The organism is Paenibacillus sp. Soil724D2, assembly GCF_001427935.1.
In the GTDB taxonomy this organism is placed as follows: Bacteria; Bacillota; Bacilli; order Paenibacillales; family NBRC-103111; genus Paenibacillus_E.
Window position 1 is genome coordinate 2501 of the sequence record NZ_LMRY01000023.1, and the last position, 57671, is coordinate 60171.

At 43.4% G+C, this 57671-nt stretch carries 50 protein-coding genes (2 of these 50 running past the window's edge); 14 read left to right on the forward strand and 36 right to left on the reverse strand.

Annotated features, from left to right (window positions below):
• Positions 1-1187: the 5' portion of an S-layer homology domain-containing protein gene (locus tag ASG85_RS19235; protein ID WP_060647512.1), read on the reverse strand. 235 nt of this gene lie to the left of the window's left edge; 1187 of the gene's 1422 nt are visible here — the first part of the coding sequence; the start codon lies at positions 1185-1187; its stop codon lies off the left edge, out of view.
• Between the two features lie 220 nt (positions 1188-1407).
• Here ASG85_RS19235 and ASG85_RS19240 point away from each other — a divergent pair, with 220 nt between their 5' ends.
• The 4 genes from ASG85_RS19240 to ASG85_RS19255 all read left to right on the forward strand — a co-directional run bounded on the left by ASG85_RS19240 (position 1408) and on the right by ASG85_RS19255 (position 6013).
• On the forward strand, positions 1408-3063 hold the full coding sequence (locus ASG85_RS19240; RefSeq protein ID WP_235550177.1) for an FAD-dependent oxidoreductase: 1656 nt from the start codon (positions 1408-1410) through the stop codon (positions 3061-3063).
• A 181-nt stretch (positions 3064-3244) separates the two neighbouring features.
• A complete protein-coding gene (locus tag ASG85_RS19245; protein WP_057307482.1) occupies positions 3245-4021 on the forward strand; it encodes a DeoR/GlpR family DNA-binding transcription regulator in 777 nt (258 codons plus the stop codon).
• Positions 4014-4838 (forward strand): HAD family hydrolase, encoded by an 825-nt coding sequence (locus ASG85_RS19250; protein ID WP_060647513.1) that lies wholly within the window; start codon positions 4014-4016, stop codon positions 4836-4838. The genes ASG85_RS19245 and ASG85_RS19250 overlap by 8 nt, the downstream gene beginning before the upstream one ends.
• Positions 4835-6013 (forward strand): MFS transporter, encoded by a 1179-nt coding sequence (locus ASG85_RS19255; protein WP_057307484.1) that lies wholly within the window; start codon positions 4835-4837, stop codon positions 6011-6013. The genes ASG85_RS19250 and ASG85_RS19255 overlap by 4 nt, the downstream gene beginning before the upstream one ends.
• 44 nt (positions 6014-6057) lie before the next feature.
• Here the strand turns inward: ASG85_RS19255 and ASG85_RS19260 are convergent, their stop codons facing one another.
• The 4 genes from ASG85_RS19260 to ASG85_RS19275 all read right to left on the reverse strand — a co-directional run bounded on the left by ASG85_RS19260 (position 6058) and on the right by ASG85_RS19275 (position 9697).
• Positions 6058-6603, reverse strand: coding sequence for a hypothetical protein (locus tag ASG85_RS19260; RefSeq protein WP_060647514.1), 546 nt, complete (start codon positions 6601-6603; stop codon positions 6058-6060).
• Positions 6604-6649: 46 nt separating this feature from the next.
• On the reverse strand, positions 6650-8080 hold the full coding sequence (locus ASG85_RS19265; RefSeq protein WP_060647515.1) for a DEAD/DEAH box helicase: 1431 nt from the start codon (positions 8078-8080) through the stop codon (positions 6650-6652).
• A 111-nt stretch (positions 8081-8191) separates the two neighbouring features.
• The gene (locus ASG85_RS19270; protein WP_268795945.1) at positions 8192-8713 is read right to left on the reverse strand and encodes an RNA polymerase sigma factor; all 522 of its coding nucleotides are present in this window, start codon (positions 8711-8713) and stop codon (positions 8192-8194) included.
• 150 nt (positions 8714-8863) lie between these two features.
• A complete protein-coding gene (locus ASG85_RS19275; protein ID WP_060647516.1) occupies positions 8864-9697 on the reverse strand; it encodes an alpha/beta hydrolase family protein in 834 nt (277 codons plus the stop codon).
• An 83-nt stretch (positions 9698-9780) separates the two neighbouring features.
• Here ASG85_RS19275 and ASG85_RS19280 point away from each other — a divergent pair, with 83 nt between their 5' ends.
• Entirely contained in the window at positions 9781-10038 is a 258-nt protein-coding gene (locus tag ASG85_RS19280) for a DUF2573 family protein (RefSeq protein WP_057307489.1), read from the forward strand.
• Positions 10039-10093: 55 nt separating this feature from the next.
• Here the strand turns inward: ASG85_RS19280 and ASG85_RS19285 are convergent, their stop codons facing one another.
• Positions 10094-10870, reverse strand: coding sequence for an SDR family NAD(P)-dependent oxidoreductase (locus ASG85_RS19285; protein WP_060647517.1), 777 nt, complete (start codon positions 10868-10870; stop codon positions 10094-10096).
• A gap of 93 nt (positions 10871-10963) precedes the next feature.
• Positions 10964-11422: a chemotaxis protein CheX gene (locus ASG85_RS19290; protein ID WP_057307491.1), complete on the reverse strand. Its 459-nt coding sequence runs from the start codon at positions 11420-11422 to the stop codon at positions 10964-10966.
• A 285-nt stretch (positions 11423-11707) separates the two neighbouring features.
• Between ASG85_RS19290 and ASG85_RS19295 the strand changes: the two genes are divergently transcribed.
• Positions 11708-13372, forward strand: coding sequence for an ATP-binding protein (locus ASG85_RS19295; RefSeq protein WP_156390270.1), 1665 nt, complete (start codon positions 11708-11710; stop codon positions 13370-13372).
• 25 nt (positions 13373-13397) lie between these two features.
• Complete coding sequence (locus tag ASG85_RS19300; RefSeq protein WP_057307493.1) at positions 13398-14183, forward strand: TIGR01457 family HAD-type hydrolase; 786 nt, start codon at positions 13398-13400, stop codon at positions 14181-14183.
• 341 nt (positions 14184-14524) lie between these two features.
• Here the strand turns inward: ASG85_RS19300 and ASG85_RS19310 are convergent, their stop codons facing one another.
• Positions 14525-15103 carry a PadR family transcriptional regulator gene (locus ASG85_RS19310; RefSeq protein ID WP_057307495.1) on the reverse strand — a complete coding sequence of 193 codons (579 nt, stop codon included), beginning with the start codon at positions 15101-15103 and terminating at the stop codon, positions 14525-14527.
• A gap of 13 nt (positions 15104-15116) precedes the next feature.
• The gene (locus ASG85_RS19315; RefSeq protein ID WP_057307496.1) at positions 15117-16643 is read right to left on the reverse strand and encodes an MDR family MFS transporter; all 1527 of its coding nucleotides are present in this window, start codon (positions 16641-16643) and stop codon (positions 15117-15119) included.
• Positions 16644-16896: 253 nt separating this feature from the next.
• Between ASG85_RS19315 and ASG85_RS19320 the strand changes: the two genes are divergently transcribed.
• On the forward strand, positions 16897-17799 hold the full coding sequence (locus ASG85_RS19320; protein ID WP_057307497.1) for a LysR family transcriptional regulator: 903 nt from the start codon (positions 16897-16899) through the stop codon (positions 17797-17799).
• A gap of 58 nt (positions 17800-17857) precedes the next feature.
• A complete protein-coding gene (locus ASG85_RS19325; protein ID WP_057307498.1) occupies positions 17858-18664 on the forward strand; it encodes a histidinol-phosphatase in 807 nt (268 codons plus the stop codon).
• Between the two features lie 54 nt (positions 18665-18718).
• Here the strand turns inward: ASG85_RS19325 and ASG85_RS19330 are convergent, their stop codons facing one another.
• From ASG85_RS19330 to ASG85_RS38010, 3 genes are all read right to left on the reverse strand, one after another.
• Positions 18719-21034 carry an EAL domain-containing protein gene (locus ASG85_RS19330; RefSeq protein ID WP_060647518.1) on the reverse strand — a complete coding sequence of 772 codons (2316 nt, stop codon included), beginning with the start codon at positions 21032-21034 and terminating at the stop codon, positions 18719-18721.
• 187 nt (positions 21035-21221) lie between these two features.
• Positions 21222-22487 carry an MFS transporter gene (locus tag ASG85_RS19335; RefSeq protein WP_057307500.1) on the reverse strand — a complete coding sequence of 422 codons (1266 nt, stop codon included), beginning with the start codon at positions 22485-22487 and terminating at the stop codon, positions 21222-21224.
• A 5-nt stretch (positions 22488-22492) separates the two neighbouring features.
• Positions 22493-22636 carry a hypothetical protein gene (locus tag ASG85_RS38010; protein ID WP_156396692.1) on the reverse strand — a complete coding sequence of 48 codons (144 nt, stop codon included), beginning with the start codon at positions 22634-22636 and terminating at the stop codon, positions 22493-22495.
• A gap of 98 nt (positions 22637-22734) precedes the next feature.
• On the opposite strand from ASG85_RS38010, the gene ASG85_RS19340 reads away from it, so the two are divergent.
• A complete protein-coding gene (locus ASG85_RS19340) occupies positions 22735-23775 on the forward strand; it encodes a ParB/RepB/Spo0J family partition protein (RefSeq protein ID WP_057307501.1) in 1041 nt (346 codons plus the stop codon).
• A gap of 4 nt (positions 23776-23779) precedes the next feature.
• On the opposite strand, the gene ASG85_RS19345 is transcribed toward ASG85_RS19340, so the two are convergent.
• The 11 genes from ASG85_RS19345 to ASG85_RS19390 all read right to left on the reverse strand — a co-directional run bounded on the left by ASG85_RS19345 (position 23780) and on the right by ASG85_RS19390 (position 37175).
• Positions 23780-24301: a GNAT family N-acetyltransferase gene (locus ASG85_RS19345; protein WP_060647519.1), complete on the reverse strand. Its 522-nt coding sequence runs from the start codon at positions 24299-24301 to the stop codon at positions 23780-23782.
• A gap of 35 nt (positions 24302-24336) precedes the next feature.
• Entirely contained in the window at positions 24337-24792 is a 456-nt protein-coding gene (locus ASG85_RS39235; protein WP_414858760.1) for a phosphotransferase enzyme family protein, read from the reverse strand.
• Between the two features lie 77 nt (positions 24793-24869).
• Complete coding sequence (locus tag ASG85_RS39240) at positions 24870-25322, reverse strand: phosphotransferase enzyme family protein (RefSeq protein WP_235550178.1); 453 nt, start codon at positions 25320-25322, stop codon at positions 24870-24872.
• Position 25323: 1 nt separating this feature from the next.
• Positions 25324-26829: an amidase family protein gene (locus tag ASG85_RS19355; RefSeq protein WP_060647520.1), complete on the reverse strand. Its 1506-nt coding sequence runs from the start codon at positions 26827-26829 to the stop codon at positions 25324-25326.
• Positions 26830-27744: 915 nt separating this feature from the next.
• On the reverse strand, positions 27745-28539 hold the full coding sequence (locus tag ASG85_RS19360; RefSeq protein WP_235550179.1) for a phytanoyl-CoA dioxygenase family protein: 795 nt from the start codon (positions 28537-28539) through the stop codon (positions 27745-27747).
• 76 nt (positions 28540-28615) lie between these two features.
• On the reverse strand, positions 28616-31864 hold the full coding sequence (locus ASG85_RS19365) for a response regulator (RefSeq protein WP_060647521.1): 3249 nt from the start codon (positions 31862-31864) through the stop codon (positions 28616-28618).
• Positions 31865-31895: 31 nt separating this feature from the next.
• A complete protein-coding gene (locus ASG85_RS19370; RefSeq protein WP_060647522.1) occupies positions 31896-32606 on the reverse strand; it encodes a response regulator transcription factor in 711 nt (236 codons plus the stop codon).
• A 147-nt stretch (positions 32607-32753) separates the two neighbouring features.
• Positions 32754-34922 (reverse strand): EAL domain-containing protein, encoded by a 2169-nt coding sequence (locus ASG85_RS19375; protein WP_060647523.1) that lies wholly within the window; start codon positions 34920-34922, stop codon positions 32754-32756.
• A gap of 35 nt (positions 34923-34957) precedes the next feature.
• Positions 34958-35353 carry a hypothetical protein gene (locus ASG85_RS19380; RefSeq protein WP_060647524.1) on the reverse strand — a complete coding sequence of 132 codons (396 nt, stop codon included), beginning with the start codon at positions 35351-35353 and terminating at the stop codon, positions 34958-34960.
• A 403-nt stretch (positions 35354-35756) separates the two neighbouring features.
• The gene (locus ASG85_RS19385) at positions 35757-36251 is read right to left on the reverse strand and encodes a CYTH domain-containing protein (protein ID WP_057307509.1); all 495 of its coding nucleotides are present in this window, start codon (positions 36249-36251) and stop codon (positions 35757-35759) included.
• Between the two features lie 96 nt (positions 36252-36347).
• A complete protein-coding gene (locus ASG85_RS19390) occupies positions 36348-37175 on the reverse strand; it encodes a helix-turn-helix transcriptional regulator (protein ID WP_060647525.1) in 828 nt (275 codons plus the stop codon).
• A gap of 113 nt (positions 37176-37288) precedes the next feature.
• On the opposite strand from ASG85_RS19390, the gene ASG85_RS19395 reads away from it, so the two are divergent.
• Positions 37289-38995, forward strand: a complete 1707-nt coding sequence (locus tag ASG85_RS19395) for a glycoside hydrolase family 2 protein (protein WP_060647526.1) — start codon at positions 37289-37291, stop codon at positions 38993-38995.
• A gap of 85 nt (positions 38996-39080) precedes the next feature.
• Here the strand turns inward: ASG85_RS19395 and ASG85_RS19400 are convergent, their stop codons facing one another.
• From ASG85_RS19400 to ASG85_RS19420, 5 genes are all read right to left on the reverse strand, one after another.
• Positions 39081-39923 (reverse strand): carbohydrate ABC transporter permease, encoded by an 843-nt coding sequence (locus ASG85_RS19400; protein ID WP_060647527.1) that lies wholly within the window; start codon positions 39921-39923, stop codon positions 39081-39083.
• A gap of 16 nt (positions 39924-39939) precedes the next feature.
• Positions 39940-40824 carry a carbohydrate ABC transporter permease gene (locus tag ASG85_RS19405; protein ID WP_060647642.1) on the reverse strand — a complete coding sequence of 295 codons (885 nt, stop codon included), beginning with the start codon at positions 40822-40824 and terminating at the stop codon, positions 39940-39942.
• Between the two features lie 77 nt (positions 40825-40901).
• A complete protein-coding gene (locus ASG85_RS19410; RefSeq protein WP_060647528.1) occupies positions 40902-42245 on the reverse strand; it encodes an ABC transporter substrate-binding protein in 1344 nt (447 codons plus the stop codon).
• Positions 42246-42317: 72 nt separating this feature from the next.
• On the reverse strand, positions 42318-44069 hold the full coding sequence (locus ASG85_RS19415) for a sensor histidine kinase (RefSeq protein ID WP_162257276.1): 1752 nt from the start codon (positions 44067-44069) through the stop codon (positions 42318-42320).
• A 37-nt stretch (positions 44070-44106) separates the two neighbouring features.
• The gene (locus ASG85_RS19420; protein ID WP_235550188.1) at positions 44107-44931 is read right to left on the reverse strand and encodes a response regulator transcription factor; all 825 of its coding nucleotides are present in this window, start codon (positions 44929-44931) and stop codon (positions 44107-44109) included.
• A gap of 324 nt (positions 44932-45255) precedes the next feature.
• Here ASG85_RS19420 and ASG85_RS19425 point away from each other — a divergent pair, with 324 nt between their 5' ends.
• Positions 45256-46527: an erythromycin esterase family protein gene (locus tag ASG85_RS19425; protein WP_060647531.1), complete on the forward strand. Its 1272-nt coding sequence runs from the start codon at positions 45256-45258 to the stop codon at positions 46525-46527.
• A 177-nt stretch (positions 46528-46704) separates the two neighbouring features.
• Here ASG85_RS19425 and ASG85_RS19430 read toward each other — a convergent pair whose 3' ends face one another.
• Positions 46705-47463 carry a hydroxypyruvate isomerase family protein gene (locus ASG85_RS19430; RefSeq protein WP_235549488.1) on the reverse strand — a complete coding sequence of 253 codons (759 nt, stop codon included), beginning with the start codon at positions 47461-47463 and terminating at the stop codon, positions 46705-46707.
• 109 nt (positions 47464-47572) lie between these two features.
• Here ASG85_RS19430 and corA point away from each other — a divergent pair, with 109 nt between their 5' ends.
• On the forward strand, positions 47573-48523 hold the full coding sequence (gene corA, locus ASG85_RS19435; protein ID WP_060647532.1) for a magnesium/cobalt transporter CorA: 951 nt from the start codon (positions 47573-47575) through the stop codon (positions 48521-48523).
• Here corA and ASG85_RS19440 read toward each other — a convergent pair.
• The gene (locus ASG85_RS19440; RefSeq protein ID WP_060647533.1) at positions 48516-49427 is read right to left on the reverse strand and encodes an AraC family transcriptional regulator; all 912 of its coding nucleotides are present in this window, start codon (positions 49425-49427) and stop codon (positions 48516-48518) included. The two genes, corA and ASG85_RS19440, sit on opposite strands and share 8 nt — an antisense overlap.
• A gap of 130 nt (positions 49428-49557) precedes the next feature.
• Here ASG85_RS19440 and ASG85_RS19445 point away from each other — a divergent pair, with 130 nt between their 5' ends.
• Positions 49558-50664 (forward strand): glycoside hydrolase family 172 protein, encoded by a 1107-nt coding sequence (locus ASG85_RS19445; RefSeq protein ID WP_057307517.1) that lies wholly within the window; start codon positions 49558-49560, stop codon positions 50662-50664.
• A 26-nt stretch (positions 50665-50690) separates the two neighbouring features.
• On the opposite strand, the gene ASG85_RS19450 is transcribed toward ASG85_RS19445, so the two are convergent.
• From ASG85_RS19450 to ASG85_RS19475, 6 genes are all read right to left on the reverse strand, one after another.
• Positions 50691-51569 (reverse strand): AraC family transcriptional regulator, encoded by an 879-nt coding sequence (locus ASG85_RS19450; RefSeq protein ID WP_057307518.1) that lies wholly within the window; start codon positions 51567-51569, stop codon positions 50691-50693.
• A gap of 115 nt (positions 51570-51684) precedes the next feature.
• Complete coding sequence (locus ASG85_RS19455) at positions 51685-52695, reverse strand: zinc-dependent alcohol dehydrogenase (protein WP_057307519.1); 1011 nt, start codon at positions 52693-52695, stop codon at positions 51685-51687.
• Between the two features lie 177 nt (positions 52696-52872).
• Entirely contained in the window at positions 52873-54525 is a 1653-nt protein-coding gene (locus tag ASG85_RS19460; RefSeq protein WP_057307520.1) for an ABC transporter substrate-binding protein, read from the reverse strand.
• A 50-nt stretch (positions 54526-54575) separates the two neighbouring features.
• Complete coding sequence (locus ASG85_RS19465; protein ID WP_057307521.1) at positions 54576-55472, reverse strand: carbohydrate ABC transporter permease; 897 nt, start codon at positions 55470-55472, stop codon at positions 54576-54578.
• Positions 55473-55496: 24 nt separating this feature from the next.
• On the reverse strand, positions 55497-56456 hold the full coding sequence (locus tag ASG85_RS19470; RefSeq protein WP_082588157.1) for an ABC transporter permease: 960 nt from the start codon (positions 56454-56456) through the stop codon (positions 55497-55499).
• A 163-nt stretch (positions 56457-56619) separates the two neighbouring features.
• Positions 56620-57671, reverse strand: partial view of a helix-turn-helix domain-containing protein gene (locus ASG85_RS19475; RefSeq protein WP_060647534.1) — the final stretch only. The gene runs 1276 nt beyond the window's last position; only the last 1052 of its 2328 coding nucleotides appear in the window; its start codon lies off the right edge, out of view; it ends in the stop codon at positions 56620-56622.

Genomic DNA, 57671 nt, shown 5'->3' on the forward strand with positions numbered 1-57671 from the left:
ACTTGAATAGTAACTTGGTTACCGGAAGTTGTGATATTGACTACATCGCCAACTTGAAGCAAGGCAGCAGGTACCTGTACACCACCACGATAAATAACTACATTAGCGCTAAGTGTATATGGAGTTGTTGTTCCTGCTGAATTCGTCAAAGTCAACACATTATTGTTGTTGTAAACTGCAGCACTAATCGTCCCGCTTGTAACGTTATTTTGTTGAGCCATTTTCGTTACTTCAATATAATTAACAATATTATTAAAACCATCAACTTTAACTTCATCGCCTACTTGCAGTTGAGCAGGGCTTACTTGTACACCATTACGTAGTATGAATACATTTGGGTGAAGCGTGTACGGAGTAGATACGCCATTTTTAGTAAGCGTTAGAACGTTATTAGCAACTACGGCGTTCACAGTTCCAGTGCTGACACTTTGATCTTCGTCAGGTAATTGGTTGCCTGCACGATCCAATAAAGCAGCCAATTGAGCGCGTGTTACGTTTTGATTTGGTTTAAATGTGTTATCCTCAAACCCATCAATCAGACCTTTTTCGATCGCTACAGCTACATAACCTACAGAACCAGCCGGGATTTTGTTCGCATCTTTAAATTGAAGGTTTGTATTCATTTTCGCTTTTGCTTCAGCTTCCAATTTCAAAGATTTGACCAAGAGTGTAGTCGCCCACAGACGGTCTGCAGGTTGATTCGGTTTAACGGAATCTTCACTTTCAGAGAACAAATCATTTTCAAGAGCTACAGCTACATAACCTACAGCCCATGCAGGAATTTGATTCGCATCTTTAAAGTTCAGCTTCGTTTGCATTTCAGCAGCAGATTCTGCTTGTTCACGTAATCCCATATTACGAACGGCTGCTACAATTGCTTGAATGCGGGGAACCGCAATGTCAGGTTTAAATGATCCATCTTCAAATCCTTCAAATACGCGTTTGGAAGATAAACTTGCTATGTAACGCAATGCCCATTTCGCGCCTTCCATATCGTTGAAGTTCAGATTAATATTGATGTTCGTATTAACTTTATTATTGTTGTTGCTTTTGTTTTCATATTTAAAATCTTTCTTATCATCACGGTCATGATCATTGCCTTTAGCGAACGCCGCAGCTCCGCCCCCCATTACCATTGTAAGTACAAGACCTGTTGCTACTGCTTTTTTCATTAAGTTCTTCTTCATTGTCAAGTTCCCTCTCCCTTATTCAAATAGTTAGTATTATAAAGTTGTGTGGAGCCTTCGCGAAGGGTTCCTGGTTATGCTACAAGAATTCGCCCATCCGAATATCTTTTGGGGGGTGACATCAAAATCTTTTATATCAACCTATTTTCTGAGTCTATTAAATCCACTATGAAACTGCTAAACTTAAACCATATCAGACTATCACTAAAGGAGTTTACACATGCGTTTAAGGAATCCACGAGTTCAACTTATTGTCGCTTTAACCGTTCTGCTTATTGTTCTGTCCGCAATTTCTTATAGCAAGGTTTGGCACAAGCAAGGTAACTTGGAATCAGAAGCTGTTTCTGCGCCACCCATCACGCATCCAGACACTCCAATTGTTAGCGAAGCACCCACAGCAGCTGTTGTCGCACCAAATAATGAGAGCGCTAATATGTATCCTACTGAACACATCGATGTCGTTGTGATCGGCAGCGAGCTTGAAGGTCTTTACCTTGCCAGAGCTGCAGCAGATGAAGGCTTGAAAGTTAAAGTACTGGATCCTCATAAAGCTTTTGGAGGTCAGATTCTCCAAAGTCAAATGCTATTTCTCGATGAAACCCGTGACGATCAAGGTCATTTACTTGTACAAGGCCGTGTCAAAGAATTATTCGACGGTTTCCGAAATGCCAAAATTCGTAAGCTTCCTGAATTCACTACATATATGAATAAATTAATAAAAGATATTCCTTTGGAATCTGGCATTGTCATTAATGAAATTGAACAAACGAATACACCTGATCATATGCACAAAATCGCTTCTATTGTTTACAGTACGGAACAAAATGAAAAGAAGAAAATTACAGCTTCCTATTGGGTCGACAACAGTGACTATGCAGCATTAATCAGTCGATTGGATGCCAAGCGATTGCCAGGTCTTGAGAAGTTCTATGGTCAAAAAGAAATCGAGTATATGAGTGCTGGCATGATGATGAAGTTCAAAAATGTCGACTGGAAAAAGTTTAATACCGCATTTAATCTATTAAAACCGGAAGAGAAATCGAAACAATTCGGTGGCGGTTATGTAAGTGATAGCTTCGCTATTGGGCTAAGCGGAATGACTAAAGCCTACCATCCTTCTAATGATCGAGTCTTTCTAAGAGGGTTGAATGCGGTACATCAAAGGGATGGGGAAGTACTAATTAATGCCCTTCTTGTTTATACAGTAGATCCTTCTAAGCCTGAATCCATCCAAGAGGCTGTTAGCCTAGGTAATAAAGAAACTCCGCTGATTCTCAATCACTTCCGTAAAACGTTACCGGGTTGGGAACATGCTGAATTAGGCGAATTTCCTTCTTATCCCTATGTCCGAGAATATAATCACTATGAAATGGACTATGTTTTAAAACCATCTGATCTCCTTTCAGGCACGATGTTCTGGGATAATGTCAGTATTGGTGGGTATCCGCTTGATTTGCAGGGCACAAGTGCTAACAAGTGGGGTATTGAAATGGGACGTCCGGATAAATACGGCATGCCGCTGCGCAGCTTTTTGCTAAAAAATTATGATAATGTCATCGCGGCCGGAAAAAATGTAGGTTCCTCGGCTATCGCCTATGGAAGCACAAGAATTCAACCGAACACGAGTCTAGCCGCAGAATCTATCGGAGTTATATTAGGTCAACTACATGGTAAGCAAAAGCTCAGGGAAATAAAGCCTGATGAAATGACCAAACTCCAACAGTACTTAGCTTACCACTATCAAATCAAGCTTACGGGTGTAGTAGGTACGAATAAAATTACCGGGTGGAACGAAGAAGAAATTAGAAAGCTCGACTCCGGAGAAATTACATATCCTAGTTATATTAAAACCAGAAAAAAACCTGCAGTTAAATAATCATATAAATAGATCAGAAAACCGTGTATTCGTTCCTTGAACGAGTATACGGTTTTTGTTATGAAATCAAAGCAGAAATTTCTCGCAAACAAAATAGTTGAAAGAATGCATATTCAGCATTATAATAAGCTATATACTTATAATCACTTATAATCACTTAAGTGAAAGGAGCGAAATCCCCTTGTTTCAAGAAGAAAGACTTATCTCGATCGTCGAATACTTAAAATCAAATAAGCGAATTACCGTTGACCTTATTTGTGAGCTCTACGATGTTTCGAGGGACACAGCTAGACGTGACATGGTTAAGCTTGAAGAGCAAGGGACTATCGTTCGAACGCGCGGCGGTGCCATCCTCCCTACCCTTTCCAAAGAAGTTGGAGATTATGATCAAAGGCTGCAAGCAGAGTCTTCCTCGAAGCTAACGATTGGCAGGACAGCTGCGGCACTCGTTCAAGACGGCGATTATATCATGATGGATGCCTCGACCACAGTCCTTCATGCAGCCACCGCTCTAAGCTCTAAACAGAATATCGTCGTGACAAGTTCAATCGAAATTGCTGCTATTCTCACTCGTAAAGATGAAACGACGATCCATATTCTTGGCGGTGTGCTGGATAACAAGCACCATAGCGTATACGGAGCGAAAGCGATCGAAATGTTAAATGACTACCATGTCGATAAACTGCTCATCGGGACCTGCGGAATTACAGAAGAAGGGCTGTCTGCTCCAAACGAAGAGGATTGTTATCTGGTGAGAGCCATGATGCAGCATGCGGACCAAGTTATTGTACTAGCGGATCATTCCAAATTCGGAAAGCGATTGTTTCATCGCGTAGTAGGATTCGAGAGTATTGACATCCTCGTAACGGATCAAGCATTAACCCCTGAGATGAAAGAGAAATTACTTGCATGTGATGTGGAAATTGTATTAGCAGGAGGAGAAGAACAAGATGATTAAACTTATCGTAAGTGATTTGGACGGCACATTACTTGATCACAGTAAAAAAGTCAGCTCAAGAGAATTGGCTGCATTAAAGAAAGTCAAAGAAGCCGGTATTAGACTATGTTTGGCATCAGGAAGAATGAACATTGAAATGCAACAAGTATTGGCGGAAATTGGTCATCGCGCCTATTCAGTATCGCAAAATGGCGCATTCATCCACTTAGACGATGGTACGTTCATGAAGTCTCAGCTTTTTCAACCTGATTTGGCTTATCAAGTGTACCAGTTACTTAAGGATTTTGATCTCGTTAAGCTTGTTTGCTCGGGCGAAGCGAATTTTATCACGCATTTGACTCCTGCTTCCGATGAGGTGCAATCCCGAACATTCCAACCTTTTATCGTAAAAGAAGATGTGGAGCAGTCTTTGAAAGGTGACTTTGCTGTTTGTAAGTTCTCGATGTTTGGAAAAATTGAAACTCTCTTAGAGCTTAAAGCTCTTATGGAGGAAAAGCTTGGAGATCAGCTGGAGATGTTCATCTCTGACAAAGATTGTCTTGATATTATGCCTCTCGCTGTTTCAAAGGGCAGCTCACTGCTTGTTCTTATTGAACAATTGGGCTTGCAGCCAGAAGAGATCGCCTGTTTCGGGGATTCTTTCAACGATGTATCGATGTTCGGCATCACTCCTCATAGTTTTGCTATGCAAGGTGCTCATCCAGATGTCAAACAAAAGGCGTTGTACCATGTTGATTCTGTTGCAGAAGCCATTGGTCATGTATTTGCTTATAACGAGAACTATGCTGCTCAGCAAAAAGGAAGCCCTATCTTATGAAAAGACTATTAATTATGGCCTGCTTGTCTTACCTTTTAACAGGCTGTACCCACGTTATATTCGGAGCTGTATTGCCCGAGTTACTCTCCCATTACGGAAGAAGTTACAGTGACGGGGGGCTACTTGTTTTCATGGAATTCGGCGGTTTCCTTCTAGGTGTACTATGTATGCCTTATCTCATTCGTCGGATCAGTCGTAGAAGTACCATAACGACGGCTTTTGGTCTTCTCTTCTTAGCTATGATCACTATCGTTCTACTGCCCCCATGGCCCATTGCGGTTTGTCTGTCATTCATAGCCGGGGTTGCTTTCGGACTCGTTGAATCCAGCATCAGTACCTTCGTTTTAATTGCAGCAAAAGATCAACAAGCGATTGCTTTCAGCAAGCTTGAGGTTTTCTTTGGTCTTGGAGCATTATTCATGCCTATAGTGTCAAGTATCTTGATTGCTAATGGGTTATGGAAATACGGATTTATGCTGTTGGGATTAAGTGCGCTCACTGCGTGTATTGTCTGGTCGAAGCTTTCCTTAGGCGAGCATGACGAGCTGTTAGCTCATAAAGCGGATCGCTCGCAGCAGACAGAGAAACCCCCTGTACTCACTAAGAGCTCCTTGACGTTTCTTTGCTTACTCATGATTGTTTTCTTCTTATATGTAGGAATGGAAAACACCATCGTTAATTTCTTACCCTCGATCTTTACCGATCAATTACATGCTTCCAGCTCCGTTTCATCGCTTGCCGTAACAGCCTATTGGCTAGCCATGGTTGTAGGCCGACTGTTCGCAGGTGTTGCAGCAGAGAAAATGACTTATTTCCGTTACTTGGCGGTCTCTTTTGCAGGCAGTCTGCTCACCGTACTTATTTGGGTGTTTAGCACGAATCTATGGAGCAGCTTCGCCGTTGTACTATTACTTGGATTATTCATGTCCGGTATGTTTGCAGTAGCTCTCATTTATGCGAATCAACTGCTTCCAGGGCGTACGGAGCAAACAACGAGTACGCTTATCGCAGCAGGCGGATTAGGAGGTTCTATTCTTCCCTTAGGTGTCGGTTGGGGGATGGACCGTTTTGATGTGGGTGTGTCGATTTGGTTTGTACTGATTGGCATGTGCGTCGTGTTAGGTATCATTTTATATTCTCGGAGATGGAATGTTCAGACCACAAAGTCTGTATAAGTTAAAAAAAAGCTGAAATCCTTCGTGGATTCAGCTTTTTTATGTTATCGCAACGGCTTTAATTGGATGATGATGGCTTTTTCCTCGAACCGTATGTTCTTTACACCAATCAGTTTGGGCAAGTGATCTTCAATAGGGAGTTCAAAAGGCGCAAGTTGAACCCATTCACTTGGGACTTGCATGCCTTTAACACTCGTATTTCTATGTTGAACGACTAAATTCGGCGGGTTCCAAGCAAGGGTGAACATCATTTGTACACCGATGGGTATCTTCTCCCGCCACCTCACATTCACGTCAGCCACAAGGTTTGAACCTTGCAGTGTAAGCTTCGCCCCTTCAATTCGAAAACCGTTAGGCAGAACCTGATGTGCAGCTAGCTGCTTCTTTACCAAATCATTAATGTCTTGTTCCGTTAGCTGTACCTCAAGCTTCCGATTCTTGACGATGTCTGCGATCTTACTGCTGATCGTGACTTCTTTATAATCTAGGTTTAATGTTTCAGTTGGTTTAACATGCCGAACGGCGATCACCAACGCAGCCGTAAGGATGATGACTACAGCTATGGCGAAAATGACTATTTTTTTCAGCACGTTTCACACCCCGCAGATCAATTTGTTGTTGCCCTCGTAGACAGGGCTACTCTTTGTTCTGCTGCTTTTCTTTGAGCCAGCGAGGAGCGCCCTTGCTCTTGCGATCTCGCTCGCGTTGGGCTTTACTCACAGCCTTGCCACCGGCGGCCGTGTTCGCCTGCGCCGCCGGCTTCGCCGGGGCAGCGCTGCTCTGGCCGCGCGCGTCAGACGCCGCGGCACTAGTGCGCACCGCGCCCGCAGGCGCGGCAGCATCCCGCGCGCCTGCGAAGCTGCGTGCAGGTGCTGCGCCGCTCGGGCGCGCAGCTTCGCGGCGGCTGCGCATCGTCGCCGCACTGCGGTCCTGGGCCGGGTCGACGAGCCGGCCTTCGAACATCGCCTTCGGCGCGATCGTGATGCCAAGCTGCTTCTCGAATTTCTCGAGAATGAACTGCTCCTTCGGCGTCACGATAGAAATGGTCGTGCCCTCGCGGCCCATCCGACCGGTCCTACCTACGCGGTGGAGATAATACTCCGCGTTGGTCGCAGGATCCAAGTGGAAGACGTGGGTCACGTCTTCAATATCAAGACCTCTTGCGGCAACGTCCGTTGCGAGCAGCAATTGAAATTTCCCATCCCGGAAATTCCCCATCACTCTGGCCCGATCTTGTTTACTAGCTTCTCCATACAAGGCTTCAACAGATAATCCAACGTATTGGAGTTTGCCCACCACTTGGGCAATATCGTCCGTTACGTTGATAAACACGATAGCTGATGTAGGCTTAATCAGACGCACAAGTCTTCTTAGCGTATCAATCTTTTCACGTTCTTGACACACCACATACATATGTTCCAATGTTTCGGCTGTGCGTTGATTCGGATTGATTTTGATAATCACAGGATCTTTGAGCCATCTCCCAGCAGCTTGTTCAGTGCTTTGCGGGATCGTCGCGGAAACAAATACCATCTGACTGGATTTAAGCATTCCTTTAAGGACTGCTTCAACATCCTGCATAGAACCTAGCTCGAACACTTGGTCCACTTCATCAACAATACCCATTTTCACATGATGCAAAGTTAACTTCTTTATTTTCATAAGTTCAAGCAAGCGACCCGGCGTACCAACAACTATATGAGGGTGAAGTCGAAGCTTTTCTACTTGTCTAACAATGGCTGCTCCGCCGATAAGAGATTGAGACCGAATCGGTCCACCATCAGTGAACTTCTCAATTTCCTGCATAATTTGCATGCCAAGCTCCCTGGTGGGAACAACTACAAGAACCTGCAGTTGTTTTTGCGTAGGGTCGATTCGTTCCAATGCTGGAAGCAAATACGCTAAAGTTTTACCTGTACCCGTTTGAGACTGAATGATGGCATCTTTCCCTTGCTTTAAAACTGGGATACCTTCAGCTTGAATCGGTGTTGGCTCACCAATCCCTAATTCTTGCAATTTATCTAAATAGGACTGCGCGATCTGCAGTTGTTCAAAGCTTGTACTCAATTTACGAAAACCCCTTTTCTCATCCAATCTAATGTCCCTATTATATGCCACGCCGTAAAACGATACAAATCGACAACCACTAAAAGCAGAAATAAGAGTCCTTAAGGACTCTTATCCGCCGGATCCCCACTCTTCAAACAGTCTCTGCTTAATCACATCACGTGCCCGGAATAAGCGTTGTCGAACGACGCCCTCCGTTACACCAAGCTCATTAGCCATATCTTTATAAGATAAATTATGGATCCATTTCATCGCAATAATTTGTCTGTAGGAGGGGCTAAGCTGATTGATGTAAGTGATAATAGCCTCACGCATTAGCTTTAGCTCAACTTCTTGATCCAGTGGGACCAAATATTCAGATGTTGGTGCAGCTTCCTTGATACAGAGCTTGAGTTCAGCTTCCAGCTCATCCCGGTTGCGCTTGTGCTTACGAAGATGATTGAGTGTAACATTCCGAGTTAACTTCTTAACCCAGCTTTCATATTTATCAATTTCAGTCAACAAAGGCGCTTTACGAACAGCCCTTAGAAATGACTCCTGAATAATGTCTTCCACCGCCGCATGATCCCTCAATATGAAGTAAATCATGGGATATACGAGGAGATAGAACTCCTGATATATCTGCTCCTGCACGCTCTTATCTAATGTATAAAAATCACTGCTGAATATAAGTCTCAGAGACTTCGAATTAAACGCCCCCTAGCCTACCAGGTAGAACCTACTTGTTGTGTTCCTACCTTATTTTAGGTCATAAATCGGGAGTAAACAATAATAATAATTAATTTAAGTGGAAATGACTTCCTGCATACTTCGTTTAAGCTTCTCATCAAGCCATGTAAATACGTCATCCAGAGCCTTTTCGTCGTCTTTCCGAGGAAAACGGTGTTCAAGTCCTGTATATAATGCCATCGTATAATCTTTGCCGGCTTGATCCAGAGCGTTAGCCAGTTTTCTTGCATGTCCAATGTCAACTTGTGAATCATTTGTTCCATGGATGATATAGATGGGCGAGTTAATTTCATTTACCCAATAGGCTGGCGACCGATCGAGGTAAGCCTCAACTTGTTTCTTCGGATGTCCGACAACCCGTTTCAGCATCCGCCGCAAATCCACACGCTGCTCATAGGTATCCAACATATCACTTACACCTCCCCATACGACAACAGGACCAACCCCACTGCACTCTCGGGCTGCTCGCATGGCCATAACAGCACCTCTGGAAAATCCAATCAATGGTATGGGACCTGGCAATACTTCCTCTAAAGATTGCACCATTGGAATGGCATGAAACAAATCAAACCTGTCTTCCCCGCCAAAGTCCTCACGTCCTTCACCGCCTTCATTCCCCCGATAATAGGGAGCAAAGACGACATAGCCGCGTTTAGCCATCGATATAATTCTTCGTTTACGAACCATCCCAACACGCTTAATGCCACCTCGGCAATAAATGACAGCAGGTCGCGGAGTTGTTCCATCTGGAACGGCTAGAAGGCCTTTCACTTTTAGGCCTTGACTAACATAAGTAAGGATATAAAGCGATATATGCTTCACGAAGCAGCGAATTTGCTCTTTTCCTAACAGTTGACCATCATGGATTTCATCTAGTGCTATGGACATAGGTTCCCCCTATTTTGACAGCTGTTATATCATCATATAAACTAAACGTACTCCACCTATTTTCCATCCGAGGGGATGAAACTATGAATACAGATTTTGAGAACGAATTTAATTCCTTAGTGTTCAAAACAGCTGAACTCATCACGGGTGATACTTCACCTGAAATGCTTGAGAAAATTAAGATTTGGGCATTTTTTAATCATGTTCATAAGTCGCTGCCGGCCTTAACCTCCCACTGGAATCAAACGCATCCAGAAGGCAAAGCCGAAGTACGTCGCATTTTCGAAGAAATTCGAGATTTGAACCAGGCTTTACAAGCGAAAAAGCCAGAACAGACTTAGATCGATAATTGATGAAAGAAAAAAAGCGGAATCCCGATCAATAACTGGGAGCCGCTTATTTTTTATTTAAAATGCCTGATGCCAACCGATCGAACATTCGCGGGAATAGATGAAATAATTTGATTCCTAGTCCAGCCACAAAAGGAAGATCTTTCTCAGGAATATTTTTTTCTATCGCATGTATAAGTTCTTTAACGACTTTCTCTGGTTTAAGCATAAACCAAGCCACATTTTTGACATAGTTACCGCTCGGGTCTGCTTTATCAAAGAAAGGTGTTGAGATGGGTCCCGGGTTAATCGCTGTAATAGAGATCCCAGATCTTATAAGCTCCTGGCGCAAACTGTTCGTGAAGCCTAGTACTGCATGCTTAGTCGCGGAATAACCCGTGGATTTGGCCGATCCGATCTTACCCGCCATAGAAGCCACGTTCACGATATGACCGCTCCTGGCCTTCAACATATATGGCAATACTGCTTGGGTACATCGGACTAATCCCATGTAATTTACATTCATCATTTCTTCAAAATGAGCAAGCGGCGCCTCCGCAAACGACTCAAATATCCCGTACCCCGCGTTATTTATCAAAATATCAATACGGCCAAATTTGGCTATAATCTGTTCCACAACATGATTAACCTGCTCCGTATTCGTTACATCCATCTCATAAACGGCATGCTGCCCTTGCAAGCCCAAAGCAATTTCTTTAAGTTTATTTGTACTGCGTGCAGTTAATATAGGAATGGCTCCTTTAGCTGCAAATTGCTGTGCCATAACGGCTCCAATGCCGCTCGAAGCTCCTGTAATCAATACAATTTTATTCGAAATGTTCAAGCTTACCTTCTCCTTATTGCGTTATAAAAAAATGGAGATACCGCTTCAGCAGCACTCCAATTCATTTTAGCATATGTACCTATATTAGGTCTCTTATGTGATTAAAACTTGAATGTCCAGCTCGCCAATGTTATCCATAATCAAAGGAATGGTCAATGCTCTCTTCGGCACAAATCCTGCAGCCGTCGCAGATTGAACAATTTTCGGCGGTGTAATATCCACCCTGACCCCTTGATTGAAGAGCATCGTGCTTGCATTTCCACTAATCATATTACCCAGCTCAGAGATGGCGCTCTTACCCATTTCATCCATTTCTGTAATAACAAATCCACCCATCATGGCAGAAACCATTTTCAAAGCAACATCCTCAGCTAAGCCGAAAACAATATCGCCTTCCATCTGCCCGGTCATCCCGATTTGGATCCAGATATACTTTTCCACAAATTTGACGTCTTTGACGCCGAGCTGCCCCGTTGTTGGGCGAATGTTAGCAACTTGCTCGATGACAATTCTAGCCGACTCCAAAAAGGGATTAATGTACTCAGCCTTCATAGCTCCGCTCCGATCTCATTTGTGAATAAGTTCCACAGAAAAACGACCTTTTTCAACATTATACCTAAAAAATTAGGACAAGTATACTGTCTTTTTCGATAAAATAGTTCCTACTACTCAGATACACAAACTCGTCCTGCCTTCATACTTAAATTGTCGAACAACGATGCAATTGTTCATGAACAGAGGAAAACACAACATGAATATGGAAGAATATATATATTCGTGTCGAATCCTGATAATTTTACAGGGGAAAATTCCTTAAAAGGGGCGCTGAAAGTCTTTATGTTTAAACAGCATATTTCTGCTCGAAATTGGAATTTATATCAACTTGCACTTGTTTATCATATTACTGCTATATTTTTGATCGGAACAAATTTCTACTTTATACATCCTCTTGCTTTTGTGCATGATAATCAATTGGTTGGCCTGCTTATCGATGTCATCCTATTCGGCTTGATTCTCGGATTAGCTTTATTTGGTGTTAGTGTCGTTAAAAAAAGAGAATCTTCCATTAACGAAACCGCGAAGCGGTATAAATCACTTTATGATAATCATCCTGATTCTATTATCTCGTTTAGCTTGGACGGCGAGGTATTGTCGGCTAATCATGGTTTGGAAAGTCTTCTTGGACTTGCTCGTGAGACCACGATGTTAACTTCCTTCATTCCTATGATCAATCCACCCGATCTGCTTAAAGCGTTGCATCATTTTCAAGTGGCATCAGCCGGGATGCCGCAAAATTTCGAGGCTGCTTTTCTTCATCAGAAAGGATACCCTATCCAATCCAATGTAACGTTCGTCCCGACGATGGTAGACGGCAGTATTGTTGGGGTCTTCGCCATTCTTAAAGATTTGACTGAAGTCAAGGAACAGAAGAAGGTCATTGATAAGCTATATAAGCAAAATCAACTCATCCTGAATTCCGTTTCGGAAGGTATTTACGGGATTGATATGAGCGGTCGCACAATTTTCTGGAATAAGGCCGCCGAGGCTATAACCGGATGGAAAGTAGATGAAATGCTGGGCCGACAAATTCATAATCTCATTCGACCAGTTAAGAGCGATGGTTCACTATACCCACCTGAGGAAAGTCCTATTTTGAACATGATTCTGAATCATGAAGTATCTGATATGCAAGAGGATATGTTCTGGAAAAAAGACGAAACCACCTTCCCCGTTATGTACATGTCCAGTCCTATGCTGGAGGGAAAAGGTCAACTTCTAGGTACAGTTATTACTTTCAAGGATATTACCGAGTTGAAAAAGACGCAAGAGCTGCTAATCAAATCAGACAAGCTGTCTGCTGTCGGGCAGTTGGCTGCTGGCGTTGCGCATGAAATCCGTAATCCGCTAACGGCATTGAAGGGATTCTTACAGCTGCTCAAGACGAATAATGCCAAAGAGAAATATTATATAGAAATCATGCAAAATGAACTAAAGCGTATAGAATTTATTGTGAATGAGTTCTTGTTTGTTTCCAAACCGCAGGCGACACATTTCGCAACTCAAACCTTGGATTGCATTGTCACAAGCACAATTGAACTCCTTCAACCTCAAGCACTGCTCGGAAATATTCAGATTGAAGCAGAACTTATGCCAGATCTGCCACCTGTCTCCTGTGATGAGCATCAGCTTAAGCAGGTTTTCATCAATATTATGAAAAATGCGTTGGAAGCTATGGCGCAAGGTGGTACAATGCGTATTCAAGCTCTACAGGAAAAAAACTCAAACTACATAACCATACGTTTCATCGATGAAGGTTGCGGCATTGCACCAGAACGGCTGCCCAAGCTTGGCGAACCGTTTTATAGTACGAAGGAAAAAGGAACTGGACTTGGTCTTATGGTCTGTTTCCGAATTATCGAAGCACATGGCGGCTTTATGGAAGTTCGCAGTAAATTAGAAGAAGGAACGACGGTAGAAATCACACTTCCTTCCACGCAATAAACAGATGAAAGGGAGCGTTAGCAAGATGAAAGGTTTTCTCATTGATTTAGACGGTACACTATACCGGGGGCATGAACCGATTCCCTATGCGGCGGCATTCATTCATTGGCTGCAAGGGCAGCACCTGCCGTATTTGCTTGTGACGAATAACTCGTCACGAACGCCTGAGCAGGTTGCCGAGCATCTGCAAGTGCTCGGCATAGAGGTTCCAGCGGCCGCCGTCTATACGTCATCGCAGGCGGCCGCTCAGTACTTGACCGAGCAGCGCGGAGGCAACCGCGTGCATATGGTCGGCGAAGCCGGACTACGGATCGCCTTGGAGGCGTCCGGCTTCGCCTTGGGTGCTGGGACGACGCCGGATTACGTCGTCCAAGGCATTGACCGCAGCTTCTCCTACGAGAAGCTGACCGAAGCGGTCCGCCATCTGAAGCATGGCGCGACCTATGTGTTAACCAATCCCGACCGCATGCTGCCGTCGGATGGTGGGCTAATGCCAGGAGCTGGCTCCCTGGCAGCTGCGATCACCGCCGCCTCGGGCGTGGAGCCCGTGGTGATCGGCAAGCCTTCGCCGATCATTATGGCTTACGCCATCGAGCGGCTCGGGCTGCCTGCCGCCGATGTCTGGGTCATCGGCGATAACGTGCATACCGACATCCGCGGAGGCATGCTGGCGGGATGTAATACGGCGCTCGTGTTGACGGGTGTCGCCACGGCGGATAACGTGCAAGAGCAGCTGGCGTCGGCGGGCTTGACGCCGGACTTGATCTGCGATGATTTGCAGCATTTCATCGAGCAGTTCAACGGAAGATAAGATATCACTACACCGTTATTTCCGCCTGGGACTATCATAAATCGGTTATTGCCAGCTAACTTATGCGAGGATCAGAGTGCCCTATGCGGTTGAAAGATGTTGCAGAAAGTGCAACTTTTGCTTCCTAAATTTCGTCTTTCTCCCTTTCTTCAAGTTGCGAAATATCCTTTGTGCGTGCGAATTGTTGCACAAAATACAACTTAGAGATAATCGAGTTACAAGATCTCACCAACTCTCGTAACGCAACTGTTATTATTCCCCCTCCAGAGATGAAATGGAGGCCCGCCACGTTCAAATAAAAAGCCGCAACTGCTCTCAAAAAGAGCAGCTGCGGCTTTCTTCTATTCAATACGGTCCCAATCAACTTCCAGAGGGGAGTTCTTCTCTTGCAAGCGACCCTCTCTTGCATCCTTCTGCAGCTGTTCCAGCCATTTCAGTTCAGTAAATGCACGCTTGTAGGTGCCCACCAACATCTGTAGGACAACTCTTGGAACAATGGAGATGTGTTCTTCGTATAAGCTTTTCATCTTGTTCATAAGCATTTTTTGGGCCAAAATTTTATTCTCGAGAATGTCAGCAATCTTCGCCTGATCCCCATGCACGGAAAAAGGCAGGGCAACATAAAGCGGATGATAGTGTCTGATTTCTTCATGAAATTGTTCAACTAACAGTTCTTGAAATTTTAATTTCCCGGCAGCGGTTATTTGATAGATCGTTTTCTCCGGGCGATTCGTATCCCGCACAACCTCATGTGCTTCTACGAGTCCATCCTTGTGAAGTTGGTCCATCGCATAATACAGAGAGCCGTCTTGCAGCTTCATGTAGTTGTTCATGCCTCTTTCTTTCATCGTCTGCCGAATTTCATAGGTATGCCGATTGGCTTCCATCAGTAGTCCGAGAATGACGAGCTTCATCGACATAGATGTTAACCTCCTAGTGTCCTACTGGTACGCTTTCTTTAACGGGAGCTCTTCCCACTTCAAGTTTAGCGTTACCCATGAAGAAAATGAACACAAGACCGATTACAGCAAGAACAATGGTTGTCTGGAAAACAACGGCAATGGAATCCGCCAATGCTGTTAGGAGCTTGTGAAGTACTTCAGCGGGAATGTTTGCACGAACCTGAGGTTGAAGCAGCATTCGAGCATCATGAAACTTTTCGGCCATCGCTGGATCCTGAAGGGAATTTGTGATGTTATCTCTTAGCGAGTTGACTTGAATGCTGCCAAACACAGCTACCCCGATTGCCGAACCTACGGAACGGAAGAAACCAACAAGTGAAGTCACTGTGCCTCTGCGGCGGAAGTCTATTTTATGCAGCGCAGACATCGATGTAATTGGGAAGCAAGCGCCGATACCAAGACCAAGGAGAATCATATAGGTTGTAATTAGCCAGCGCTTGGAATCGATAGAGAGTCCGCCTAAGAGCGAAGTTGCCAGCAGCAGCAAGGCTATGGAAACAAGCATGACATTGCGATAAGAGAATTTACCGATGAAGCGCCCGCCGAGTGCGCTGCTGACAACAACACCAAGCATCATTGGGGTTAAAGTAGAGCCTGCACTTGTAGCTGAGCCTTCAAATACCCCTTGAATGAATAAAGGAATGTATGTACCGGCTGAGATCAAAACCGCACCATAAGCGAAGCTGACACCCATGCTGGCGGTAAACAGGCGATTTTTGAACAAATCAAGCGGGATAATCGGTTCTGCTGCATATTTTTCAATCATAATAAATGTACCTAAGAGAACAGCAAAACCTACAAACAACCCGATAATTTGTAAGGAATCCCAAGCATATTCTTTACCGCCAAGTTCCAATGCGAACATGAGAGAAATAATCGATGCTGTCAGGAAAATAGTACCGCCCCAATCAATTTTCGCCTTACTGTGTTCCACGGACTCGTGATAAGAGAAAATGATTAAGATTAAGGATACAATGCCAAGGGGGAGATTAATAAAGAAAATCCATTCCCAAGTCACATGGTCAGTGAAGTACGCGCCAATGATCGGCCCCAGTACGCTGGATAATCCGAATACAGCCCCGAACAGCCCTTGCATTTTACCCCGTTTCTCTGGCGGGAAAATATCAAAAATGATCGCGAAAGTAATCGGCATAAGGGCACCGCCACCGATACCTTGAATGGCGCGGTAGATGATGAGCTCGGTCATCGATCCTGCCGTTCCACATAAGGCTGAGCCAATCATAAATACAATGATACCGATAATAAAAAATAGTTTTCGACCATACATATCGGATAGTTTACCGAAAATAGGCATGGCAGCCACATTCGCAATTAAATACGCAGAAAAAACCCAGACGAATTGGCTGAAACCTCCTAGTTTGGACACGATCGTTGGCATCGCTGTTGAAACAATGGTCTGATCCAGCGAAGCAAGTAAGAGTCCCAACATCAACGCCACAACGGTCCACGTTGTATTTGACTTACGGGTTAACGTCATAAAGTGAATCTCCTTCATCGTTTATTTATTATATATAAAATATTATAATCAAATTTGAGTATTTGGCAACGAAAATCGGTTGTATTCGTCTGAACTTCCTTGCTAGAATGTGTTCGGTTGTCCAACTTTATCCTAAAATGTTGCCGATTCAAGTACTCCTATCATATAATAGGGTTACAAAAGGTTTTTATGCCCTTTACAATTCCGATAAATTTTATTTTTATCTTTACTATGAAAAGCAGGAGGTATGCTCATGAATATGAACCAGTTAGAAACATTGCTCACCATATCCAAAACAATGAGCTTTCGAAAAGCTGGCGAAATTCTTAACTTGACCCAACCTGCCGTTTCCGCACAAATAAAGAGCCTTGAAGACGAATTCGGCACAATTCTCATTGATCGCAACCAGCCTGTTACTTTAACCGATAGTGGAAAGCTGTTCTTGGAGCATGCAGAAAAAATGCTGCGGATCGCCAGTGATCTCAAGCAGCGATTATCAGACTTACATCATACACCGCAAGGTCACATCCACATTGGCACGACAACGTCGATCGCCATGCAGATTTTGCCGAGGGTGCTGTCCTATTTCCAAGACCAATTCCCACTGATCAAGACGACCATTCACTCAATGACCTCTTCCCAAATCATGACTTCGGTGGAGAATAGCCAAATTGATATTGGAATTACCTATTTGTTCGAAAAAAATCAAGCCTTAGAAACTTCCGTGCTTTATTATGATACTTTCGAGCTGATTGTTTCCACGGCGCATCCACTTAGCCGTTTTGCCCATTTATCTATTGAGAAGCTGCGCAACATTCCCTTCATTATGCTTTCTCCGGAAACAGCCGGACGTCGATTCGTCGATCAAATCTTCAAAGCCTATGACGTCTCCCCACATATTGTGATGGAGCTATCCAGCAGCGAAGAAGTGAAGCGCATGGTGGAGTTAAATCTCGGGGTCGCTATCATCTCCAAGCTTTCTGTCGCTGATGAACTGCGGCATGGAACTTTGAAAATGGTCAAAGTGAACGAATTGGATATTACGCATCCTGTAGGTGTAGTATATAAGTCAGGGCGCTACTTAAATTCTGCGATGCAGCAGTTCCTACGAGATCTAAAAGGAATGCCGGAAACCCAGTTTCTCGGCTCAGAATAAGATTTGCTGCTTACGATACCAGTTTTGCTAAAGCAAAACTCTAAGGAGGTTATTTTCGATGAAATTCGACCTACATACCCATCATGATCGATGTGGACACGCTAAGGATAAAATTCGCGATTATATTGAAGCCGCTATTGACGGCGGATTGCAAGTCATCGGGATTTCTGACCATTCCCCTTATTTTGCGAGCCCAGAAGATCAGGCACAACCTTTAATTGCTATGGCTAAGAGCGAATTCCCCCGTTATATCGAGGAAGTTCTGCAACTAAAAAAAGAATATGAAGGAAAAATTGATGTGCTTCTAGGTGTTGAGTCCGACTATTTTCCTGAGCATGTCGAAGTTTACCGGCAAGAATACGCGAAATATCCATTCGATTACATTATTGGCTCTGTTCATCTATCGGGTGGTGTCAGTATCTTCAATCGCAACAGGTGGAAAAAACTAAATGAAGAGCAGAAGATCCAGCATAAAGAAGAGTACTATGACCTTATTAAGGAGTCCGCACGTTCCGGCATGTTCCATATTCTTGGGCATATCGATGCAATGAAAGGCTTCTATCCAGCCTTCTCAGATATCGCTACACCGAAGGTTAACGAAACGTTAAAGATCATCGGAGAAGCTGGCGTAGCGATTGAAATTAATACTTCAGGAAAGACCAAGGACGTAGGCGGCTGGTACCCTTCCAATGAAATATTGGAGCAAGCGCTGCATTATGGCGTTGAAGTAACCTTCGGCTCTGATGCTCATCTGCCAAGCCGAGTTGCTGATGATTGGGAAGAAGTTAGCAAGACGTTAAAAGAGATCGGCTTCAAACATTGGGTCTATTTCAAAAATAAACAAAAACAAATCGTTCAACTCTAAACCAGAAAAAATCTCCTCCGCTGACTCCTATTTCAGCGGGGGAGATTTTTTTGTTCAATATTCAATATGGCCAGACGGGTTTGATTCAAGAAAGGCAAGCTTAGGCTGTAGACATTCCTGTAAAACAGGCAGCGCATTCTCGGCAGTCATAGGCCGGAAGAAATAGTAGCCTTGAATTTGACTGCAGCCATTAGCTACTAAGAAGCCCGCCTGTTCTTCTGTTTCAACACCTTCCGCAATAATTTGCAGTTGAAACGAATTGGCTACGGAAATAATCGCTTTAATCATCGCTCGATCCTTGTCATCCGTCTGAACGCCGCGGATAAACGATTGGTCCAATTTGATTTTGGTGACTGGGAACCTTTTTAAATAACTTAGAGAGGAGTAATGCGTTCCGAAATCATCGACGGATATCGCAATGCCTAGCCCGCGAAGCTTGCTAAGTGCGTCCAGCTGTTCATCCTGCATCGCGAAATTTTCGGTAATTTCCATTTCCAAGTACTTCGCTTCCAGGCCTGTCTCCTCTAAAATTTGTATTACTTTATCAACAAAACGTTCATCATTCAGCTGTTTGACTGATAGATTGACGGAAATTGCTAAAGGTTCAATCGTCATGCTGTGCCAAGCCTTCATCTGCTTGCAAGCACCTCTCAGCACCCATTCACCAATACTTGCAATCGTACCAATTTCTTCTGCTAACGGAATGAAGTCAGATGGAGAAATATAACCTTTGGTCGTATGATTCCAGCGTAGGAGGGCCTCAACGCCAATAACTTTGCCCAATAAACAATCTACTTGCGGTTGATACACAATTTCGAGTTCATTCCGGTCAAGCGACTGACGCAGATGATTTCCCATCTCTAGCTTTGATAGAGAATTCATTGCCATCTGCTGATTAAAGAAGCTGTATGAGCTGCCGCCCTCTTTTTTGGCCACGTACATGGCAATATCCGCATTCTTGAGCAATGCTTCCCAAGTCACACCCCCATAAGGATACTGTACAATACCAATACTGGCACTAATGAAAAAAGAGCGATTCGATAACAAACATGGGGGCTTTAAGATATCTATTAATTGTTCACAGAAGAGCTGAATCTCCTTCTCACTTGGACAATCTTCTACTAGGATGGCAAACTCGTCCCCACCGAATCTGGCAAACGTATGATAAGATAAATTAGATTGCCCAATACGATTAGCAACTTCCTGCAGCATAAGATCACCCATATGATGACCATGCGAATCATTAACCATCTTGAAGTTATCCAAATCAAAGAAAAGCAAAGCAAGGGATGTATGATTAATTTCGTTGTGTACAATTTGTTCTTTTAAGATCATTTGAAAATGGGCTCGATTATGTATCCCTGTCAGAACGTCATGATAAGCCATGTACGATAGCATTTGTTCGGATTCCAACAAGCGTTTGGTTGAATCGTGCAGTTCTTGTTGTCCTGCTAGAAGCTCTTCATTCGCAGCAGTCAAATCCTCATTTGCAAACTGTAACTCTTGTGTGCGCTCATTTACTGCTCGGCTTAACTTATCCCGCTGTCTAAGGATATAAAGGATAAAAATAAGACCGATTAGCAGAACAAGCATAAAAGAACTGCGTATTAATATGATTTGCTGCTTAATACTCTGAACTGCACTTGCCTGAGGCAGCGCAGCAAGCTCCCATTTGGTATCCGTATGCTCAATGGTGGTTATCAATGGATCAGCTTGAAAAACAGAATCGTCGCCATAGAACGCAGGCTCCCCAGGAATGCGGATGGAAATCTGCAAATCCTCTGTATCTCTATTCTTGATCCCTGCTTCTACAAGCAGTTGATCCAGATTTACCCCAACAGATACAAAGCCCCAAAAAACACCATCTTGATAGATTGGCTTTCGAGCGACTAAACCATTAATCCCTTGCAGTAATTTAAACGGGCCATTCATAGTCATTTTTTTAGTTCGCAAAGCTTTTGAAATTTGCTGTTGAATAATTTCACGGGGATCCTGCAATAAATCCCAATTATAGATACTTTCGTTGCCCTGAATCGGAAAAACGAACTTCATAACGCCTTTAGGCGCAATAATTAAATTAAATGTGGATCCCTGAGCGCCATGATAAAGAGATACCATGTATTCCATGACTTCTTTATCGTCTTTGTTTTGCAAGTAACTCGCATCCACATATGCTTCCAGGCTTACCATCATATTAAAATTACGGTCAATAACGGATTGTAAAGCCAATGCTCTTGAGGATAATTGGGACTGTTCCGTAATTTCAAGCTCATGGAGTAAGGTGTTCTTATACTTATTAAGAACAAACTCTGACGATGAAACTAATATGACGAAAATTAGAGCTATTATTGTGGTTTGAATCATTTTCATGCTACTCTACTCCTAAGTCATATGAAAGTTTTCATGTCACAATTCGACATCATCACCCTCTATTATTTCATCACTAAACCTTCCGATGCAATCTTTTTATTGAAGTTGGTATTACTTTGCAAAAATGGGTGAGAAACAACAAGAAAGACCTAACCTAGATTGGCTGGGTCCTTCTTGTTTTCCGATTTTACAACGCTCTGACAGCCGTGCCTGAACGGCGAATACGAACTGCCATTATGGCAGCAATCATACATACGAAGCCCGCCATAAGAAAAGGCAGCGAATAGCTGCCGAGCAAATCTCTCAGCAGACCCGCTTCATAGGCAGCAAAGGATGCCCCTAGCTGGTGAGCTACTACAATCCAACCAAAGACCATGCCAGCCTTCTCCTTGCCGAAAATATCCGATGCGATCTTCACGGTTGGCGGAACAGTTGCAATCCAATCCAAACCGTAGAAAACAGCAAAAACAAGAAGCTCTGTATAGCCTAAACCGAGCGCTTGCGGCAAAAAAATAAGTGAAATTCCGCGAAGCCCATAGTACCAAAACAGCAGCCAACGTCCGTCAAATCGATCTGTCAACCAACCGGACATCGTCGTCCCGACCAGATCAAAGATGCCCATCAGCGCCAGCAATCCCGCTGCGGTTACTTCAGGAATACCAAAATCCCCACAGGCGGGAATAAGATGCGTACCAATTAACCCATTCGTAGAGAACCCGCAGAAAAAGAACGTCCCAGCTAGCAGCCAGAATGCTTTGTTCTTACTCGCATCTCGAAGTGTAAGCAGAGGGGTCATAAATAGGTTGCCTTTGAACTCAGCAGGTTTGACGACTTGATCAGACCCATAAGGAGCAGCACCTATGTCATAGGGATGATTCCGCATCCAGATCGCTACAACAGGGATTAACACCGCAATAACAGCGATCGCTGTATAAATGGCATAGCGCCAACCGACGTCCACCGTTATTTTAGCCAGAAGAGGTAGAAATAGCAGTTGCCCTGTCGCCGCGCTAGCTGTCAGAATGCCAACCACCACGCCTTTGTTCTTGGAGAACCATCGATTCGCGATCGTTACACCGAGCACGTTGGCAAGTGAACCCGTTCCAAGCCCCACAACGACCCCCCAAAGCAAATCAAACTGCCACAAAGCCGTGATCATAGGCGTCAGCGAAAGACTGGACGCGATGCAAATGAGAGAGATCAGCACCACCCGGCGGGTACCAAAACGCTCCATCAACGCAGCCGAGAAAGGCCCCATCAGACCATACAAGAAAATATTAATGGAGACAACCGAGGATACATCCGCGCGGCCCCATCCGAACTCTTTTTCAAAGGGAAGCATGAAGATGCTAGGCACCGAGCGTATACCTGCCGATACAATCAAGGTAAAGAAGGTCACCAGGACAACAATCCAGCCGTAATGCATTTTGGTGCGTTTTGCTAAAGTTCCCATTCTATTTACTCCCACTCCTCTGCCAAAATCCCATTAACCTCATGATCATGATAGGCGTTATAGCTGAACTCGGCCTGTCTAATTGTTCCTTCATGGCTTACTTCTAGTAGCTTTATTTCTAATTCATCTCTTATTTTACACGCAAACATGATTGACCTCTGATCTAAGACTATGATTGGCAATTCCACGATTTTGTTCCTTGTTATATAATAATCCTAGAACAACTTGAACGAATGGAGAAATGAATATGGATATACATGAAATTCCCATGCATTTAATTGACGAGGATACGGATCAGCCCAGATATCAATTCGATGAAGAGGCGCTCCAAGAATTAATGAAAAGCATCGAGGAGATTGGCTTGCTTTCTCCGATTAAAGTGAGAACAACGGCTGACAACCGGTACAAAATTATTTACGGGAACCGAAGATATAAAGCTAGCAAAATGCTAGGACGCCCCACCATGTCCTGTATCGTATCGACCGTAACGGATGAGTTAGAGATTTATTTAGAACAGATTGCGGAGAATCTGACAAGGGAAGGCTTTTCCCCCATTGAGGAAGCCGAAGCCTTCCACAAACTTATGAATGATTCCAAATTCAGTTCCTCTATTAAATACCTTTCTAGCAAACTTGGCAAACCGGAAGCTTACATCAAAAACAAATGTGATTTGTTAAAGTTTGGAAACCCAATTAAGAAGCTGATCGTAAGCGGCACAGAAATACGAAAAGACAAGTTGACCGAAGATCAACTGCTGCCTATCAAAGATTTACCGATCGAGCACCGCGATCCGCTTGCTTTGATTATAGCCAGAGATGAAATGCCTGTCAGTGATGTCAAAAAGATTGCTCGCATGTTTAAAGATAAAGATATTTCAGAAAGCACCAAAGGGAAGCTTCTCTACAAAACAGGTCATGATCTGGTCGAAACTTGGTCCGTCTTCCAAAACAACCGAGCAGAACGAGCCAAGCCTGCAGCTGTAAAAGCTCCGACAAAAGTGGAGAAAGCGGAGAAATCCAAGGAAATAGTCTCGGAAAATAAAACAGAAATGCCGATACAAAGCGGGCTGCCTGCAGCTTCAATTATCCCAATTACTAGCCCAATTCAAGCTAAACTATTGCAAATGCTTAACGCATTTCCTGCAACTAGTGATTTTCAAGTTGAAGCCTTAGACGTCGATTCCCAAGATAAAGAACAATTTCTGAATGATCTCAATACCTTAGTCGGTAATTTGGAAAAGCATTTGGATGCGTGGAAAAAAGTTAGAGAACTTGCCGTTACCCACTAACATCCTAGTCCAGCAATTCAAGTACTTCAAGCTTCTTCGCATAGCAATGCCTTAGAAGACCGCCATACATCGGGCGAGTGAATTGAAGTGTGAAGCCTGCTGCTTGTAGGTTTTTCCGACTTATTCCATTGTCAGGATGCACGGTTGCATAGAGGTATAACATACGTTGTTCCCGCGCTCGCTGTTCCCTCAAGGCATGAAAATGCCTCTGCAGCCCTTGTCCCCTGACTGATTCATGGACAATAGATCCTTCTAGAGAAGCAACTTTTGGCAGATCTGCTTCCGGCACTCCAAACTCTCGTCCGAGATTATTGGCACTTAGACCGGGAAATGCAATAACCGTATAAGCAACAAGCTTTTCGCCTTGAAAAGTGCCATACATCTCCCCCTTATCTTGGACATTTTCGTAAAGTGCTTCCAAGCGGTCCATTGAATAAAGCGCGTCAGAAGGAAGACGTGACACCACGTCCATCATTAATGCTTGTACTTGCGGTATATCTTGTTGCCATAAACGCCTTATTTCCAAGTTATAATCCTCCTTGTGTGCTGCTGATCAGTAGGTTACCATGGGTTGCTGAAACCAAGTCTCATTTCGTCCGTCATTTTCATGAGCTTTAATTTCAATCCTGCATACCATGGTGGCGTATTGGATAGATCACTGTCCTCCAAAGCTGTTAAGATTCTTGAAAAGCTATAGAGCTTAGAGAACCTTAGGAACTTTGGAAAGTGTTCTATCATTTGTTTGTCTAATGGATATATCGCCGTATAGCCTCTCAGAAAGCATTCTACCTGACTGCTGGAATCCCTCCCTATATGATCCAAAACGTCAGCAAGAGCCGCAACAATATCCATCGCATACCAATGATACATCGCATCATCAAAATCAATAACATGAAATTGCGACTTACTTGCCTGCCAAAAAATGTTATCCTGTTGAAAATCATAATGAATAAGACCATAATCATGTTTGGACTGCTTTAAAGAATAAAGCCAAATCGTCAGGTTATTCAGCTCCATCAAGGCTTCTTTTTCATGTGGATGACGATCTAATGCCGCTGCAATATGCTCCAGTCCATCTCGCCAATCCTTACGCTTTAATTCTTAGCAGGTTCATATACCTGTGACCATGCATGCAAGCAGCCAAGTGATTTCCCCCACGCCTCCATCTGCGAATCGTTCATTTGCTCACAATCTAAACTTTCCCCTTCCGCATCACTGAACACAACACCAATATATCCCCCTTCACTTGTCGTTACTCTTTCAACCAGCTTACCCTCGCTAGAATGTATAGGCACAATTGTAGGATAATGAGATGAGGCTAAGTATTTTATGAAATCAAGCTCAGCTTCTACTTGCTCCAGGGACTGTGCTCCTTCAAAAGAGAACCTCAAAAAGAATTTCTTACCTTTATTTTCAAATCGATATACGAAGTTGGAACTTGCCCGCCAAACTTTTAATGTTCCTTCCTCGTGCTCCCATAACCGCATGAATGCCTTTGCCACAAGATCATCGGTTAATCCAACGACCATCGTCCTTAGATTCATCATTTTATTCTACCTCTATTTTCGCAGCTGCTGCTAACTCGGGTTGTATGCGATGTTTCGTCGCCTGCTCAAAACCATAGGCAATTTTAATCAAGGTGGGTTCACTAAATGCTGTTCCTACAAAGGTGATCCCTTGCTGTCCCTTCGTTGTGTACCCGCCTGGTGCAATAATCCCTGTTGCAGCGTACCCTCCAGGTACAGTAATCGAGGGGTAACCGGCTCTTGCCGCAAGATCTGCCCCACCCTCAGCCCCTAGAAATAAGAGTGCATCCAGGTGATGCTCTTCTAATGCATAATCAATCCCCTGCTCACGCGACATCTCTTTATCTCTCTTTTTGCTGTCTAAATAGGTTTGTTCCGTTAGTGTCCCGCTCGTTTCCTCTGACCAAATTAAAGTTCCTTGCCCATATTTCAGTGCTTGATCTGCATGTGCATCATTGTAGGCAATGACATTAGCGAGTGAATGAACGGGAATCTTGCCAGACAACTGGGCTAAATAATCATTCAAGTCTTTCTTAAATTCATACCTCATGACATTGCCATCCCAAGGCGTCTGCTCGCACGGAAGCTCAACTGGATCAACGATTGTCGCACCCTTTTGTTTCAAAACGGCGATAGCCGCCTCTACAATATCAAGCCGAGCCTTGTCTAATTCTTGATAATAAAATCTCGGGATCCCTATTCTAGCTTGCTGCAGATAATTGGCGTCTAAAAATGAGCTGTAGTCTTGGAAAGAACGCCCTTTACTCGCTAACGTCTTAACATCACGCTCATCTATGTTAGTCAAAGCGCCGAGCAAAATCGCTGCATCGCTGACCGTTCTTGCTATAGGCCCCGCTGTGTCCTGACTATGAGCAATGGGGATGATGCCCGTTCGGCTAACTAGTCCAATCGTTGGCTTAATGCCAACTAAGCAATTCTGACTAGAAGGGCTGATGATAGAGCCCGATGTTTCCGTTCCAATCGCCGCTGCTGCTAGATTCGCTGCCGTTGCCGCTGCTGAGCCTGAGCTTGAACCGCCTATGAATAATTCGCCAGGGCCGTAAGGATTTAAAGTGAGACCACCTCTTGAGCTATAGCCCGCCCAAATATCACCTGACATGTAGCCTGCCCATTCGGTCATATTCGTTTTACCCAGCAGCACAACTCCCGCCGCTCGAAGCTGTGCCGCCACGCAAGAATCGGCTGCCGCGAAGGATTCTGCTAATGCGATAGAACCGGCGCTTGTATGCATACGATCGTGTGTATCGATATTGTCCTTCAACAGAATAGGGATACCATGCAGGAATCCACGACTTCCCTTCACTATTCGTTCTTCATCTAAAGCTTTGGCTATGTCCATAGCATCTGGATTTATTTCTAAAATGGTATTTAATATGGAGTCGTACTTTTCTATGCGGGTTAGATATAAATGAACCAATTGTTCCGAAGTAACCCTACCTGTACTCATTGCATGCTGCATACTTGCTATATCTGCTTCTATGATCCATTTCTCCAACTCATTTTCCATTCGTCTATCTCCTTCTAGTTATCAGTCTTATTAACACTGTTCTCTGTAGGGTATGAAGTTCCTGTATGTGTACGTTGGGGATTTTAGTTATAGTTATTTTTGATTAAATTGCTATCGCTTTACATTAGAAGGACAACTTGTACATGTGTAGTGTCGCACGCTTTGTTCATCGTATTGGGGATTGCTTCTGTTGATGATCGCTGCCGCTGGGGATTAGGTTGGTTTTCGAGTCTAACTCAGTCATTACCAAACTTAAGCTCGGAAAACAACTTCTCAGATTACCTATTACAACCTTAACACAGTTTTCGCTTACTTTAAGCTCGGTTGTAAGCATGTTTTTCATCGCTATGGAGGTGTTTTCGAGCATCCCCCTTACTCTAACGATGAATTTCATCGTTTCAGACTTCACTTTTGTGGATAATGATCATCTTTCCCGGTTGTAAGCATGTTTTTCATCGCTATGGAGGTGTTTTCGAGCATTCACCTTACTCTAACGATGAATTTCATCGTTAGAGACTTCATTTTGTTGATGATGAGCACCTTTCTCGGATATAAGAATGTTTTTCATCGCTATGGAGGTGTTTTCGAGCATTCACCTTACTCTAACGATGAATTTCATCGTTAGAGACTTCATTTTTGTGGATAATGATCATCTTTCCCGGTTATAAGCATGTTTTTCATTGTTATGGACGTGTTTTCGAGCATTCCCATACTCTAACGATGAATTTCATCGTTTGAGACCAGTTGACCACGCCAACAGTCGTAGCGTGATCTGATACTTGCCTGTTAGGGCCACGCTCATGTATATGTGTGTGTAAATAAAATAAGCTAACCCTTTCCAGCCTTGGCTGAAAAAAAGAGTTAGCACTACTCAACGTTCTTATTATTCATAAGCCCAACAAGAGGTCCAATCCTTCAGTACAACGGAAATTTTTCTCTCAAATCTTCCCTCTGAGTAACAAACGAATCCTCGCGAATGTAATGACAAACATAGGAACGTCGCCAACGGTCCTTGCTTCGATTCTTATTGGACGAATGGATGAGCAGCTCACTAAAGAATAGGATATCTCCTTTTTCCATCTCGACTGGGATCTGCTTGCTAAGGTCTGCGCCTTCTGTCTCGTCAGTCCATGATTCGTGCTCTTCAATATTTTTCACCGCGCCGTGAGGCAGCAGCCCAAGCTTGTGCGTGCCAGGGATGACCCAGAGGCATCCATTTTCGATATCGACAACTTCTTCCAAAGCGATCCAAGCAGCGATCATCGTCATGGGATCATTCTTAATGTAGTAGTAATCCTGATGCGAAGCTTGTCCCGGTGAACCTGGTTCCTTGTAAAAGTACATACTTTGCACACAGTTAGCCTCTTTGCCCATTAATTGAGCTAGTGCACCTCGGATGATGGGAAGCTTCATCATTTGGCGAGAAAAGCTGTCATGCTTATGCGGATTAAACAACCGCAGGGAGAATTTCTTGCTTTCTTCACAGGCTGCCCAATTCGGTATTTCCGCTTGGTTACGAATATCATAAATGTGTCCATTAAAGGCATCAATGAGATCGCTGCTGCAGCCTTTCTTAATAAGCAAATACCCATCTCTTTCGAACTGCTCATATTGCTCTTCCGTGATAGGTAACATACGATCTTTTTTCTTAACAAACATGGCAGCCATCCCCTCTCCTGTTTGTGAAAGTAATAGTCTTACCTTCATCATACTGCCGAGGTCACCACTCAACAATGGCTGGAATTATCACGTTTGTATCTGAAATTGATATAAGCAGTTCCATTTGCTAAGAGGCTACACTTGGGATAAATGTGGTAATACGCATTATTTCCTCTGCTACTTCGATGAGCTGATCATGAAAATCATCTTTTTGCAAAATGGCAAGTTCCAGATAACTTGCAGCTTCATGTAAACGATTTGCGGAAATACTTCCGGCAACTCCGATAAGTGTGTGTATAGCCCTTTTGACAGCCTTCCAATCCTCATCAAGGATACTCTGCGTTAATTGCTCGGCAAAAGTTGTATAATTTTTCTTGAACAACTGAAGCATGACGATTAGAATACTTTCTTTTCCTTCTAGTCGGGCAAGTGCAGCTTGCCAATCTATCGCTTCAATATGCTTATAAAAATCGATTGCGTTCGTCTGACTAGCCTCTATGGAAGTAGATGGTTCTATCCATTTACTAATCACACTAAAGAGACGCTTTATATCCAAAGGCTTACTAATGACGTCATTCATGCAGTAACGGATATAATCTTCATGATCCTGTTTAACAACGTTGGCCGTCAGTCCGATGATGGGTATTTTCTTATAGTTGGGGATTTGACGAATGTGCGCTGTCGCTTCAACGCCATCCATGATCGGCATGTGAATATCCATCAAAATCAAGTCGTATTGGCCGATTTCGAGTTTTTCAATGGCTTCTTGGCCATTTTCCGCTACCGTGATCTCAAACCCATGCTCTATTAGAAACTCCAAGGCAACCTGCTGATTAATTTCGTTATCCTCCACGAGAAGAATTCGCCCTTTCTTGCTAGGGCTGGAAGACTTGGTCTGCAAAGGCCTGCCGCTTCTTGGAGATCGGTTATGCGGATTGAAGAGGGATTCCAACGTTTGATATAGATCTAGACGGCAAATCGGTTTAACCATGACGGCATCAGGTCTCGCGCTTATCGGAAGTTTCAGCATTTCTTCTTTGCCAAGCGGCGAAGTTAAGCATACAACAAGCGTCCGATCTCTTTGGATCGACTCAATAAATGTGTTCCATGTATCTATGCCATACATATCTTCAATTTCCATATCAAGCAGGATACAATCGTACTTGTCGTCATCGGTTCCTAACGTCTTCATCTGTTCAAACATAGCTTTCCAGGAAGGCACTTCCGAAACGATTAAGGCAAACGACTCCAAAGTCTCCCGTAAGCTGCTGCGCATCAGGGGATGATCTTCGACAAGCAAAACTTGATATGTCGTATGATCTTTCGTTAAATCCCATTCATCTGGATCAGCGAGTTCTATGACTTGAAAAGGCAGTGTAAATTTAAATCTGCTTCCTTTACCCTCTACACTCTCAGCTGCTAAAGAACCGCCCATAAGCCCAATCAAATGCTGGCTGATCGTAAGTCCCAATCCAGTTCCCCCATATTCACGGCTTGTAGATCCATCTGCCTGAGAAAAAGGATCAAAAATAAAGGCTAAACGATCTGGAGATATACCTATTCCACTATCCTCTACGGTAAAGCTAAGCATGATTTCTTCTTTGGACGTGTGTGGTTCCAACTCAATTTGGAGCATCACATAGCCCTCTGAAGTAAATTTGATCGCATTGCTGCAAAGATTAAGCAGTACTTGCTTCAGTCTCAGCGGATCCCCGAGAATATGGTTGGGTAGTTCAGCGGCTGTATTAAAAATAAGCTCGATTTGGCGACTATCGGATAAGACACTCAGAATACTGGCGAGATCCTCGAGAAGCTCATCTAACTGAAAGCCGGTACGTTCAACTTCGAGTTTTCCCGCTTCTACTTTGGAAAGGTCAAGAACATCATTAATAATGCCAAGCAGTGTATGGGATGAAGATGTTATTTTATGTAGATAATCCTTTTGATGGTCGGAGAGTGAGGTTTTCCCGAGAAGTTGAGAAAGGCCAATGATACCGTTCAAAGGAGTTCTAATTTCGTGGCTCATTTTGGCAATAAATTGACTTTTGGCTTGGTTCGCTTGATCGGCGGCATGCCGCATGGTCACTTCTGTGAAATCGTGCACCGTTCCAACAATACCTTCCAATTCGCCACTCGCATCATGGCAGACCGAAAGCGTGACACAATAATCTCGAAGAGCACCCGCAGAGGACGGAATGCTCATTTCAAATCGTACGTTACCACCATTCAGAATAACTTCTTGGAAATGAGAATCCCAACGAATTTGCTCCGCTTCCGGGAGAAATTCGGTTATTTTTTTGCCTAACATGTCCGCAGCTGTCGCATGGGTCATTAGGGAAACAATTTGATTCACAGAGGTAATCTCGCCTTCCTTCGTGAACCCAAGAATTCCTTCCTGTGAATTCTCAACGAGGATACGATAACGTGCTTCACTCTCCTGAATACGCCGCTCTGCTGCTGTTCTCTCTGTAATATCTGTCGTAGAGCCGATGATCTCCACCACCTGCTCACCTTCAAATATAGGCTGTAAAGTTGTAAAGGCGATCTTTCCCTTTATTTGATTCTCAAAAGCAACTTTGTTCCCTTTCCACGCTTCTTCGAATTTCCCAACTATAAAGGTTGTGAATTCAGTAGTAAAACCTTTGATGGATTGTATATTTCTACCTAATAAATCTTGTGGATGTAGTCCGAGATTTCGTAACAACCGGCCATCAACCATCGAATAAATGAAATGATTTTGAATTTTCTTAAGTTTAAATGTAATGCCGGGCTGCAGCCGAAGAATATCCATTAGCTCTTGTTGGATATGACTTACCTGACTCCTTAGCTCCTCTGCCTTTAAGAAATAGCGGATAAGCGCTGCTGCGAATAACCCCCCTCCCAAATGCAGAAGTAAAGCTGGAATGACTAACCGGGCTACAGGAATATGATAGATGAGTACCATATCAACGAATAAAACACTGATAGGACACATAATTAAAAATGTCCATTTTCTCCAATAACCTTGAACGAAATGATTGGTTAGTGCGGTTCCAGCAAATATGAGCAGACCCAATGTAGAGATTCGAAAGAAAACAGAAGGATCTATCATCGTCCTGCCAATAATCATAATCATGGTGGCAATAAAACCAGAAATTCCTCCACCAATGAATGTAGCCATCAGAATGGCAATCGCTTTTAAATCCAATATATGTCTTGCCGTAACATGTACGCCAAGAAAAGTCAGAATGACGCCATAGATCCCATGCATCAGACCTGCTATTAGGCGATATTTCCATCTTGATGCGGCTTTTAATCTAGGAGAATAGAAAATCTCGATAGACAAGAAAATAAAAACAGCCAGTATCGAGAAATTGTTCAGTAGATCTTTGAGCACCGCTATTCACCTCATCGCTTAATTACACACCTTAAATAGCTGAAAGATGCACAAATTTATAACCAACACCCCAGACGGTTTTAATATACTGAGGTTCCTTTGGATTCTGTTCAATTTTTCTACGGAGATTCGTAATATGTACATCAATCGCGCGATCATTCACAATTTCGCCCATCCGATATAAAGTATCTATAAGCTCATCGCGTCTAAACACTCTGCCAGGATAGTGAATAAAACGTTTCATAATTTCAAATTCCGAATTGGTAATATCAATCTTTTGATCTTTGATCACAATCAACCTGCGCTCTACATCCAGAGTAAAGTCAGCATATTGTGACTCACACTCTGTCCCTTCCGAACCACCAGCAGCAGGAACCTGTATGTCCGACATACGTAGCGAGGCTTTGATGCGCGCTTTTAACTCCTGCATGCTAAACGGCTTACAAAGATAGTCATCAGCCCCAATATTAAAGGCCTCTACCTTCTCCTTAATGTTTGTTTTCGTGGATATCACAATAATTGGAACCGAACTTAGTTCCCTAATGGCCCCGCATAGCTCTAACCCCTCATAATCTGGCAAAACGAGATCCAATAAAATCACATCAGGTTGAAAATGAACGATTTCCCTTAATCCGTCATGTCCATTTACCGATTGCTTCACTTCGAATTGATCTTCCGAAAGATACATGCTTATCATTTGGCCTATAATGATGTCGTCTTCGATAATAAGCACCTTAATCACTAAAGTCCCTCCTTTATACCTATTTCGTTTCTTACATCTATTATAATATGTCGAATTATGGCGGGTCTACACTATTTTTTACCAGAAATATGAAATAACAAAAACGCCACTGAACCGACAGTCGCTGTCATGGCGTTAGGATCATGCTTATGTATGTGCAATTCGATTGCATGCAAATCTATCAAAAATCTCGGGCACCTCGCTTGCTTCTACCGGGCGGCTGAATAAGTATCCCTGTACGGTGTCACAATTAAATTCCTGTAGAATCTTTAAATCGTCTTCGTTTTCTACCCCTTCTGCAATCACAACTAGCTTTAGGTTACGTGCTAGCGCAATGATCGTATTTACAATGGCTGCATTGGTAGGATTAACCGAGATATCCTTCACAAAGGATTGGTCGATTTTCAAATGATGGATCGGAAATTCTTTCAAATAGCTGAGCGAGCTGTAACCCGTTCCAAAGTCATCCATAGCAATCTTCAGACCCATGTTTCTGAAACTATTTAAAGTCGTTAAGGCAACTTGAACGTCCATCGTCATGCTTTCCGTTATCTCTAATTCTAGATATTGCGGTTCGAGCCCTGTCTCTTGCAGTATACTGTTAATCTGTTCTTTGAGAGACTGATCATAGAACTGTTTTGAAGACAAGTTGACAGCCATTGAAACCTTGGGAAAACCTAACTCCTGCCAGCTCTTATTCTGGCTGCATGCTTCATTAAGGACCCATTTTCCAATCGGATAGATTAATCCCGTTTCCTCTGCGATAGGAATAAATTCTAGCGGAGATACGCGCCCCAGTTCAGGGCTTTCCCACCGAATTAAACTTTCAAATCCAACGATCTGATTCACTAATAAATTGACTTGCGGTTGGTACACCAGAATAAACTCATTTTTCTCTAATGCTTTTCGCAAATGCTTTTCAATCTTTATTCTACGTTCTATTTTCGCATAAATTTGGGAATTAAAATATTGAACTTGATTCCCGCCTAGTTCCTTAGCGTATTCCATAGCAATATCTGCAAAGCGAATCAAATTGTCAGGGTCAATATCGTCTTGTGGATACTGGCTTATCCCAATTGAAGGTGACATATATATTTCATGATCTTGGATGCGAATGGGCTGATTGATAGTCTGAACAATGGTATGTGCGAACCCTTCAAGTTCTTCTAACGAATGGTGCTTAACCAAACCGATAAATTCGTCACTGCCCACTCTGAAAACAGAAACATCTTTGATCAAGGTGCTGTTCTTCAATCTGCGGGCCATAACTTGAAGAATTCTGTCCCCTGTGTCATGACCTAACGTTTCATTGGCCAGTTTGAAGTGATCCAAATTCACGAATACAACAGCAAAACGTTCCTGCTGCGCAATGGCGTCCTCGATCCATTTACTTAACCCATGTCGATTGGGAAGGCCTGTCAGAGGGTCATGATGGATTAAATAGCGGATGCGTTCCTCCATGCTTCGCGACTCCGTAATATCTACTGTTAGCGAAATGACTTCTGTCATTACACCATCTCGTTTGATCGGACGAAGAACGGTTAAGTAATAATAACCATGCCATTCAGTTTCGAAATCAATAACTTCTTCATTGTCCCATGCCGCTTGATAGTAAGGAGCCATGAAGTCGGCCTTATCTTTTGGGAAAATCGTAAACAAATCCTTACCTACCGCGTTATTCTCTTTGATACCAAGCCGGTTGAATAGTGAACCCTGCCACGTTGTATAGATAAATTTATTATCCTCTAGATGAAATTTAACGAGAAGTCCATTCTGTTGTTTAATTTGATCCTGCAGCTCAGCGTGAAAATGGAGCATATCCTCTTCCATTTTCAGTAGAAATGTAAGCATTTCCAAGTGAATTTTGATCGACTGCTCTTTCCCCAGCATACTCGTCTCATTCCGTAGGAACAGTTTCTTCCTCATTGCCGTTTTACAGCGTAATAGAAATTCTTCTTCCAACAGCGCATTCTGTGTTCTTTGGAATAATGTCTCCTTCTGGAAAAAATCCAAGGCCCCTAGCTCCAGAGCATGCAAGGCAACATTTGAACATTCTTCCGTACAGCTGCTCAACATAATTACCGGTACAGGATGGAAGGTCATAATTTGACGCAAAGCAGCTAGTCCGTCGAGCTCGGGCATTTCTACATCCAGTGTTACTAGGTCTGGTTGCAGCTCAACAATTTTATCAAGCGCATTGGCACCATTAACAGCGAATCCTACCACTGAAAAATGTTCATCTTGTTCAAAAAGATTCGCAATCCTATTTCTCATTTCGTTGGAGTCATCAACGATTAACACCCGGTATTTCCTCATACTTATCACCTAAATTCTTATGAATTCGTCTAGACTCACATCTGAATCGCAGAGAAAACAAGATCAACGATTTCCCCTCGTGCTTGATTTACATAACCTAAAGTTGTCTGCTGCAGGCTTTCTATAGAAACACAAGAGGTTAAAAGAATCTTATCCGAGAACAAATACAAGGACAGCTCATAGGATGACGAAACATTTTTGACTACTTCACCAATATTCGTCCTTTTGTATTTTTCAGGAAGCTCAATCGTATACACTAAATACAAAGGTTCGTCCGGAAATTGAGTCATTTGAAAAATTTCTTTAAAAGAAGAATTCGCATACGTGTTCCAACGAAATCCAAATCTATAGTTACGATTCTCTTCCCAATTGGGCTCGAACTGAGAAATTAATTCGAGAAATTGCTGGCGGTAATAATGTATCAGGTTCATAGGTGGCCCCTCGCAATTCCTGAAAATGTTAGCTATTATTTCTGTACATCCATCATACTTTGTAATTGTTGTTAAACATCTATTTTAAATTTTAGCTAAACATTATTTTTCCTAATAGTTCGCTAACGAATCTAACACTTTCACTCTTCAGAAAAAAGCGAAAAGACCAAGCTCTGACCTCACTGGGTCATAAACTCGGCCTTTATCTTATAGTTGTTACATATTCTGTCAGACATGCTTGCTATTCATGGCAACCGCTAAAGTGAGTGCCGCTAGATAAAAGGCTAGAGGCGATTGCTTTAGCCTTACAAGTCCTTTTTTCACGTCATATCCCTCCTTACAATTGGAAATATCTTGATGAAGATTATTAACCAATTGTAAGGAAATCGAAACACAACTTCGTTTATGCGTTCGTCTGCAGTTTGACCCACATCGACTTATTTCGGAATTCTTCCTCCGCTCCTAACTCTCTCCCAAACCAAGAAGGTACTACAAAGAGCCGCGCAGCTTCAACATCTGGAAATTCGACTTCGACAACCAGGAGATCCACTTGTTTATATTCATCAATTTCAAAATGGAGTCCCTGAACATCAACCGTGGTGCGAATCTTCTCCAATGGGATCAACCCCGTACGTTCAAGAAGCTGCTTATATATAGGCTCCGATATGTTGTATTCAATCTCTTCCCGAACCATGCCATGCCCCGATTTGAACGTATGTGTAAAATGCGACAATCCAGAACGATCTACCAGCTGGCGCACTCTGATTTCTTGATCCTCCGAGAAGGCCAGATAGGTTTGATAGATGTACTGCTTTGAAATTAGCGTGATTTCATTATTGTCCAGTTCAGCCGCAGGGAACGCGGGTAATAGGAACTTTCTTTCAATTTCGGCACTCATTAGTGTGACCCCTCTCAAATAAATCATGTTCTTTTCACCATTTTACCACGCTATCATGAAAAAAACTCCCAAAAGGGAGCTCCCCTTCCATCCTTCTCATCGATTGGACTTGTTCAAAGTTCGGAACCGTGCCGGAGATACCTCATTCCAAGCCCGAAACATTTTACCAAAATGAAACTCATCAGCAAATCCACATGCAGCCGCAATGGCTTTCATTGGTTCTTCCGTCAGCAGCAGCAGCGTTTTGGCTTTCTCATTGCGAATCCTGTTCAAGTACTCTTTAGGTGAAATGCCTACTTGCTGCATGAACATTTTGCGCAACTGAGAGACGGAGATATGGAATGTTCGCGCGAGTTCTTCCATCCTCAAGGGCCGATTATAGCAGGTTTCGATCCAAAACTTCGCTTGCTGAAATGCTTTCATATACGGGTCCGTTGACGTGTTTGTATCCCTCATGAAATGGATCAATCGTGAAAGAATATATTGGAATTCAGCCTGTCCTTCGTGCGGGTCCGGACTCTGTATGGACCCTATCTGCTTGAACTGCTCTTGAATCCAGACCGCTTGCTCCGGAGAATACAACTTGTTAAAAGGCAATTGAAGGGAGTCCAAATGAACGGGCTGCTGCCAGGTTTGATTCTCATAGGGGATGTCGAAAGCATCAAACAGAAGCATACGAATATAGAGCGGTTTATCCACAAATGATGTCATGGTCATCGTAAAACCCGGCTTTAAATAGAGGAGCATACCTGAATGTACCTTTAGCAGCTCTTCGTCAAGCGAATGTGTAAATTCTCCTTCTCCACTCATAATCCAGTAAAGAGAATGAACATCTGTTGTATTCCGAATATCTTTCCAGCCTGGAACAGGAAGCTTCTCATAGGTCAATCGAAGATGATACATTCGGTGTTCTTTGATTTCCATTCATTCACCACCTCCGAAGCGATTTTGACAAATACTAAAGTTCTTTATCCATAGAAAATAGCCTTTCTTCCATGATACGCTTTACTAAACATACATGAAAGGGGCTTTTACCTTTGATTCGTACTTTTCAACAACACTCCCTGCGCCATACCCGACTTCTTGATGGATTATGGGACTTCATAACGGACCCAGGAAATGTAGGGATAACAGAACAATGGCATGCCAAGTTCCCTTCCGGCTCTCGAAAGCTTGTGGTTCCTTCTTGCTGGAATAACGAATTAGGTCATTACGATTATATCGGTGCTGCGTGGTACCGCACGTATTTCGATACCACACAAGAAGCCAATATCGGGCTATGCTTTGAGGGAATTCTCCACCATGCTGATGTCTATGTTGACGGTCATCACCTCGGTTACCACTTTGGCGGCTACACCCAGTTCTCCATGATAATCCCTCATTTAGCGCAAGGGAAACATGAATTAATCATTCGTGTTGATAGTACCCTGGACTGGCAGACACTGCCCACAGATATCGCAGATTGGTACTCTTATGGCGGAATTATTCGTTCTGTGGAGCTTCAGGAGCTGCCCGATGTTTATATTGAATCCTTGAAAATTGATTATCAACTTGAGGGCGACTCAGCAGATATCCAGCTGCAAGTAAGGTTAAACTCCTTAAGCTCGGTTGATCGTCAAATAGTTGTTAGCGCCTCTACAGAAGGACTAGCTATCTCAGATTCAACCATTCATATCGCGGCGGGCCAATCTTCACAGCTTTATCTCCGAGGAAGCCTCGAAAACATCCGCAAATGGGATGTTGGGCATCCCGAATTATATATGTTCACGGTCCGAGCAGGAGAAGATGATCTTATCGATCGTACAGGATTCCGAACCATTGAAGTAAATAACGGTCAAATCCTCCTTAATGGCAAAGAGCTGTATTTGCAGGGAGTGAATCGGCACGAAGAGCATCCCGAATGGGGATTTGCTTTTCCACCTAAGCTCATGCTGAAGGATTTGGATATATTGACCGATATGGGCTGCAACATCGTTCGCGGTTCACACTATCCACAAAGCCAATTCTGGATCGATTTGCTTGATGAGCATGGATTGCTCCTGTGGAGCGAGATCCCCATGTGGGGCTGTTTTATGAGCAAAGAAACGCTGGCTAGTCCCCTATTCGCAGAACGCGGCTTGCAAATGTTAGACGAAATGATAAGCCTTGATTATCATCATCCTTCGATCATTTTCTGGGGGGCTCATAACGAAATTGATACACGCACAGATGAAGCGCTGGAGCTTACTAAGAAATTCGTTAGCAAAATACGCAGCATGGATACCAGCCGCCTAGTTACATACGCCACTATGCATCCTGAAGAAGACATTGTACTCTCCTATTTCGATGTCATCGGAATCAATAAATATTACGGTTGGTACCAAGGTAACGTGAACGGATTCCGCGACATGCTTCAGCAGTATTATCAACATGCAGAATCACAAGGTGCCAGTGATAAGCCCGTCATCATGAGCGAGTTTGGCGCTGCGGGCATCTTCGGAGATGCTGGCTGGGAGCCTCGCCTGTTCAGTGAGGATTATCAAGCTGATGTTGTGCAGCAGGCTTTACAGATCTTCCGCGAGGATCCTCGCATCGTCGGCACACTGATCTGGCACTTCGCCGACATTCGCGTCGATGTGCGCAGTGACCGTCCTTACTTCCGTGACCGGGCGCGGAGTTTTAACAACAAGGGGCTGCTTAATGAGTATCGCAAGCCTAAGCTGGCTTACCGATTGGTTAAGGAGATTTATCGATCCAAACGGTAAAATTCAAAAGGCACAATCTTAAAAAGACGCTCAAATCAGGCAATCACCCGGTTTAAGCGTCTTTTTTGCTTCCCATTTGTATGTACTAGCCTTTGAGAGATCCCGCTGTTATACCAGAGATAATCCGTTTATTGAAAATAGAGATTACAAGGATCGACGGAAGGGTTGTCATCACAATAGCCGCGAACATCGGCGCAAAATCCGTTGCGTATTGACCCTGAAAATTCAAAAGTCCTATCGGAAGTGTCATCTTTTTGGCATCGTTAATGAAAGTTAGTACTACCAGTAGTTCATTCCAGATACCGGCAAAGTTAATAATGCCAACCGTCATAAGCGCCGGTATCAATAAAGGCATCAAAACTCGCCAATAAACACCGTAAACCGAACAGCCATCAATAATAGCCGCTTCCATAATTTCTTTGGGAATGGAACTCATAAAACCGCTTAGCACCAGTACCGAAGTAGGCAGAGCAAAGGCAACATAAATAAGAATCAAACCGATCTGCGAATTCATCAGATCTAATTTAGAGAAGAAAATAACCAAAGGAATGAGTGTTGCTTGCAGCGGAACCATCAAACCGATCAGAAAATAAAGTAGCGTGCCTTTCGATGCTTTCCACTTTAATTTAATAATCGCAAAAGAGGCCATTGAACCTATTAGTAAGACCAGAAGTAATGTGACAGTCGTAATGAGTACCGAATTATAAAAATAACGGCCTGTTCCCCCTGTGATCCATGCATTTATGTAGTTTCCCCACAACCAATGCAGCGGAAGTTCCCATGGACGTTCAAAAATTTCCGGTGTTTTCTTGAGTGAATTCACAATAAGCCAAAACAGAGGATAAATATAGACAAGCGTCCCTAATCCTAAAAATAAATAAGTGGACAGCTTTTGAATGGGACGAATCATTTTTGAACCTTGCTCCATACGCGTACCTCCTTCCTCAATCTTCAATATCCTTGGTAGGAATTAATTGATTAATAGCAAACGTAACGATTAAGCACATAACGAGTAAGATGACGGCTAGTGAATTACCGTAGCCATATTCCAACTGACCAAAGGAACGTTTTTGTAAATAACCGACCAGTGTTTGCGATACATTGGCAGGTCCCCCGCCCGTCATGACATAAATAAGGTCAAAAAACCTTAAGGAACCAATAGAAATGAGAATGGCATTCACTTTAATAATCGGTTTAAGCAATGGCATGGTGATATGCCATACCAATTTCCATCCAATAGCACCTTCAAGACGCGCGGCCTCAAAGATTTCCTCGGAAATATTCTGTATCCCTGCAATGAATAGAATCATGGTATACCCAATAAATTGCCAAGATACAACCGCTGTAACTGCCCACATCACTGTTTTGGGTTCAGACAACCACAGGTGCTTTAGTGAATCTAGCCCCAGCCAATCAAGTAAATTATTAATAATACCGATCTGCGGATGGTATATAAATGTCCACATCATACCCACGGCGACACTCGACAGGAATGCTGGCATAATGAAAACAAGCTTAAAGAAATCTTTCCCTCGCACGTTTCCTGTCAGAATCAAGGCCAGAAAAAAACCAAATGGCAGTTGAATTAACAAACTTGTCACCAAGAGAAATAACACGTTACGGATCGTTATAAAAAAAATATCATCATCTGAAAACATCCGCGTATAATTGTCCAACCCTATAAACTTCATCGGATTCAGAACATCCCAATCAAAAAAGCTCAAATAAATCGATGCGATAATGGGGATGAAGACGATTGCCGAATATAGAAACAGGGCAGGGGTTATAAAGAATGCAATGGTCGAGCCTTTTCTCAACATTTTATCCATAAGCAACCACTCCATGTTTGTTTTGATGAAAAAAGGGAGAAGAATATCTTCTCCCTCCATAAGAAAATTTTATTGGTTTAGCGATTTTTCTCCGTATAAGCTTGCAAGCTCTTGAACGCATCTTCCGGTGATTTGCCTGCTAAGATAGATTGGATCGTGTTGTTATATTCGTCTCCAATCTTTGCACCCAGTCCCACATCATAAAAGATGAACATCCCTTTCATGGTGGACATTTGATCTTTTAAATCTTTACTTAACCCTGGTACTTTAGCTGGATCTAAAGTAACTTTCGTAGCTGGTATGTCTCCTTGCTCTTCACCAACACGTTTTTGTGTTTTGTCCTCGGACCATGCTTTCAGATATTTAACAGCTGCATCTTTGTCTTTTGCCGTTGAACTTATCACTAAGTTAAATGCAGGTTGACCCAACCAAGTATCAATATCCCCTTTTCCATTCGGAAATGTTGGGAATTTAGCAATGCCCACAACATCCTTCACCTTGGAATCGGTATTGACCAACGTATTGATTGCCCAACTGCCAGTAACCATCATGGCTGCTTGACCATTTTGGAACATGCTCGTCATCGCACTGTTGTCAATGCTTAGGAACCCTTCTGGGAACGCCTTCATTTTGGTTAATTCCTGCAATACACGGCCTGTTTCGATGTAAGAAGGATCAAGCCATGTTCCTTTGCCATCCATGAGCGCATTAAACGGTGCATCGCCGCCAATCCGATTGGCAACAAATTCACTGAATAGGGCACTAACCCAAGCATCTTTGGCACCCATTGCAATCGGTGTCACTTTATTTTTGACCAACACATCAATAACATGTTTTAACTCATCGTACGTCTTAGGTACTTCAAGGTTATTCTTTTTGAAAATGTCTTTATTGTAGTACATGGTAGCTGCTGCGAAATTAACAGGAACACCATAAATCTTCTCATTGAAGGTTAATAAATTAAACGCACCAGAGATAAAACGATCTTTCCACGCTGGATCCTTATCCAGATATTCATTAAGCGCCAGCACTTTTCCTGAATCTGCATACGTTTTTAATTTTCCCGCAGCATGCAGGGTGAACACATCCGGTGCTTCATTTCCAGCGATTTGTGCATTTAATTTCGGATAAAAAGCTGTACTATTGAGATGCGATACATCGAAAGTCGCGTTCACATCTGATCTTGCATTAAATTCTGCAAGCAGATCTTTCTGTATATTGATCCCTTTATTTTCCGGTTCTAACCAATCAAATTCTTTCATTTTTATCTTATCTTTTGGCTTTGCAGCCGCTTCGCTTGCTTTAGGAGCATCGCTAGCTTTGGGTGCCTCACTTGCTTTCTCGGTCCCGCATGCAGACAATACAGCAGTAAGTGCAAGAATAGCGGCGATCGATGCTGAAATCCTTTTAACCTTTTTCATTTAAACCCTCCTCTATAATGTTTTACAATCTAAGCTTAGATGAAAAGGGTTCAAACGAGTATGCGGTATTCCTTACTTCATGGTTGAATCTGCCGACCTCTTCTCAACTTTGTGCGGTAAGGTTAACGTAATCACTGTGCCTTGTCCAACGACGCTATCAATCTGCAAGCCAAATCTCTTTCCGTAATGCAATTGAACCCGCTGATGTACATTAATCAATCCAATCCCCATACCTGAATTATCAACAGTCACTTGCAAATTTTCCCGGATCTGTGCTAGTCTTGCAGCTTCGATCCCGTTTCCGTTATCACTTATGGTAATGATAAATAAATCATCCTCAAAAAAACCGCGAATATCAATAAGCCCTTGGTCAATCTTCATTTCCATACCATGAATAATCGCATTTTCCACCAACGGCTGCAGAATAAATCGCGGAACTAGCAAGGGCAGCGCCATCGTATCGATGTCGATAGAAATGGTAATTTTATCACCATATCGATATTGCTGAATATAGACATACTTATTGACGTTGTCCAATTCCTTGTCGAGGGGAATGTACTCTTTTCCCTTGATTCCTTCCCGCATTAAATCACCTAACGCTTTGGATAATTTCCCAACTTCAGGAACGTTCTTCATGCGCGCAAGCCAATTGATTGTTTCTAGTGTATTAAAGAGAAAATGAGGGTTAATTTGGAACATTAAGTATTTTAACTGCGACTGTTGCTTCAACAATTCCTCTTGATAAACGGTATTGATTAAATGATGAATACGATCAATCATGCGGTTAAAGTTTCGACTCATTACACCTATCTCATTGCGTGAATTATAATTAAATTGAATATCAAAACGATCTTTCTCCACATCTTTCATCATCGCGGACAGCTGACGAATGGGTTTAGATATACTATTGGATACAAAATAGGCAAGAAATAGTGCAACTACAATACAGATAATGAAGATAACAAACATCCAATTTTTCAATTCAATTGACGTTTGGGAATATTTGGCATCCGGAATCACACTTACGATTTTCCAATCGGTATTTCCGATGGCGTGGTAAGTAATGATATAGTTAATCCCGTCCATCTTCTCGCTAGTATGATCTTGTTCAGGTCCATGTAACACGCGACTTATATACGGGTAATCGGGGGTCGTATTAATCAAAGATTTATTCGAATGTGAAATGATCCTTCCATTCTGATTGATAATATACATTTCGCCTTCATTGTTTAATTTCGTCTGCGCAAAAACCGAATATAAAGCGTCTTCTTTAAGATGAAGTTCAAAATAGCCGATTTTCTTCAGGTTTCCTACATCAAACATAGAACTTCTAGCTGTAATCGTTAGCTGCTCGGGATTCGTATTCATCCAAACTAAATTGCCCTCATTCTCTTTCAGTACATCCCAATCGTGTATGTCCAAATCATTGGATTTCAAGACATTTCCCGATGGAAAGACATCTTTATTTAAAGCGTAAAGGCTGATGTCCTGTATATCTTCGCTATCAATGATGGCACCATCCAACAAGAGCTTAATTTTGTTGATTTCGTCTAAATATTCCAATTGACTCTGAAAGCCTAGATTGGCTTTTTTAAGAGCATCCCTTATTTCTTTATTCGTAAAAAGGGAATAATACACCCGCTTGACTTCTTTCATCTTGAATTCAATATTTTTGCTTACTTCGGTTAACAAATCAGTGGTGTAAGCGTTTGTTTTTTCCTGTATGAGCGATCGAGATTTTTGATAAGTTAACGTACCGATCACAGCTAATGGAATAAGGTTCAAAATAAGGAAGGACACTAGTAATTTTTTTTGAATCTTCATGTCTAGTATCCATTGCCGCAACCTGCTTGCTGGCTGGTTACGCATCATTTAAGTGCCTGCCTCGTTCATCATGCCTAATAAATAATTGCTTACGAAAATCGTTTGGCGTTTGTCCGTAATGTTTTTTAAACATTTGTCCAAAATACCTGGAATCTCGAATTCCCACCCGACTGGCTATTTCAAATACTTTAATCTGAGGGTCTGCTAGCATATCCACAGCTTTTTGCATACGAATTCGGGCGAGTGTATCGGAGAAGTTTTCTCCCGTTTCCTTCTTAAATAAGCGGCTCAAATAATCTGGATGATAATGAAGCATATCCGCAACTTTGGCAATGGTCATTTCTTCCATGTAATTTAATTCCATATATTCCATTATTTTCGCAATGACTTCATTTAATTTTGATATATCACTATCCGGTACCAACATGCCTTGCAGGGTAAACGAATATTCCTTCAATTGATGCCGAAGACCAAGCTCTAGCTCATTTCGCTTGCGATCCTCTTCAATCACTTGTTTGGCTTTTCTGCAAGCCAGTATGATTTCATCTGGATCGGTAGGTTTTAATACAAAGCCGACTGCCCCCAATTTTATTGCTGTCATTGCGTAATCCAACTGGTGGTACGCCGTAATAAACACCCATTTAATTGATGGATTCTCTGCTTGTATCAGCTCCATTAAGGCTAGTCCGTCTAAACCAGGCATCTTAATATCAGTCAATACTAGATCTGGATGAACAGCTCGAATCAGTTCAAGTGTCTCCAATCCATTAGCCCCTAACCCTACTAACTCAAAGCCTTCTTCTTTCCAATCTAAGGATTGCAGCCCCATTCGGGTGATTGGCTCATCATCAGCAATAATCATTCTAATCACATATATTCCTCCTAACCTGAAGTAAGTGAGTTCATTATCATTGTTTTTGTTTAATAGTTCAATGAATATTTGCTTTACGAAAAGGGTTTTCGACCCTCCAAACAAAAAAAGGGACCTAGCCAACGGGGCCAGGTCCAAAGTTTATATTAAAAAAGGGGGGTCTTGTTTATTATAATACACCTACTATGTTAGAGAACTGTAACAGGAATGTTCCAATTGTGTTACAAAAAAAGCGAATCCATTCGAATCGCTTTTTTTGTATGCACTTTTGTACATACTACAGAATGTAAATCTTTAGGAATAGGAGTCAAACAAGTGAAAGTTGAAGACGTCATTGTGGAACAGATTAGACAGCAAGCTGTACAGCTGAGGACCCCCGAAGATTTGGATGTATTAGTTGAAGCAATCGGAGACAAGAAGTACGTATTACTCGGTGAGGCAACACATGGTACATCGGAATTTTATAAGCTGCGCATGGAGCTAAGCCGTAAATTAATTGAGACGAAAGGTTTTTCTTTTATTGCTGTCGAGGGCGACTGGCCGTCATGTTATGAGGTTAACCGTTATGTAAAGCAGTACAAGGATGCCAAACCGAGCTCCCGCGAGGTCATGGAAACTTTTAATCGTTGGCCGACGTGGATGTGGGCCAATGAAGAGGTTGGCGAGTTGATGGAGTGGCTTAACCAGCACAATGCAAATAAGCCGATGGAAGAGCGAGTCGGGTTTTACGGTTTGGATGTCTACAGCTTATGGGAGTCACTAGAAGAGATCGAACGTTATTTACAGGAAAAAGGCACCCCTGAGCAGTTAGCTCTGGCGCGGAAGGCATTTGAGTGCTTCGACTCTTATGAGAAGGAGGGGCAAAATTATGGGGTTTCGGCGGCTTTTTACGGCGAAAGCTGCCAAGATGAGGTTGTGAAGCTGCTTCAAGCGCTTCACGCGAAACGCGTGCGGTATGAAGAAGACAGCGAAGCAGCTCTAAGCGCGGAATTGAACGCGCTTGTTGCTGTGAACGCTGAGGATTACTACCGCACCATGGTTCGTCACGACGCGGAATCGTGGAACGTCCGCGACCGGCACATGGCCGAGGCGCTGCGCCGCCTCGAGGACCACCACGGCCCAGACGCCAAAGTGATCGTCTGGGAGCACAACACGCACGTCGGCGATGCGCGTGCAACAGATATGTTGGCCGACGGGATGGTGAACGTCGGCCAGCTTGTGCGCGAAGCGCACGGCGAAGCCGATGTGTTCGCCATCGGCTTCGGCACTTACCGCGGCACGGTCATCGCCGCGACATCCTGGGGCGCGCCGATGGCGACGATGCAAGTGCCACCTGCCCAGCCGGGCAGCTGGGAGGAGCTCATGCATCGCGCCGGCGCGCATGATCAGATCCTCCTGCTAAGCAAGGAGGATCCGATTCTCGGGCACGAGGTGCTGGGGCACCGTGCCATCGGGGTCGTGTACCGCTCTGGCCATGAGAGAGGGAATTACGTTCCCTCTCTTATGGCTCGGCGTTACGACGCCTTCGTGCATGTGGATGAAAGCCATGCGCTTCATCCGCTAACCATAAAAAAAGTGCTTGTGTGATTTCACACAAGCACTACCACCCAAAACGCCGATGCTTCACGCTATAGCAGAGTCGATATCAAGCTCAGTTCCTATGTATTTAAGATTGTTGTACGAAATACAACTTTATTGCTTCTATTTCCACAGCTTGGAAGGAAGAAATCAAGGATATTGTGCACCGCGTACAACTTATGGCTTTCACTTGTCATTAATAAGATGTTTTAACCCAACACTCGGTTCCTCCAACGGAAAATACTCTAAACCGATATACCCAGTGAATCCAGTTTCATCAATGGCCTTGAAGATCTGCTCGTAATTCAACTCGCCATTATTCAGCTCATGTCGCCCTGGATTGCCAGCTGCATGAAAGTGGCCTATCCAAGCCATATTTTCACGAATATTCGTAATAAGATGACCTTCGGTAATTTGTTGGTGATAAATATCGAACAGCACTTTCACATGCTGGCTCCCCACCTGCTTCACAATATCGAATGCTTCTTCAGATGAAGCTAAGAAATATCCTTTATGGTTCACAAGTGTGTTCAGCGGCTCTACCAATAATGTTATCCCTTCCCGCTCCAACAACGGAACGGAAGCTTTTAATCCATCAATCAATGACTGACGCTGCGCTTCTCTGGACACACCTTCAAGTTCCTGACCCACTTGTGAAATGAGCTGAGAACAATTTAATCGCTTCGCTGCCTCAATGGATTCGGCAAGTCCAACTATATAAGTTTCACGCATGGTTTCATCGACTAAGCTCACAAATTTGGTGCAAAAGGCGGCAATTGAAACCCCAGCATCCTTCGCCACATGCGCGACTTCGTCCAAATCCTTATTCCACCATGACCAGAATTCAATGGTATCATAGCCAATTTGCTTCACTTCCTTAACACTTTGAGCAAAATCATACTTGCTATAAACGGCATCCATACAGACGGAGAGCCTCATTGTCATCCTTCTTTCCCAATATACGTTATTTGTGCTAGGGACCAAACATTTCTGAACTCTCCCTATTGTATGGTAAAATTAAGCAGATGAAAATATGACTCAAGGAGTTTTACTTATGATTCGTTCCCTTGCTATTACCATGGACTTCAAGGTGCTCCATAATATCCCCTTCGAGGAGCTTCTAGGCCCGGACATTCAGTGGTATTGGGTCGACTTTCATAATCCGAGCGATGAGGAAGCGCTGTATCTGAAGGAGCATTTCCACTTTCATCCGCTGGCCATAGAGGACTGCTTTTTCTTACTGCAGCGACCGAAGATGGATCACTATGAGAACGTTCACTTTTTTGTGATGCATGCGATTAATGCTATGACACTGGATGCTGAAGAGGTCGACATGTTTCTGGGAAGTAATTACATTGTGACCTTTCATTTGCATGAATCAAGGGAAATTGAGGATGCTTGGGGCCGTATTTCAGAACAAGAAAACTTGCGGAATGAAGGTCATATTTATGCGGCTTATTTAATTCTTGATAATTTGGTGGATCAATATTTTCCAAGTGTTTACCAAATCGAAGATCAATTAGATGATATCGAGAATAATTTTGATGCCGAATCCATTGAAGCCTTAATGAAACATATTTTTGATATTCGGGCCAAATTGTTAAAATTGCGCCGCACCATCGTGCCCATGCGTGACTTGCTGTACAGGGTCATCAATACAGATCGAATAGAGCATCTTCGCGATCAGCTCGTCTTCTTCACGGACATTCATGATCATCTGCTCAAGCTGTCTGAAATGATTGATTCAAACCGCGATATGACGGCTGATATGAGGGACAGCTACATCTCCCTGAATTCAAACCGAATGAATACCATCATGAAAACGTTGACCGTAATCACGACAATCTTCATGCCATTAACGTTCATTGCTGGTCTTTATGGGATGAATTTCGCTTATATGCCTGAACTGAAATGGCACGGCGGTTATTTTGCAATTCTCGTGATTATGTTCGGAATTGGATTCGGCATGTTCGCTTGGTTTTGGAAAAAGGGCTGGTTTAAATAAAAAACCTTACAGATTCTGAGCGATGCTCACCACGGAATTCTTTCCTAAAACCAGCAGGCGAAACCCCCACCTTCTTCTTAAAAGCTCGACTGAAGGCATGAATACCGGAAAATCCTAATTGATCTGCGATTTCCTGAAGCGGCATTAAGGTATGCCTGATCATATTCTTGGCTCGCTCGAGCCGGATTCTCTGGTGATATTGGATCGGACTTACATCGAATACTTTATTAAACAAATGGATCAAATAATATTTACTGATATGGAATCGCTCCGATAGCTCATCCAATTTCAACTCCCGGTGAACGTGAGCCGCGATGTAACGCTCAATATCCAATAACAGCTCTTGGTGAAGATTGTTTTCATATAATCGTCCATTCCACGCATGCTCCCTCACTATATAGGTAATTAATTCCAGCAGACTACCCTTTAAACGCCATTCATACAATGGCAGCTTCGCTTCAAATTCCGATATGATTCCAAAAAGCTGCTGTTCCACGCGACTCGGCTCCCTTAATCGAATATAGGTTGGGAGATCAACGAGTGCGCCCGACAGCTCATCCTTACGAAACCAGCTTCGCTCCGTCTCATCCATGTCTTGCAGCATTTTAAACGATACCTTGACGTCCCCGCTATCCGCCTGTTCGAACAAATCAAAATGCACGTGCGGCTGCCTAATCGGGTTATCACCTATGATCTGGATGGAATGCCTCTGCCCAGGCTTAAATAGAAACAAGTCCCCCGGTCTGCCTTCATAGGTCTTGTCCTCGATCGTTATGTCAGCTCGGCCCTCCATTAGATATAATAGCTCGTAGTCCCAAAGCATTCTTTCTTTTAACATCCAAGGAGATTGTATGATACTATCCATCGCAATACGAATGTATGGGGAGACATTTTGAAAGCTCACGGCGGTAGAATCCTTCCTTTTCAGCAATAATAGTTAACTTTTAACTAACTTTGGCTAAATGAACACGCTTACCTTCATTATATAATGTTTTCAAGTTCATATAACAATAATGATAGAGGTGGATGTTCCTATGTCGCAAAATCAAGGCTTTATCCATGAACTCTCTGCAGCACCATTCCTGACACAAGGCCAAACCCGTTGGATCACGGCAGAGAATCCGACCGGTGAGAAGGGACAAGGCGGGAAAGCAGCAAGCAATTTAGGTATTGCCCGCAAAGGCAGGCCGTGCATCACTTTACCTCAAGGAGAAACAGTCGTTCTGGCCGATATTCAAGGAACTGGCATCCTGCAGCACTTCTGGATCACTTGTACGAATGCTACGCCTAAGGGGAACTTTGTCCTTAGAGATTTAGTGCTCCGCATCTACTGGGATGATGAAGCCTCGCCTTCCGTGGAAGTGCCGCTGGGCGATTTCTTTTGCAATGGGTTTGGTGAACGCTGCAAGGTGAATTCGCAGCCGATCGTCGTGAATCCTACAGGTGGCATGAACTGTTACTTCCCCATGCCTTTCCGACAATCAGCCAAAATTACGATTGAGAATCAGCATGCCGAGGATATTCAAGGCTTCTTCTATCAGTTTCATTATACACTCGTTGATTCGCTCCCGGAGAATACGGCTTATTTTCACGCCCAGTGGAGAAGAGAGAATATCACAACGGAAGGAAAAGATTACACTATTTTGGACGGAGTCAAAGGCAAGGGAACATATGTCGGTACCTATGTGGCATGGGCAGCCTTAGAACGTTATTGGTGGGGCGAAGGGGAAATTAAATTTTATTTGGATGGAGATGAAGAATGGCCAACCCTCTGCGGGACGGGGACGGAGGATTATTTCGGTGGAGCCTGGTGCTTTTACGAAAAAGAAAACGGGATCCCCGTCGAGGTGCCATACAGCACTCCCTATCTAGGATACCCGTTCTATTCCAAATCGGATTCGACCCTCAAAGAGAAGTTCGGCGAAGATTCCGTGCCTATGCATGGACTATATCGTTGGCATCTTCCAGACCCCATCCATTTCGAGAGCGATCTGCGCGTTACGATTCAACAGATTGGTCATAACAGCAGAGAGCTTTTCGAACGAACCGACGATGTTTCCTCCGTTGCCTATTGGTATCAGATGGAGCCTCATGCGGATTTCCCCATACTGCTTCCCGTTCACCGGAGATGGCCGCGATAATGAACACACCAACCTCTTTGCTTATTCTAAGAAATGGTTGGCTGAGAATTCATCGCTATAAACATACTAGGCATAACTCCGACCGTAGCCTTGAAAGATCGGCTGAATAAATAAATGCTTGAAAAGCCCACCTGCTCAGCAATAGCGGTTAATGTTTGATTACCTTCGATCATTCTTATCTTCGATTGCTCGATTCGAATATGGGTCAAATATTTATGAATCGTAATGCCAAGCTGATCTTTAAATAAAAAAGATAAATGATTGGTCGAAATTCCGACCTGTTTACTTATCGTATGATTATCCAGCTCAGGGTCCCCATATCTTTCATTGATCAAATGGATGGTTTTTTCAATAAACACCCAACCCTTTGTCATTTTACCTTCTTTATCGTTATGGCCCACTTGTCCCTTCATAAAAAGGACTAATAATTCCAAACAAATCCCCTTAAGGATCAACGAATAACCCGATCTCATATCTAGAAACTCTTTCTGCATGATCAGGAATCTTTTCTTTAACTCAATCCGGTCCGGCAGCTGCAGGTGGGAAATTGGAATGGTAGATGCTAGCTGCATCTCCTTGTTTGCAATTGCTTTACGCTCTTCCGTAATCGCTTGGTCCTTCCAAGAACTTCGTTCTTCGTCATAATACAAATCAAAATGAAAGATATATTGGATCAATGGCACCTCTGACGTAGAGCGAATAATATGCGCCATGAAGGGAGGCATAAGGAGAATGTCTCCTTCCTTCACCTGATATTTGATCCCGTCCAAAAAAAATTCAGCTTCCCCTTGCTCGATATACGTATACACATGGTCGTAATCCATCCATTCACCCGCCAGAGAGAAGGATTTATGAATTTTGACCATTCTGACGAAAGGCGAGATGTTGTTCAGCCAAGTCTCCATGTACTTCCCTCCTGCGAAATGATTGAGGACCTACTGCCTTATTTCTCAAGTATAACTGAAGCGTATTCACATTTTCCATATATTAACATGCCGATGCGAACTTTTCCCTTAAGACTCATGTCTCGCTCCAGTCAAATAAAACACCGCTGTACTGATCCTTATTCACTCGGAGTCCTTCGTAAGCTTCCTTCGCTTCCTCCGGCTTCAGTACATGGCTGATTAAAGGTTCGACCTGCAGCCGTTTCTGCTTCATCAGCTCGAATACGATGTTTGAGTTTCTAACCAAGGAATGTTTCACAAACTCATTAGGTTCGGTTGGATACCGCCATTCGTGTGCTCCCTTGAACGTAATACAACCTCGTCCATACAGATGGCAGTAGTTCAAAATTTCAGTAACATCCGTGTTATATTCACCTCGAGGACTGCCCAGGAAAATGATTTCGCCTAATTTAGCGATCCACTCGAGACTTTGAACAGCTACTTGAGGCACCCCTGTAGCCTCGATATGGGTTGAAACTCCTTTTCCATGCGTGATTTCGGCAATCTGCTCGTTCACGCTGTCTTTTCCACCACTAATAACATGAATAACACCGCATTGCTTAGCAATTCGAAGACGTTCCTCCGATAAATCAATACCAATCACAGTAGCACCCTGTAAATGCGCCAGTTGAGCTGCCATATTTCCTATAAGTCCAAGCCCCGTTACGCTTACATAATCTCCGAACTCAATATTCGATACACGAATTGCTGTCGTCGCGACGGTTGCCATCCGAGTAAACGGTACCCATTTCAAATCCAAGTTGTCTGGAACTTTAAGAAAAGTCCCTCTGATCGAAACAACCTCATACTGCGTGTGGTTCCCATAATGAAAAACAATATCACCGGAATTAAACCCCGTTACTCCTGCTCCTACTTCCACAATCTCACTTACAGCTGCATAGCCTGGAATACCCGGCATGCGAAACCAAGATTCGTTGCCTGACAGCATGGCCAATTCAGTTCCCGGGCTGATTAATGTATAAAGCTTCTTGACCAGAACTTCCTGATCGCCAATCTGTAGGGTGAACTTCTCTTCTACCGTTTCAACCTGCCATGGATTGAGGAACATTACCTTCCTATTCTTCATCGCAACGCACTCCTTTGTATTGAACTCATTTTCAATATAAATGTTTTTACTGGAGGCGTCTTTGACGTAAGAAATGATTTTTTATCGAAAACAACGATAGAAGGGATGTACAATGTAAAGAGCCGACTTTCCAGAGTTAATCGCTGGATTGTCGACCCGTCTATCGATCATATAAATCTACTTCTTCTTCGCATCATAGGCAGCTTGATAAATTTCCAGATAACGCTTCAGGTTCATATTATCCAAATTTTTGAGGTAGCCGTCCCATTCTTTCTCCAGATTCGCATCCCCGATGATGAAGCGTGCGGTCATCTCTTTGACATGATCGGTAATCGTCTTCTCGAGATCAGCTAGCTCCATCGCCTGCTCATTCGTGAAAAACAGCTGCGGAAGGACAGTATCCAGCTTCTGCTTATAAGGCTCGTATTTGTTTTTCGTTTCATTGTACAAAATAACTTCCAATGGGTTTTTCGGATCGGCGACCAAGCCTAAGCGGAAATCATTCGTTCTAAGCGATGGTCCGGTTTGAGACCATTTCACATTTTGAACATTTGCCATCTTGGCTTCGGTATATTTCCAAATGGCTTGCTTGCCATTGATGCCGAGTTCGCCTTGAGCCGCATATTTCCATTCCACATCAGGACGCCCTTCTGCATTACGCAGTGTCATCTCCTGCGTATACATCAGATCCGCTAGACGGAAGGCGGCTTCTGGATTTTTACTCGCTTTCGTAATCACGTAACGCCCTTGAGAGACACTATTGGTATAGGGCGCTACTTGCAAGCCTTTCGGCCCTTTGAGCACTGGAACGGCGGTAACCTCAAGCCATCTTCCGCTCGGTCCATTGAAGGCTGTAAACGTCCCGTTATGCTGAGCTATCGCCGCGCCCAATATATTAATGTTGGGGTTTTCCCCCATTTGCTTCGCTTGATCCCGATCCTGTGTGAAGGACTGCGGCGCGATCAAACCTTCGGCATACAGCTTGTGCAGGTACTTCAGGCCCTCTTGCCATTCCGGCTTGTTATAAGGCACATCCACCTTGCCGTTATTGAGGTACAAACGATTGGTATTATTAGGATTTAGTATAAAAGCATTCATAATGAACGAGTCGATATTGACCGCAGGTCCCACCGCTGCACCTGCAAGCGGAATCTCATCTGCTTTTCCGTTGCCGTTCGGATCCTTTGTTTTAAACTCCTTTAGCACCTTGTACAGCTCATCCGTCGTTGTTGGCACAGCTAACCCCAATTTATCCAGCCATGGCTTGTAAATCCACATTTTTTGCCCCATTGAACAGTGGAAACACTCATTCACGAGCGGCAGTCCATATATTTTACCACCTGGCGCCGTAATAGCATCTTTCACTCCATCCACCTGCTCAAACATCTTCTTGGTTTCGACGCCATACTTATCAATAAAGGGCTTTAAATCGAGGAAATCTCCTTGGCTGCCATAGATCAGCTGCTGCGTAGGGCTAACGTCAAAGCCCATGATCACATCAGGCAAATCTCCGCTTCCGAGCACCAAATTAAGCTTTTCTACCGCTGATTTCTCCGGGGCAACATCCCATTCAATATGAATGTTCGTCTTCTCCTCCAGGTACTTCGTATATTCATTCGTTGCAAAGTCTTCAACAAATGCGCTTCCCTTTACAAGAACCTTTAAGGTCGTTTTTTCCTTCGTGATAGGTAATTCCCCAGCTGCAGTCACCCGATCCTCTGACACTTTTGGAGTCGCATCTGATTGCGCTGCTTCCTTATCTGAACAACCGCTTAATACCGAGACTGTGCACAAGGCTAACCCTAAGCTTGCTACCATCCATTTTTTCATCAAAAAGAACCCTCCCTAGCATTTTTCGTTAGAAAATTTTCTTTGAATGACTAACCTTTCAACGAACCAATCATGACCCCCTTAACAAAATGCTTCTGTACAAAAGGGTAAATCATCATGAGCGGCAGCGATGAGACGACAATCAGAGAGTATTTAAGCAGTGCCCGCAGGCCCTCCCGATTCGCTTCCTGTCCCAAATCGGACAGCATGGCGGGATCTACCTCATTCTGAACGAGTATTTCCCTAAGCACTAGTTGGAGTGGATAAAGGCTCGGCTGTTTTAAATAGATCAGCGCATTGAAATATTGATTCCAATAGCCTACCGCCGAATAAAGGGTAATGACAGCAATGATCGGACCAGATAACGGAATAACGACATTCCATACAAACTTGAAATCGTTACAGCCGTCCAGCTGAGCGGCCTCCAACAACTCTTCCGGTATAGTCGTTTTGAAATAAGTTCTCGTAATAATGACATTAAAGACACTCATCGCCCCTGGCAAAATCATCGACCAAATCGTATTAAGCATGCCTAGATCTTTGACCAACAGGTAGCTCGGAATGAGCCCGCCAGAAAACATGGTAGTGAACACCAGCAAGAGCATGACGGCATTTTTCCCATACAAGTCTCTACGTGCGAGCGGATAAGCGGCCATAATCGTTAGTACGACATTGATGACTGTACCTAGAACCGTATAAATGACGGAATTGCGAAATGAGCTCCAAATCAACTTATGTTTAAAAACAGCCTCGTAACCGTCGAGTGTAGGTTGAACCGGCCATAGCCACACCTTCCCTGAGATAACCGCGTCTGGGCTGCTGAAGGATGCGCTTACAATAAAAACTAGCGGATACATCACTATAATGAGAAATAAGGTAAGCACCGTGTAATTGATCACGTTAAACCAACGGTCATTGCTGGCTTCCCGAATGTTAGCAAGCTCCATGATGACTTCCTCCTTTTGTCACACTTACCATAGGCTTTCCTGCTTAGCTTTCTTCGCCATTTGGTTAACCGAGATCAGTAAAATCAAACCAATGACCGATTTGAATAAATTGATGGCCGTGGAATAAGAGTAATTCATCGTCTGGGAGGCAAGACCGACTTTATACACGAACGTATCAATGACTTCAGAGGTACGCGCGTTAAGCGGATTTTGCAATAACAGCACCTTCTCAAAGCCCAGATCCAGAATATGACCAGTGTTCAAAATAAGCAGAATAATCATAACCGGAAGAATGCTTGGCAGATCGATATGCAGCATGCGCTGAAATTTACTTGCTCCATCAATGACAGCCGCTTCATGCTGCGCGGGATCAACACCCGCTAAAGCAGCTAAATAAATGATGCAGGAAAAGCCTACATTTTGCCAAATACCTGACCAGACATAGATCGAGCTGAAATATTCCGGCCTGGCCATAAAATTGATCGGTTCGAAGCCCAATTGACCGAGCAGCATGTTCACTAATCCATTGCGGGGGTCGAGCAGCTCCATAACGATCCCTACAATCACGACAACGGATATAAAATGGGGGGCGTAAGTGATCATCTGTACGGATTTTTTGAACAGTTGGTTTTTCACATAATTCAATGATAGAGCCAGAATAATCGGAAACGGAATCCCGGCAAGCAAGCTGTACAAGCTGATGATCAACGTGTTTTTCATCAATTTCACAAATTCATAAGAGTTGAAAAATCGGATGAAGTGTTTCAAGCCGACCCACTCGCTTCCAGCGACACCCTTGGAGGCAATATAATCCTTGAAGGCAATCTGCGCCCCGTACATTGGATAATATTTAAATACAAGGACATAGATAACTGGAAGCGCAAGCAGGGCATACAATTGCCAGCTTTTCTTCATTTGCTTCCTTGCAACAAGCAGCAGATTGCTTGCTCCGGTGCTTGCTTTGGTTAATACAACCTCTTTCATTGTGCGCTCTCCCCCCTTTCAATTGATACCTTAAGGTTACAAGAAATCGCCTCAAGCCGTAAATCAGAAAGCGCTTTCTTTATGTGCAATTATTAAGATTCGGCCATGTGCACTTCTAAATAGATGTGCAAAAGTAAAGAATACGGCACAAAGTACCGCATTCTTATCCGTGTAATTTCTTATAGGAGGTCGCACTAACGCCATGCAGCCGCTTGAATGCCCGACAAAATGTATTGGAAGAGCTATAGCCAACCTTATCGGAAATTTCAAGGATGGTTAGCTCTGTTGTCTGCAGTAGATCTTTGGCCCGATCCATGCGCATATTTTCCAAATAGTCAGAGAAATTAATGCCCGTTTGCTCTTTGAAGAATTGGGAGAGATACACTTTTGAGATGCGAAAGCGATCGGCCACTACATCCAGGCAAAGGTCACTGTCCATATATGCGTTCTGCAGCATGCCAAGAATACTTTGGATCAGCTGCACATTTTGGCTTTTCTTATGATCGTTCACGCTTTCGCATATCCATTGATAGGTTGCGCGGATCGACTCATAATTTTTGCGCATATTTTCATAGGAGTCAATCTCGCTGCTCAGTGACTGGATCCGTCTGTAAACCTCTTGCTGATCAAGCTCCATTTGCGGGAGCAGCTTTACCAGACTTCCCCACATTTCGAACAAGAACAACTGCATAACAGCGAAGGAAAGATGCCTCAGCAGGAAATTTTCATGATATATCTCATCAAGCATATGCTGAACCTCAGCATGGTCCCCTGCTTTCGCCAAATTGATTAAACGGATCTCCACATCTTGCGGAAAATAATAGTTATTCATATCGGTCGGGAGCTCGTCAAACCATACGATTTCATTCTCATTTTTCCACAATTGTACATTCAATGCTTCTCGAGCCTGTTCATACGATCTGGAAATGCTAGTGAGGCTGTCACATAAGCCGCCTACACCATAGACGGAAACCAGCTTTAACTGGCTTTTCATCTCCTCATTGGCTTCCTTCAGCTTCTGCTCAATAAGCTCTTTGTAGGGCTCTGGCTGCTCAGCTCTATAACAAAAAAGCAACCCGAACTGATCCTCCGCTATATCGTAAACAAAGCCTTCCTGATCAATCGCCCTTCTCAACATTTCTTTGGCCAGCAAACGCTTCATATCCAGTTCTTCCAACAGATCATCGTTATAGCCGTTATCGAAGCCTCGCAAAT

Bases quoted from the DNA above. Each gene is read 5' to 3' on its own strand.
- ASG85_RS19380 (WP_060647524.1), bottom strand. From the start codon at position 35,353: ATGAACCTGATACATTATTACCGCCAGCAATTTCTCGAATTAATTTCT.
- ASG85_RS19400 (WP_060647527.1), bottom strand. From the start codon at position 39,923: ATGGAGCAAGGTTCAAAAATGATTCGTCCCATTCAAAAGCTGTCCACT.
- ASG85_RS19390 (WP_060647525.1), bottom strand. From the start codon at position 37,175: ATGGAAATCAAAGAACACCGAATGTATCATCTTCGATTGACCTATGAG.
- ASG85_RS39240 (WP_235550178.1), bottom strand. From the start codon at position 25,322: ATGATGAATCTAAGGACGATGGTCGTTGGATTAACCGATGATCTTGTG.
- ASG85_RS19310 (WP_057307495.1), bottom strand. From the start codon at position 15,103: ATGTCGATGAAGCTCGTCATTCTCGGACTACTGATGGAAGCCAATCGG.
- ASG85_RS19450 (WP_057307518.1), bottom strand. From the start codon at position 51,569: ATGGAGACTTGGCTGAACAACATCTCGCCTTTCGTCAGAATGGTCAAA.
- ASG85_RS19340 (WP_057307501.1), top strand. From the start codon at position 22,735: ATGGATATACATGAAATTCCCATGCATTTAATTGACGAGGATACGGAT.
- ASG85_RS19290 (WP_057307491.1), bottom strand. From the start codon at position 11,422: ATGAAGGCTGAGTACATTAATCCCTTTTTGGAGTCGGCTAGAATTGTC.
- ASG85_RS19465 (WP_057307521.1), bottom strand. From the start codon at position 55,472: ATGGAGCTTGCTAACATTCGGGAAGCCAGCAATGACCGTTGGTTTAAC.
- ASG85_RS19360 (WP_235550179.1), bottom strand. From the start codon at position 28,539: ATGATGAAGGTAAGACTATTACTTTCACAAACAGGAGAGGGGATGGCT.
- ASG85_RS19375 (WP_060647523.1), bottom strand. From the start codon at position 34,922: ATGAGGAAATACCGGGTGTTAATCGTTGATGACTCCAACGAAATGAGA.
- ASG85_RS19275 (WP_060647516.1), bottom strand. From the start codon at position 9,697: ATGTCCATAGCACTAGATGAAATCCATGATGGTCAACTGTTAGGAAAA.
- ASG85_RS19320 (WP_057307497.1), top strand. From the start codon at position 16,897: ATGAATATGAACCAGTTAGAAACATTGCTCACCATATCCAAAACAATG.
- ASG85_RS19460 (WP_057307520.1), bottom strand. From the start codon at position 54,525: ATGAAAAAATGGATGGTAGCAAGCTTAGGGTTAGCCTTGTGCACAGTC.
- ASG85_RS19455 (WP_057307519.1), bottom strand. From the start codon at position 52,695: ATGAAGAATAGGAAGGTAATGTTCCTCAATCCATGGCAGGTTGAAACG.
- ASG85_RS19250 (WP_060647513.1), top strand. From the start codon at position 4,014: ATGATTAAACTTATCGTAAGTGATTTGGACGGCACATTACTTGATCAC.
- ASG85_RS19295 (WP_156390270.1), top strand. From the start codon at position 11,708: ATGTTTAAACAGCATATTTCTGCTCGAAATTGGAATTTATATCAACTT.
- ASG85_RS19445 (WP_057307517.1), top strand. From the start codon at position 49,558: ATGTCGCAAAATCAAGGCTTTATCCATGAACTCTCTGCAGCACCATTC.
- ASG85_RS19410 (WP_060647528.1), bottom strand. From the start codon at position 42,245: ATGAAAAAGGTTAAAAGGATTTCAGCATCGATCGCCGCTATTCTTGCA.
- ASG85_RS19315 (WP_057307496.1), bottom strand. From the start codon at position 16,643: ATGACGTTAACCCGTAAGTCAAATACAACGTGGACCGTTGTGGCGTTG.
- ASG85_RS19405 (WP_060647642.1), bottom strand. From the start codon at position 40,824: ATGGATAAAATGTTGAGAAAAGGCTCGACCATTGCATTCTTTATAACC.
- ASG85_RS39235 (WP_414858760.1), bottom strand. From the start codon at position 24,792: ATGGAGCTGAATAACCTGACGATTTGGCTTTATTCTTTAAAGCAGTCC.
- ASG85_RS19330 (WP_060647518.1), bottom strand. From the start codon at position 21,034: ATGAAAATGATTCAAACCACAATAATAGCTCTAATTTTCGTCATATTA.
- ASG85_RS19430 (WP_235549488.1), bottom strand. From the start codon at position 47,463: ATGACAATGAGGCTCTCCGTCTGTATGGATGCCGTTTATAGCAAGTAT.
- ASG85_RS19240 (WP_235550177.1), top strand. From the start codon at position 1,408: ATGCGTTTAAGGAATCCACGAGTTCAACTTATTGTCGCTTTAACCGTT.
- ASG85_RS19280 (WP_057307489.1), top strand. From the start codon at position 9,781: ATGAATACAGATTTTGAGAACGAATTTAATTCCTTAGTGTTCAAAACA.
- ASG85_RS19325 (WP_057307498.1), top strand. From the start codon at position 17,858: ATGAAATTCGACCTACATACCCATCATGATCGATGTGGACACGCTAAG.
- ASG85_RS19415 (WP_162257276.1), bottom strand. From the start codon at position 44,069: ATGAAGATTCAAAAAAAATTACTAGTGTCCTTCCTTATTTTGAACCTT.
- corA (WP_060647532.1), top strand. From the start codon at position 47,573: ATGATTCGTTCCCTTGCTATTACCATGGACTTCAAGGTGCTCCATAAT.
- ASG85_RS19355 (WP_060647520.1), bottom strand. From the start codon at position 26,829: ATGGAAAATGAGTTGGAGAAATGGATCATAGAAGCAGATATAGCAAGT.
- ASG85_RS38010 (WP_156396692.1), bottom strand. From the start codon at position 22,636: ATGTTTGCGTGTAAAATAAGAGATGAATTAGAAATAAAGCTACTAGAA.
- ASG85_RS19255 (WP_057307484.1), top strand. From the start codon at position 4,835: ATGAAAAGACTATTAATTATGGCCTGCTTGTCTTACCTTTTAACAGGC.
- ASG85_RS19470 (WP_082588157.1), bottom strand. From the start codon at position 56,456: ATGAAAGAGGTTGTATTAACCAAAGCAAGCACCGGAGCAAGCAATCTG.
- ASG85_RS19335 (WP_057307500.1), bottom strand. From the start codon at position 22,487: ATGGGAACTTTAGCAAAACGCACCAAAATGCATTACGGCTGGATTGTT.
- ASG85_RS19420 (WP_235550188.1), bottom strand. From the start codon at position 44,931: ATGATTATTGCTGATGATGAGCCAATCACCCGAATGGGGCTGCAATCC.
- ASG85_RS19385 (WP_057307509.1), bottom strand. From the start codon at position 36,251: ATGAGTGCCGAAATTGAAAGAAAGTTCCTATTACCCGCGTTCCCTGCG.
- ASG85_RS19300 (WP_057307493.1), top strand. From the start codon at position 13,398: ATGAAAGGTTTTCTCATTGATTTAGACGGTACACTATACCGGGGGCAT.